The organism is Vibrio sp. St2, from assembly GCF_947311885.1.
Lineage (GTDB): Bacteria > Pseudomonadota > Gammaproteobacteria > Enterobacterales > Vibrionaceae > Vibrio > Vibrio coralliilyticus.
Genome location: NZ_CAMZNA010000015.1, coordinates 1 through 57,671, shown reverse-complemented (window position 1 = coordinate 57,671; position 57,671 = coordinate 1). Strand labels below are relative to the sequence as shown.

Here is a 57,671-nt window from a genome sequence, read left to right as displayed (position 1 = left end):
GAGGTATCGATGAGTGCCAGAGATGAATAGCTCATGCCGTGTTGTGCGCAAGAGAATAGCTGGCAGTGATGATCACTGTGATGTGCAGACGAGATATCGTATTGGTGGTCGATGTAGGCGAAACTCATCCATAGCATCAGCACAATGCCACACAAGGCAAGCGCGGCTGAGCGTCTGGTTAGATTAGGATGAGTTGGAATCACAGCGTTTCATTCAATACGAAAAAAGAGCTGTTATGTTATAACAACTCTTCGGGAAACGCTAAGATCAAATGAGATTAGATATTGTCTTTAATCAGGGTCAGAACCTGTTGAATTTCGTCATTATTTAGTGCGCCTTCTTTAACAAACAGGACGTTACCTTGCTTGTCTTGCACTACGATAGCAGACGATTCTTCCTGAAGTTCCCAAGCACCGGCAACCACACCCTCTTCATCAAGTACCATTGAAGACCATGGGAATTCTTTTTTGCTGTCTTCTGCTGAGGATTTTACAAACGAGCCTGTTCCCCAGATAGCATCATCTTGGTTAATGATGGACGTGGTCTGGTAGCTTTCCGCTGGGAATTTAGCCGCTGTAATGGCTGACATGAGTGGTGCATTCAGCTCTTTCGAACTGCTGCGTCCGGCGATGGCTTGGATCACACGTACCTTGCCTAACATGTCCTGAGAAGACCACTGTTGATAAGTCGTATCATTGTCCTTGACCATAATTTCACCATAGCTGGCCACTTCAACGGTCGGAACTGCCTGGCCGACAGTGATGTTATGCGCCAGTGCAAACATGGGAGAGCATGCTACTGCCAAAGCTAATAGAGTCTTGTTTTTCATTATTTTGTTCCTTCTTAGTAAGCGGAAAAAGTATATACCGAAAAATTCTCAGTCGCTGAAGAAAACCAATTGTGTTAATGATTTGTTGTCTATTTGTGATCTTGCTTCTTGTTGGTCTTGGATTAATGTGTATGATGTATTGTAAGCCTATCAGGAAGAGAGGCTGAACCAAGGAAAGGTTCATATCGCAAATGGATATTGAGGTAGTTATGCTGCGCGAATTTACGAAATATCGACCACGTCAGGTGGCACGCTTTGTTAAGACGTTATTCAAGGGACAGTTTGTCATTTCAGGAATTGGTGAGTTTAGATTTGATAACGGTAAAGTCCTGATGCCGGACGTAAAAGATAAAAAGAAAATGAATACCTTCAAGGAAATCAATCAGGCCATTACGGTGTTACCTGTGTAGGAAAATAAAAAGTCGCCCAATTGGGCGACTTTTTGCTTTATAGCGTTTAGTATTCTGGCGGGAAGCACACGCCAGTGCCGCCTAACCCACAATAGCCATTTGGATTCTTGGCTAAATACTGCTGATGGTAGCTTTCCGCATAATAGTAGCGACCAGCAGGCAGGATTTCGGTGGTAATAGACGAGGTTTCTTGTCCGAGCAACGCTTGATATTCGTCTCTTGATTGTATTGCAGCCTGATATTGTTCGTCGCTATGCACGTAAATAGCAGAACGGTACTGGGTGCCTAAGTCGTTGCCCTGACGCATTCCTTGAGTTGGGTTATGACGCTCCCAAAATTTTTGCAGCAGTTGGTTAAGGCTAATGACTGCAGGGTCAAAAACAATCCGCACCACTTCAGTATGACCTGTCTGACCTGAGCAGACTTCTTCGTAGGTTGGGTTAGGTGTAAAGCCACCAGCGTATCCCACCGAAGTACTGATCACGCCCTCAAGTTGCCAAAACAGACGCTCTGCGCCCCAAAAACATCCCATGCCGAACACGATTTCTTCGCAGCCTTCAGCAGGTGGTGCGGTTAAACTGGATTGATTGACAAAGTGTGTGTCGTCAATAGCCAGTGGCTGCTCACGCCCCGGCAAAGCCTGCTGAGCAGTGATCATGGTTTGTTTGTCGAGCATAGTGAATATCCTTAAATTAACAATCTTGAGAGTAGACCGCCTAATTGACTGTTTTCGTACAGACTTATTTTATGAGTGGCGTTATTATTCCGTTACGATTTTGAGGTAGTAAATAGAACATGATAAGAAAGTCATTACCAGCCCTTCTCCTTCTCAGCAGTTTTCCTGTTTATTCGCAGGAGATCGATTTGTCCGTCAAGGGCTTGTCAGGTGAACTGGAAAAGAATGTTGACGCTTATCTTTCGTCTATACCTGCCGAAGAGTATAACACCAGCCTTCGTTTTCAGGCCCGATTAGAAAAGAGCCTGACCGAAGCGCTCAACGCGCTGGGCTACTACCATCCTGATTTTTCTTTTCAGATCGTTGATGAAGACAGTGAGCTGATTGTTACAGTCACTCCGGGTGAACCCGTCACGATCAAAGAAGTCGATATCCAAATCACTGGTGAGGCCAGCGACGATCGATCATTTAAGGCCTTGATTCGCAAAAGTGGCCTTAAGGAAGGCCAAATCCTCAACCATAGTCAGTATGATGGCCTGAAGTCTGGGATTCGCAATCTAGCTTTGCAGAAAGGCTATTTTGAAGGCGATTTCACTGCCAGTCGTCTTGAGGTTGCCCCTGATCTCAATCAAGCCTTTATCCGTCTTCATTTTGATAGTGGCATACGTTATTCGTTTGGCGAGAACATGATCACGGGCAGTCAAATCGAACAAGATCGGGTTAACTCTTTATCGCCTTATCAGCAAGGCGACCCTTATCAGGTTTCAGAGGTCGGCGCTTACAACCAGAACCTGTCAAACACAGACTGGTTCTCATCGGTATTTGTTGAGCCTGATTTATCCATGCTAGGTAAGGGCAGAGAGCTGCCAATGAAAGTGTCTCTGGCACCACAGGCAAAAAATAAGTTGGAGACCGGCCTTGGCTACTCTACCGATGTGGGTGTTCGAGGCTCTCTGAAATGGAAGAAGCCTTGGGTCAACTCTCGTGGTCATAGTTTTGACAGCAGTTTTTCTCTCTCTAACCCAGAACAGACCATTACGGCCGGCTATCGGATTCCGCTTGAAGATGCATTAAATGAGTACTATCGCATTCGCTATGGTATGAAAAACGTCGATAATCGAGATACGAAAAGTCTCGAGTCCAATCTTGCCCTGGAGCGGCATTGGGCCTTGGACAATGGTTGGCATAGAACCGTGTTTGTCCGTTACTTATTGGAAAACTATGAGCAGGGTCTGCAAGATGACTCTGGGCAATTCCTTTTACCCGGGATCACATACAGTCGTAGCCGTATTCGTGGTGGCGCGATGCCACGCTGGGGGGATCGCCAAAGCCTGACTATCGAGTATGGTGATGATAGCTTGATATCAGAAACACGTGTATTGCGCCTCCAGGCGGGCACGTCATGGATCCGTAGTGCAGGGCGCAACCATCGCGGTATTTTGCGTCTAGATGGAGGCGCTAACTTAGCAGATGATTTTGATAAATTATCTCCGTCACTGCGCTTCTTCGCCGGTGGTGACAACAACTTGCGTGGTTATGGTTATGAGTCTATTTCCCCGAAAGACAGCAGTGGCGCATTGACGGGTGCCAAATACATCGCCACCTCATCTTTAGAGTATCAATACCGAGTGTATGGCAACTGGTGGGGGGCGGTGTTTTATGATTACGGTGACGCTTTCAATGATAATCCCGACTTTAAACGTGGTACTGGCTTTGGTGTCCGCTGGGCCTCGCCTGTGGGTCCAATCCGTCTTGATTTTGCCTGGGGCCTTGATGCCACACCGGGTGATGAATTTAAAATCCATTTCACGTTAGGGCCTGAACTATGACCAAGGTTGTTTTTAAATGGTCTAAGTGGCTGTCTATCTCATTGATCAGCTTATTGGTGGTGATTGCCATTGCCTTAGCGGCAGTACTGTTTACAACGCCGGGGCTTAAACTGGTGCTGTGGGGAGCAGAAAAGTTTGTTCCTCAGTTGAAAGTCGAGTCCTATTCAGGGGCTATTTTCCCACGCTTTACGCTTAATGGTGTTGTGTTTAAAGACGACTCACTTAACGTTGATGTGCAAGCTCGCTCAATCACGCTGGCAGTTAATGCCGCTTGTCTGACAGAGCCTAGCGTTTGTGTCGATGAACTTGCAGTAGACGGCCTCAAGTTTGAGATGCCGGAATTACCGCAGAGCAGCACAGCGTCAGATGAGCCTGTGGCTGGCGAAAGTGGACCTGTGACAGCGCCAGTACCCATTAAAGTCAAACGCGTCGCCTTAACCGACATTTCACTGAACGTTCTAGGTAATCAGGTCGACTGGCAGTCTTTCACGACTGGATTAGCGTTTCAGGGCAATCGTCTACGAATCAATAAAATGGCGCTCGACTCCATTCGCGTCGCACTGGCACCAAGTGATACCAGTGAAGCAGCCCCTGCTGCAAGTCCTTCTACGGATGCTAACGCACCGATAGCCTTACCAAACATTACCTTACCGCTGCAAATTGAAGTAGTGCGATTGGATGTGAATGATTTTGAGCTGCAACAGCCCACTCCTGTAGTCGTGAACCATCTGGGGTTGGAGGCGAGTGCGGCCCGCTCCCAAGTTAAGGTTGATACTCTTGAGTTGGATATGCCTGAAGTCGAAGGTCATCTGAGTACAACGGTGACCTTAGCAGACGACTATCCGTTGGTTCTGGAGCTGAATGCCAAAGTGAAGCAGGAAATAGCGGATGGACAGACAGTCAAACTGCATGCGACGGGAAGTGTTGCTGACTTGACGTTAAAGGCAGATTTCGGCGGTTTAGCGAAGGCACATCTTGAAGCGGCACTGCAGCCACTGAATGCTGAACTTCCTTTTGAACTGACTTTGAGTGATGGTGACCTTCAATGGCCGTTGAAAGGTCAGGGTGATTATTTTGCCACAATACGCAACTTGCATACTCAAGGCTCGCTAAGCGGCTACAGTGTTGAACTCGATTCGGCTCTGAAAGGTAAGCAATTGCCTGATGCTGACCTGACTTTGCGCGGCAACGGGGATTTAAACCAAATCGATCTTCAGTCCCTTTCTATACAAACCTTAGGAGGGGAGGTGAGTGGTACGATGATGGCTAATTGGCAAGCGCCGATTAACTGGGCTGCAAACCTTTCACTGAAGGACATTCAACCGGGCTTACAGTGGCAGCAGGCAGAAGGGAACATCAGCGGTAAATTAGCCACTACTGGTTCACTGACGGAGCAAGGTGGTTGGCAGGTTGAATTGCCAACATTAGATATTGACGGCATTTTGCGAGATTACCCGCTGAACATAGAAGGTGCGCTGTCTGCTTCCGATAAAGCGGGCACTGGTGAACTCAAAATTGATACGCCACGCTTAGTCTTATCTCATGGACCGAATCATCTGACGGCAAAAGGTGATGTTGAACAAAACCTAAACATGCAGCTAGCCGTTGATTTTCCGGATATCGCTAAGTCCGTCCCTGATGTAAAAGGCAGTGCTCAAGGTCAGATTAAGCTGACTGGTAAGCTGGATAAACCTCTGGTTGGTGTTGATCTTAATGTGAAAGCCATTAAGTGGCAGCAAGATGTGCAGGTAGAGGATGTTTCGTTGCAAGGGCAGATCTCTCCACTGCCTTTGCCTTCCGGTGAATTGCAGCTCAAAGTTGCCAACGCCAAATACCAAGATTATCTGATTGATAAAGTGTTATTAAATTTTGATGGCGAGCAACAGCAGCACGCATTGACTCTGGATCTTGAGTCAAACATCGCCTCAACGAAATTGGTGATTAAAGGTGCGTTGCAAGATAAGCCTGAGTTGATGTGGAAAGGTGCGCTAGAGCGCATGTCGCTGACCTCAGAGCAAGGTACGTGGAATCTGAATCAACCGACTCAGTTAGAGTTTCTCATCGACTCGCAGCAAGCTTTCGTTGCGGCCCATTGTTGGTTACAAGCTGATGCTTCGATCTGTCTCGATCAGGATGTGAACGCGGGTCAAAGTGGCGAAGCGCATCTTTCCATCAAACAATTCGATTTTGAGCAGGTTAAAGCGTTTGTGCCTCAAGCGATTAAATTAGAGGGTGGTGTTAATGCCACAGCGATGGCGAAATGGGCACCAGAGCAAGCGCCGCAAGTCGTGATGAAGTTAGAAATGCCAAAAGGGTCGGTCACGCAAAATAATGAGCAACCTGTGCACCTTGGCTGGGAGTCACTTAAGCTCAATGCTTCTCTGGTAGAAAATTCCTTACACGCTGATTGGCTGTTCGATGTGGCTGACAATGGAGACATTTCAGGTGAGCTGAATATTCCGGATGTGCTAGCGAAAGATAAGCAAATCGACGGGCGGCTTGGGTTAACCACATTTAACCTCGACTTTCTTGCGCCTATTCTTGGTGATTACAGCAAGCTTAAATCAAACATTGCCACTGAACTGACTTTCTCAGGACCAGTCATGCAGCCTAAGGTGCAAGGTCAGTTTGTAGTGGATGATATTTTGCTCAAAGGTGAAATTACTCCCGTTGAGATTGATTCGGGTAAATTGACCGTTAATTTCTCGGGTTACGATGCCACGCTGGCCGCTGCGATCGATACACCTGATGGCAAACTAGAAGTTGCGGGCGATGCCGACTGGCGAGACTTGAAAGATTGGCAAACCAATGTGCGCGTGTTTGCCGAAGAGTTATTGGTTGATGTACCACCTATGGCAAAAATAAAGGTGGTGCCTGACATGACCATATCCGCTTCGCCTAAGCAGGCTCGCATTGACGGTAACATCTCTCTGCCGTGGGGACGGATAGTGGTAGAAGAATTGCCACCAAGTGCGATTGGCGTGTCTAAAGATCAGGTGATTCTTAACGATCAGTTAGAGCCAGAGCAAGAAACTGCCAGTGTTCCATTCAGTGTCCAGACCAACATCAATATCAAAATTGGGGATGACTTTAAGCTGTCTGCGTTTGGTCTTGAGGGTGGACTGTCAGGTAACCTCAATGTTGCCCAGCGTGATAAAGGCCCATTCGTGACCGGAGAAGTGAACATTGTTGACGGTTCGTATCGCTCCTTTGGTCAGGACCTTTTGATTAAGCAAGGTAAGATCCTGATGAACGGCCCGGTTGACCAACCTTATGTCCAGATCACCGCGATCCGAAATCCGGACAATACGCAGGATGAAGTGACTGCTGGTGTCAGGGTGACAGGCCCTGCTGATGAGCCAAGTGTGACCATCTTCTCTGAACCGGCGATGCCGCAGGCCAATGCACTGTCTTACTTGCTGCGTGGACAGAATATTGATGGTGAATCTGGTGGCAACTCAATGACGACGACACTGATAGGATTGAGTCTGGCACAAAGTGGTCGTGTCGTGGGTCAAATTGGTGAAGCGTTTGGTGTTCAGGACTTGCAAGTTGACACCGCGGGTTCTGGCGATGACTCGCAAGTGACGGTCAGCGGTTATGTTCTACCTGGCTTGCAGGTTAAATATGGTGTTGGCATCTTTGACTCAGTGGGTGAGTTCACTGTGCGTTATCGTCTGATGCAGGATCTGTACGTGGAGGCGATGTCAGGTCTGGACAGTGCTGTCGATCTGCTGTATCAGTTTGAGTTCAATTAATCATTAAGTTAGGTGGCAGGATGCAACATTTACTCTTTGTGTATGGAACCCTACGTCAGGGCGAAAGTAACCATAATTTTTTGGCTGATAGCCAATGCTTGGGGCATTTTGAAACACCGCCGCACTACGCTTTGTATGATTTGGGCACCTATCCAGCAGTAATCGAAGGTCATGATACGATTCTCGGTGAAGTGTACCTGATTGATGATGAGACTCTGGCTAGGGTGGATAAACTCGAAGATGTGCCCGTCGAATATCGACGTGAGCAGATTGAGACACCTTTTGGTGAAGCTTGGATATACTTGTATCAAGACGGTAGCATGCTCGATACCATCATTTCATCAGGGGATTGGTGTCAGAGGGTTTAGCTGTTATAGCCATGGAAAAAGAGCCAGCATTGCTGGCTCTTTTTTATTATTTCTGTGCGCGTTCGTAAGACTCTAGAATCTCTTTGCGAGCTGACTCTACGTCTTCCCAACCGTCGACTTTTACCCACTTGCCAGACTCAAGCTCTTTATAACGCTCAAAGAAGTGCGTGATCTGTGCTTTTAGCAGCTCAGGCAGGTCGTTTACGTCTTTAATGTGATCGTATTCTTTTGACAGCTTAGTGTGTGGTACCGCCACTACTTTCGCATCTTCACCAGACTCATCCGTCATCTTTAGAACACCGACTGGACGGCAGCGGATCACTGAACCAGGCATCAGAGGGTGTGGTGTTGGAACCAGAACGTCTACTGGATCACCGTCTAGAGACAGAGTGTGGTTTACGTAACCATAGTTACATGGGTAGAACATAGGTGCAGACATAAAGCGGTCGACGAACACAGCACCTGAATCTTTGTCTACTTCATATTTGATTGGATCAGCGTTAGCTGGGATTTCAATCACGACATAGAGGTCATCAGGAAGAGACTTACCTGCTGGTACGTTGTTTAAACTCATTAAGAAAGTTCCTTTTTTAGTTTGTACCTCAATGAGGCACACGGGCTGAATATAAGACCGGAATACCTTACTGCTAAACTCGGTTTTATGTAAACCAACTAAGGCGAGATTTTGCTCAAGAAAATGTGAAAAAGGCGCTCGAAAGCGCCTTTATATTTAATCTTCTGGGTGTTGCTCTAAGAACTCTTCTACTTTCTTGACCATGTTTTTTGAGCCAACAAAGAAAGGCACACGTTGGTGCAGCTCGGTTGGTTTGAGGTCCATGATACGAGTTTTACCATCAGACGCTACACCGCCAGCTTGCTCAATGATGTAAGCCATTGGGTTGCATTCGTATAGCAAACGCAGCTTACCGTTTGGATGGCTTTGCGTACTTGGATAAAGATAGATGCCGCCTTTAAGCAGGTTGCGATGGAAGTCTGCGACCAGTGAACCAATATAGCGTGACGTGTAAGGACGCTGTTCGCTCGGCTCATTTTCCTGACAGTATTTGATGTACTTCTTCACACCCATCGGGAAGCGGATGTAGTTACCTTCGTTGATTGAGTAAATCGTCCCATCTTCAGGAATCATCATGTTTTCATGAGACAAGCAGAATGTGCCCAGAGATGGATCGTAGGTAAAGCCATTGACGCCTTTACCAGTTGTGTACACCAACATCGTTGAAGAGCCGTAAATTACGTAACCTGCAGCGACCTGCTTGTGGCCTGGCTGAAGGAAATCTTCTTCTGTCGGTGGGGTGCCAATAGGTGACACACGACGGTAAATCGAGAAGATGGTACCGACTGACACGTTAACATCGATGTTTGAAGACCCATCTAGCGGATCCATCAGGACCACGTATTTCGCGTTTTTGTTCAGCTCTTTATTGAACGCAACGGCTTCGTCTTCTTCTTCACTGGCAACACCACAAACTTGATCACGGGCTTCTAGCGCTGCTTTAAACTTTTCATTCGCGTAAATATCCAGCTTCTGCTGGTCTTCACCCTGTACGTTCTCAGTACCGACTGCACCGGTAATGTCACCAAGACCAGCTGCGTTGATTTCGCGGTTAACGATTTTTGCAGCAAGTCGGATAGAAGAAAGTAGGGATGATAGATCACCGCTAGCGTGGGGGAAGTCCGCTTGTTTCTCAACAATGAACTCGCCAAGGGTGCGCATTCCAGACATGATTTTTCCTTTAAGTCGCTTCAATATAGGGGGATTGGCGTTGGTGATCTCTGACGGATCTTAGATTTCGCCTAAGCCTAGTCTAAGAGTTAGATCTTTTTATTGGTAATGAACTAACTGACTGAGATCTCGTTTTATTTGTCGACTTGATAACGGTTTTCATCTGCTTGTTTGAAGCCATGCGAACAGAATAACGCGCATTACACGCAATCATTTGCGTTCGTGTGACGAAAAAACAGTGAGCAAAGTAGTTCGCTTTTCTGCGCATAATCGCCATAATGTCAGCTCAGTTTTCGCCTTGGAGAAGGTTGTTTATGCATATTCATATCTTGGGAATTTGTGGCACATTTATGGGAGGTGCTGCAATTTTAGCTCGTCAATTAGGTCATAAAGTGACGGGCAGTGACGCCAACGTTTATCCACCAATGAGTACATTGTTGGAGTCTCAAGGTATTGAAATCATTGAAGGCTTTGACCCTTCTCAGCTTAACCCTGCACCTGATCTGGTCGTTATCGGAAACGCGATGAGTCGAGGCAACCCATGTGTCGAGCAGGTACTCAACAGTAACCTGAGATACACCTCAGGCCCACAGTGGCTGCAGGAGTTTCTTCTCCATGACCGCTGGGTGCTGGCTGTGTCAGGAACCCATGGTAAAACCACGACTTCCAGCATGCTGGCGTGGATTTTGGAAGACTGTGGCTATCAACCTGGCTTCCTTGTTGGTGGGGTGTTGGGCAACTTTGGTATTTCAGCGCGTTTGGGCGAAAGTATGTTTTTTGTCGTTGAAGCCGACGAATACGACAGTGCTTTTTTCGATAAGCGTTCTAAGTTCGTGCATTACCATCCTCGCACGTTAGTTATGAACAATTTAGAGTTTGATCATGCGGATATCTTCGATGATCTGGAAGCGATCAAGCGCCAATTCCATCACTTAGTCAGAACCGTGCCGGGTAATGGCCGAATCCTTGCCCCGCAAGGTGATTCAGCAATTGCCGATGTATTACAGCGTGGCTGCTGGAGCGAAACGGAGTTCAGCGGTGAGCAAGGTGACTGGCGAGCGGAGAAACAAGTCGCCGATGGTTCAATATTCACAGTCTTCTCCCAAGGGGAAGCCGTTGGTACTGTGAAGTGGGATCTGGTGGGCGATCATAATGTCGATAACGCTTTGATGGCTATCGCAGCGGCTCGTCACGTGGGTGTTACTCCGGATTTAGCCTGTCAGTCGCTAGCGAAATTCATCAATACCAAACGTCGACTTGAGCTAAAAGGTGAAGTGAATCAGATTACGGTTTACGATGACTTCGCTCATCACCCTACGGCGATTGAACTTACTCTGGGTGGATTGCGTAATAAGGTTGGCAAAAAACGTATCCTAGCTGTACTTGAACCTCGTAGTGCGACGATGAAACGTGGCGTGCACAAAGAAACATTGGCGGCGTCCCTTGCTCAGGCCGACGTCGTCTTCCTTTATCAACCAGATAATATCGAATGGTCTGTCGAGGACATTGCCCAGCAATGTCAGCAGTCGGCTTATGCGTCAGACAGTGTTGATGCGTTAGTCCAGATGGTGACAGAACAGGCTCAACCGGGCGATCAAATTCTGGTGATGAGCAATGGTGGGTTTGAAGGCATCCACGACAAGCTGCTGGCTAAACTCGCCGAATAGATTAATGTAGTAGTATGAACAATGAGAAAAACAAAGCAATTACACTCGCTTTTACGGGGGCTTCTGGCGCACCGTACGGGCTTAGATTGCTTGAGTGTCTGCTAGCCGCTGGCTATCAGGTACATTTGCTGATATCGTCAGCAGCTCGAGTTGTGTTAGCAACTGAGCATGATATGAAATTGCCGGCGAACCCAGACTCTGCTCAAAAAACGTTGGTCGCCCACTTAAACTGTGATGCCGAAAAGCTGATAGTCTATGGTAAAGACGACTGGTTCTCTCCTGTGGCTTCTGGGTCTGCGGCGCCAAAACAGATGGTTGTGTGTCCTTGCTCTGCAGGCAGTGTCGCTGCCATCGCACATGGTATGTCCGACAATCTCATCGAGCGCGCGGCTGATGTGGTGATGAAAGAGCGCGGGCAGTTGTTGCTGGTCGTGCGTGAAACACCATTCTCTACGTTGCACCTAGAGAACATGCATAAGTTGTCGCAGATGGGCGTCACCATTATGCCTGCGGCACCGGGCTTCTATCATCAACCTAAATCTATTGATGATCTGGTTGACTTTATGGTGGCGAGAATTCTCGATCATCTTAATGTTGAACAGGGACTTGTCCCGCGTTGGGGATATGACCAGCGTGCTTAACTCTGGCTAATTGATAACATTACGATTACAATTCAGCCGATACTCATCGGGGAGCTATTCATCGCACAGATGAAGCTGAGATTGGGCAAAGCCCAGGACCCGTGTACCTGAACCAGATAATGCTGGCGTAGGAATTGAGTCTGAACATTTGCCCTATCAATGTTTCCTCAAGCCTGTGCCGCTCAACCAAGGAGAGAGCGAGCAGTGAAAACCACTTTAAGCACCATCGCTGTTGCCACACTGACATCTTTTTCTGCATTGGCTGCAGATAACACCCTTACCGTTTATACCTATGATTCTTTTGCCGCGGACTGGGGCCCGGGACCGAAAGTGGAAAAAGCTTTTGAAGCGCAATGTGGTTGTGATGTGAACTTTGTCGCTCTTGATGATGGCGTTTCTATTCTTAACCGCCTGCGCCTCGAAGGGGACAACAGCAAAGCGGATATTGTGTTAGGTTTGGACAATAACCTGATGGCAGAAGCGCAGAAAACAGGCCTACTGGACGAGCACAAGGTCGATACCAAATCGGTCAATCTGCCTAATGGCTGGGAAGACAGCACTTTTGTGCCGTATGACTTCGGTTACTTTGCGTTTGTCTACAACAAAGAAAAGCTCACCAATCCACCAAAGAGTCTCAAAGAGCTGGTGGAATCTCGCGATGATCTGAAAGTGATTTATCAGGATCCCCGTACATCAACGCCGGGCCAAGGCCTGATGTTGTGGATGAAATCTGTCTATGGCGATGACGTCACCCCAGCATGGCAACAACTGGCTAAGAAAACCGTCACTGTGACCAAAGGTTGGTCTGAGGCTTACTCTATGTTCCTTGAAGGTGAGTCAGACATGGTGTTGTCTTATACGACTTCACCGGCTTATCACCTGATCGCGGAAAGCGACAGCAAATACGCTGCCGCTGATTTTACAGAAGGCCATTACACTCAAGTTGAGGTTGCGGCTAAAGTAAAAGCATCGAAAAGTGAAAAGTTAGCCGATGAATTTATGACGTTTATCCTTAGCGACGACTTCCAGTCTTTGATGCCAACAGGTAACTGGATGTACCCAGTAACTGAAGTCGCACTGCCTGAAGGCTTTGAGACACTGACGGTACCTGAAAAAGCCTTGAGCTTTAGCGCAGAAGAAGTGGCGCAAAACCGAAAATCCTGGATACGTGAGTGGCAAAGCGCCTTAACCTTCTAAGGAGACGCTTTGCGTAGTATTCCAAAATTGGGACTCTGGGTCGCGATTGCTATCGCGGCCTTTGTTGTTTCTGCTCTCGGTGCTTTATTAGTTGCCGCCCCATCTCTGAATATCGCTCAGGTTTGGTCAGACCCTTATTATCGGCATGTCACCAAGTTCAGCTTTTACCAGTCGTTCCTGTCGACTCTGCTCAGTGTTGGCTTAGCCATCCCAGTCGCGCACGCACTATCTCGGCGTACCTTTCCTGGTAAATCTTTGCTGCTTAAGCTGTTTGCTACCACATTAGTACTGCCTGTGCTGGTTGGGGTGTTTGGCTTACTGGCGATTTATGGCAATAGCGGTCTGATATCGTCAGCTTTTGTATGGTTTGATTCTAAACTGCCATTTTCGATTTACGGTCTGAACGGTATTTTACTTGCGCATGTGTTTTTTAACCTGCCTTATGCGACGCGCTTGCTATTGCAATCATTGGAGTCTATTCCGGCTGAACAGCACAAACTGTGTGCTCATCTAGGTATGGGCCATTGGCATAAATTTAAGTGGGTCGAATGGCCTCGCTTGCGTCAGCAGTTGCCGCACGTGTGTGGCTTGGTGTTTATGCTGTGTTTTACTAGTTTCGCGACGGTAATGGCACTCGGTGGTGGGCCGAAATCGACCACGATAGAACTGGCGATATATCAAGCGATCAAATTCGATTTTGACTTGCAGGCAGGGGCATTACTGGCGATATGGCAGATGCTACTGTGTGGCATTACGGCGTTGGCAGTGCAGCGTTTGACTAAGCCTGTGGCTGTGAGTTCTGGTACACAAGGTCACAACCTTTATATGGCAAAGGATTCGATCTGGTCACGTATCTGGGATTGGAGTTGGATTGGCCTGAGTATACTATTAGTGCTGCCACCTTTACTGATGGTGGTACTCAGTGGCATCAACTCAGAAGCCCTATCAGTGTTTACGGATCAACGATTTTGGTTGGCGTTATGGTCGTCACTTAAAGTGGCAACATTGGCGAGCGGTATCGCGCTTTCGGCAGGGATTGCAATATTGCTGAGCAGCCGTCGATTGCGTTTGAATGCAAAAAACCGTCATGCGGATCAGATTGAGTTACTGGGAACGATCATTCTTGTCACGCCCGGTTTGGTGATATCTACTGGGTTATTCTTGCTACTGCGGTCTTTTACAGATGTGTTTAGTCTGGCGTTTTTTATTGTGGTCGCGGTGAATGCTTTGATGGGCTTGCCTTACGTGATCAAAACCTTGTCACAGCCGATGCAGCATATCGAGCAGCAATACCAATACGTATGCGCAAGTCTAGGTATGAAAGGCTGGCAGCGCTTTCGCGTTGTTGAGTGGCGAGCACTGAAAAAGCCAATGGCTCATGCTTTCGCGATCAGCTTTATGTTTGCGGTGGGAGATTTAAGTGCGATTGCCCTGTTTGGTAGCCAGGAGTTCCGCACGCTGCCGTTGTATCTTTTCCAATTGCTGGGCAGTTATCAGATGGATGCGGCAGCTGTAGTGTCAGTCACTCTGTTACTGCTCAGTGTTGGCTGTTTTGCACTGATTGAAACCCTGTTTAAGGCAAACTCTAAGGTGACTTATGCTGACCCTCAATGATGTTCGTTATTATTACCATCAGGATCTATTCCATTTTGATTTAGATATTGAGCAGGGAAGTCTGGTCGTATTGATGGGGCCGAGTGGGGCAGGTAAATCAACGTTACTGGCCTTGGTCGCAGGCTTTATCGAACCTGAAAGTGGCAGTATTAAAGCTGGTGGATTAGAGGTTATGGGCAAAGAGCCTCACCAGCGTCCTTTTGCGATGCTGTTTCAGGAGCATAACCTGTTTGCCCACCTCACGGTACGTGAAAACATTGGATTGGGCCTGCACCCTGGGTTGAAGCTCAACTCAGAGCAAGTCAGTCAGGTGGAACACGCAGCGATGCAGGTCGGTATTGCGGACTATTTGGATCGCTTACCTGAGCAATTGTCGGGCGGACAGCGTCAGCGTGTTGCACTAGCTCGTTGTTTTGTTCAGCCTCATCCTATCTGGCTGCTTGATGAACCTTTTTCTGCGCTTGATCCGGTGTTGCGGGAAGAGATGCTCGGATTGGTCAAGCAATTGGCGGCAGAGCGCAATATTACCGTGGTGATGGTGACGCATCATATCAGTGACGCTAAAGCTATCGCCTCGCATTTTGCCTTTGTTGACCAAGGAAAGGTGGCGATTGCTGATACGATTGATCATTTAACCCAGCAACATAACCACGCTGCACTCAGCGGGTTTGTTAAAGCGGGTGAATAACTTTTCCTAAGAGCAAAAAATGGGCTGATGCGTTTGCATCAGCCCATTTGTATCTAAAGCAGCTTGCTTAAATCTCTTCGTCGTTGAGCTCTTTGAGCACTTGGAAGATTTCACGGAATGCTTTAGCGGGCTTACCCGCTTTTTTCTCTTTTGCTGCCTGACGTGCTAGTTGGCGTAAGCGTTGGCGATCCGCTTGTGGGTATAACTCCATTACATCAGCAATGGCATCATCGCCTTCTTCAACGACACGATCGCGTAACTGTTCCAGCTTGTGCAGTGCAGCAGTCGCTTGAGAGTGCTTGTTACGTACTTTGTCTAGTGCCGCCTGAAGTGGTTCAGGATCTTCGAAACGCATCAGTTTACCAATGTATTGTAACTGGCGACGACGAGCTTCATTTTTAAAGCGTTGTGCGTCTTTAATTGCTTCTGCAAGGTCTTCACTTAACGGGAATTTTTCTAACACCGAAGGTTTAAGACTGGCGAGTTCTTCACCCAGTTTTTGTAACTCTTCCATGTCACGTTTCATTTCGGTTTTACTGACCCAAATGATTTCCTCTTCTTCTTCCCATGGCGCTTTTTGATTCTTACGGGCCATCTTTCTGCCTTAATTTGAACATCTATTTCTCTATTTTAACAAGAATCATGGGGAGAAAGCGAAATTCTTGTTATTCTAGGGACAACAGACCTTAAGCATGAAGAAGATATGGACGTAAGACAGCAAGTCGCTCAGCAACGTGTTGAGCTTGAGGCCGCCGTTGCGAAAGCACTGGAAATGGCCGCGGAAAAATCCGATGGCGCTGAAGTCGCGATCACCAAAACCACTGGCCTGAGTGTATCAACACGCATGTGCGAGGTGGAAAACGTTGAATTTAACAGCGATGGCGCTTTGGGGATTACTGTTTACCGTGGTCAGCGCAAAGGCAGTGCGTCTACCTCCGATCTCAGTGAAAAAGCCATTCAGCAGACGGTAATGGCAGCACTTGATATTGCCAATTACACTTCAGAAGATCCATGCGCAGGCCCAGCTCCTAAAGAGCTGATGGTAAAAGAAATTCCTGATCTTGATTTGTTTCACCCTGATACACCAGACCCAGATCATGCTGCTGAGATTGCGATTGCTGCTGAGCAAAAAGCGTTATCTTTCAGTGACAAAATTAAACAAAGCGATGGTGCAAGTTACGACAGCCACTATGGCTTGAAGGTCTATGGCAACAGCCACGGTTTGCTTGCTAGCTATGCCTCCAGCCGCCACAGTACCAGCTGTTGTGTGATTGGCCAGGGCGAAAGTGGTGTCATGGAGCGTGACTACAGTTATACAGTTGCACGCCATAAAGATGATCTTTGGACGCCTGAGTCAGTTGGCTTGAAAGCGGCAGAGAAAACCATCAGTCGCCTTGATGCGCAAAAGCTCAAGACAGGTAAGTACCCTGTAATGTTCGCAGCCGATGTGGCAACGGGTTTACTTGGACACTTGGTGATGGCAATCAGTGGCGGTAACCTGTATCGCAAGTCGTCATTCTTACTTGATCATTTAGGCCAACAGGTACTGCCAGACTGGTTTAATGTTTCTGAAAAACCTCATGTGTTACGCGGTTTAGCGTCGAGCCCATTTGATAGCGAAGGTGTTACAACACAAGATCGTGAAATCATTACCGACGGTGTGCTCGCGACATACCTATTAACCAGCTATGCCGCGCGTAAAATGGACATGGCGCCAACGGGTCACGCTGGTGGTATTCATAACTGGTTCGTTCAATCGACGGGGCAAGACTTTGAGCAGATGCTTAAAGAACTGGGAACGGGCTTCCTTGTCACCGAAGTGATGGGGCAGGGCGTGAATATCGTCACCGGTGATTACTCACGAGGAGCGGCAGGCTTCTGGGTAGAGAATGGTCAAATCCAATATCCTGTTTCTGAAGTGACAATCGCCAGCAACCTGAAAGATATGTTTAATCAGATTGTCGCGGTTGGTAATGATGTTGAAACCCGCTCACAAATCCAGACGGGTTCGATTCTGATTGAATCTATGAAAGTGGCGGGTGAGTAACACACTCGGTTTTACCACTGATACAAATTGAAAGGGTTGGCGTTTTAGCGCCAACCCTTTTTTGTTCTCTGCTCTATTATTACTTCTCAAACAATTCAGTGTGCAGCTTCTGAATCGCCAATTTTGCATCGGCTTCGTCAACCAAGAAACACAGGTTGTGTGGGCTTGCACCGTAGCAGATCATTCTCAAGTTAAACTCTTCTAATGTGCCAAATACTTGTTTTGCATAACCTTTGCTCTCACTCATATTGTTGCCAATCAGCGCGACCAGACACAGGTTATGCTCTACTTCAACCGTACACAGATCTTCCAGCTCAAGACGTGCAGCTTCAGGTAACTGAGGAGCACCACCAGATGTGTCGGTTTGGTCAAGCGTTAGACTGACACTGATCTCTGAAGTAGTAATCAAATCTACCGAAATCTTGTGCTTCGCCAGAATTTCAAACACCTTGGCCAGAAAGCCGTAAGCGTGGAACATCTGTGCGCTGCGCAACGTCACCATGGTCTGGTTGCATCGTAAAGCCAGAGCACGGAAGAGAGGTGAGCTCTCGACTTGATGGCGAATCCAAGTTCCGCCTTTTTCGGGTTGCTTTGATGAACCGACAAAGACCGGAATATCATGGCGAAGAGCAGGGATTAGCGTCGAAGGGTGAAGGATCTTGGCGCCAAAATTGGCCATTTCGGAGGCTTCACTGAAGCTGATCTCTGAAATGGGAGAGGCTTTTGGGGCAATACGTGGGTCAGTGGTATAAATGCCCGGTACATCGGTCCAAATCTCAAGTCCCTGAGCTTCAACTGCTTCTGCAATAAGTGCTGCACTGTAATCGCTGCCGCCTCGACCGAGTGTCGTGGTATTGCCATCTGCATCGGCACCGATAAAGCCTTGAGTTACCACAACCTGTTGTTGGCATAACGGGATAAGTGAAGCTTGCGCTTGTTGACGAATAGTGGTCAGTTCAGGTTCTGCTTTACCAAAATTATCATCTGTGCGTAGTACGTCACGAATATCAAAGCGTACCGCATTGATACCACGTTCCCTCATTAACTGGGCCAACAGATGTGTAGACATCAGTTCACCACAGGCGACAAGGTGATCGGTCAGTTTGGTACTTGACTGAATCGAGGCGGCTTCTGCCAAACTAGTGACAGTATCTAGAATGGAATAGACCTCGCTGGCCGCTTGAGTTGCATCTTCTAGTTGATTAAGTACCGCATCATGAATACTGGCGAGTTTGGTTAGAATCGCACTGCGCTCTGTCTGATCTTGAACTCCATTCGCGAGTTCGACTAATAAGTTTGTCACGCCTGAACAGGCACTACTGACGACCAACTTTGTGTTTGGGTTTTGCTCAATGATCGCAGCACAGCGACTCATGGCTTCAAAGTTAGCGACACTGGTTCCACCAAATTTAGCAACGTTAAAATTGCCCACGGCATTTCTCCCACAACTTCCTGAAAGTAAATAAGTAATCCTTGCTTGAAGAGAGAGTGAGCGTATAGAGAGGTTTTATTGTGTAAGGTTTACCTCAGAAGCTCTTCACCAGACTGAGCTGATGACAGTTGATGGGAGTCAACCCAAGTCAACCGACAGATCAAAACCACAACGTTGATCTACCTCGGCACTACTCCCCCTCAGTGATTTGTATCGGAGTTGTGGCTCCACAAAACACCTACCTGGGTAGTGCTCCTCTTCTGCAAAATGCATTCATATGGCGGCATAAAAATTCACCATACAGTCTGCATTGAACGTTTTTATGTGACCTTTGTCAACGGGAAAGTGTCACTTTAATCGGTTTATTAATTAACAAACTTGTGACAGTGGTTTGACCTGAGAACTTTCGGCCAATTGCTGCCTGTGTCGATTTGTTTTAATGTAAAGACAAATAAGTAGAAAGTAGACCCGTTTCAAGGAGCGAACAATGACGATTCAAAGCTTTATCCCCCCTCACCGTATTCTCATGGGTCCTGGCCCTTCGGATATTTCTCCTCAAGTTTTGCAGGCTTTGAGTCGCCCTACCGTAGGTCACCTTGACCCCTTGTTCATCAAAATGATGGATGAACTAAAACAGTTACTCAAATACGCTTTTCAAACCGAAAATGAATTCACTATTGCCGTTTCAGCGCCGGGCAGTGCAGGTATGGAAACCTGTTTTGTTAACCTGATTGAACCGGGTGAGAAGGTGATCGTCTGTCGCAATGGCGTGTTTGGCGAGCGCATGCGCGAAAATGTAGTTCGAGCGGGCGGCGTAGCGGTAGTTGTCGATGATGAATGGGGGACTCCTGTCTCGGTCGACAAAGTTGAGCAGGCGCTGAAAGATCACCCTGATGCTAAAATCCTGTCATTTGTTCACGCAGAAACATCGACAGGCGCATGCAGCGATGCTGAAGCACTAGGTAAACTTGCAAAAGATCACGGTGTGCTAACAATTGTTGATGCGGTGACCTCTTTAGGTGGTGTACCGCTTAAAGTCGATGAATGGCAGCTGGATGCGGTGTATTCAGGTAGCCAGAAATGTTTATCTTGTGTTCCGGGTTTATCACCAGTGACGTTCTCTCCTCTGGCCATTGAGAAGATTCAGGCTCGACAAACACCTGTTCAGAGCTGGTTTTTAGATCAAAGCCTAGTATTAGGTTATTGGAGTGGAGAAGGAAAGCGTAGCTATCATCATACTGCGCCTGTCAACAGCCTTTATGCGCTGCATGAGTCCCTATTAATCCTTAAAAATGAAGGGCTAGAGAATGCTTGGCAGCGTCATAGTGATATGCACGAAAAGCTGAAGTTGGGTCTCGAAAAGTTGGGCTTTGAGTTTGTTGTTGCAGCAGAGTCACGTTTGCCTCAGCTTAATGCGGTCTACATTCCTCAAGGTGTTGATGACGCAGGGGTTCGTAACCATTTACTGGAAAACTACAATCTCGAAATCGGTGCAGGTTTGGGGGCGTTAGCGGGTAAGGCATGGCGTATAGGCATTATGGGCTACGGTGCTCGTGCAGAAAATGTTGCGCTTTGTTTGAGAGCACTGGAAGAGTCACTGAGGCAGTAACTTCCATAAAAAATGAGTTGAAAGGCGACGCATAAAGCGTCGCCTTTTTTACTTGGTTACTTTTTCATTATCTGCTTTTAGCGCATCGATATCTGGAGCTATGTATTGCACCTGTGAGAAATCTCGCTCAGGGAACAAGTATTGCGCTTCACTGCGAATTTGCTCAGCACGCTCACTATCTCCAAGGCCTTGGTAAGCCAGGATCAGGTTGTTGTAAAACGCTGGTCTTGGCTTCTCTTTAATAATTTTCAGTGACCAGTCAATGTATGGCTGGATGAATTTCGCCTCCTGACGATAAAGGCCAATATTGAGATAAGTGCTATAAATATCCCAGTCGTACCTGTCTTTCCAAACTATTGGATTGCTGACTTGACTGAGTAAGTCAGGATTTTTAGGGTTCGATGTTTCAAACTGAGTGAGTACGTAGTTAGTGTGCAGCGCTGTCAGCATATAGAAACTGGTTATGATTGGCACGACTAAGCTCATCACTCGGAACAGTGTTTTAGTCACAATGCTGAATGACGCAAAACGATACGAGCGAGCGCGTTGATCAATCCAGAAAAGCAGAACCACAAAAGTTATCCAGTGAATCGCAGAGTGGTAGAACGGATATTCCAGCTGACTATGAAGCACTATTGGCACAAATAAGGCAAACATCGCGAGGCGCGTGCCTTTTTTAGCGTTGTAGATCCTCACTAAAACCATCACCGCAGCGAGCACTATAGCTACAACCGGAAGCAATCCTCCTTCAGATCCCCAATAAAGCAACTCATTGTGAGGGTGATCCATCGAAGCAAGCCCCGGATGATAGCCGGGGTTCAACTGATGCTGACGGGCGGTATAGACAATGTATTCTGGCTCAAAGCGCCCGTAACCATAACCGGTAAAGGGCTTCTCAATTAACATATCGAGTGTTTGAGGAAAGGTGTATTGTCTCGGGCTTTCAAGGTTAGCCCGCTTAGCTGCTAGAGACTCCCCGTCGGTGAACAGGTTTGAGCTGAAACCTATCGCTAAACCGACGATGATGGCGATAAGCCAGCCCCAAAAACGTTTTTTAGTTGCAAAGCGATACAGATACGACAGTAGCAAGACGACGGCGAGAAGTGCGCCGAGCCAGCCTGTTCTAGAAGCGATGATGATTAAGAGTGGTACGGTGACCACCGGCATCAGATAAAGCAACGAAACTTCGCTGAGATGGCGGTTGTATTTCTTTGGATGACGAGTGAGTAGATAGCCTGACAGAGCCAACCCTGTGGCGAGAAAGCTGGCCATGACGTTAGGCTGCTGAAAAATACCGTAAGGGCGATTCTGTACTGTATCGTAGCCAAATAAGTTGTCAGGTTGTAGGACTAGATATTGAAACCAGCCAAACAGTGCCTGCATAAAAGCCGCGATGGTGATAAACCACAATAAACGCTGTTTCTGCTTATTGCTGAAGCGAAATTGTTGAAGAACAAAAAACAGCCCGTATCCGGCCCACAACCCGAGTAGCTTACCTTGGGATAGAGAAAAGTCTGAGTGAGGGAAAAACACCGGTATTGTGAGCAATACACAGCAAAGAAACAGCCCAATCGACAGCTTATTGTATCTGACCACACCTTGGGTACCGACCTGATATAACCCTATCGCCAGAGAGAAACTGACCGCCATCCAAGTTGTCGTGTTAAAAGAGAGCGCGAGCCCTGCACCACCCGGATTAGGCGTAAAAATGTGCATTGCGAGCAAAAATACGACTGCTAGAGAAACAAGAAACGGTTTAATGAGCGGTAGTTTAGGTGCTTGCGGCTCTAGACTTGTCCCTGCCAAATGGATGGTTGCCATTGATTATTGCGTCCTTCAAAAGAAAACAGACCATGTTATGGTCTGCTTAATTTACTACTTTTCTTTATTTTAACATAGGCTTGAGGAATCGTGCGGTGTGTGAACCTTTTACTTTGGCTACTTCTTCCGGTGTTCCTTCAGCAATAATTTCCCCGCCACCTTGTCCACCTTCTGGGCCTAAGTCGACAATCCAGTCTGAGGTTTTAATCACATCAAGGTTATGTTCGATGACCACCACTGTATTACCGTGATCACGTAGTCGATGCAGTACAGTAAGTAACTGCTGAATATCATGGAAGTGCAGGCCAGTGGTTGGCTCATCCAAAATATAAAGCGTTTTACCAGTATCACGCTTGGATAGTTCTCGGGCAAGTTTGACACGTTGCGCTTCACCACCGGATAAGGTGGTCGCCGCTTGACCAAGACGAATATAAGAAAGCCCGACGTCCATAAGTGTTTGCAGCTTACGGGCTATGACTGGCACAGGGTCGAAGAACTCACGTGCATCTTCAACCGTCATTCCAAGCACTTCATCAATGGTCTTGCCTTTGTAGTGAACCTCGAGTGTTTCACGGTTGTAGCGTTTGCCTTTACACACATCACATGGGACGTAGACATCCGGCAGGAAGTGCATTTCCACTTTAATAACCCCATCACCCTGACAGGCTTCACAGCGGCCACCACGTACGTTGAAACTGAAGCGGCCGGGTTTATAGCCTCGAGAGCGGGCTTCTTGTGTTCCAGCAAACAGCTCTCGAATTGGTGTAAAGATACCAGTGTAAGTCGCTGGGTTAGACCGTGGTGTACGCCCAATTGGGCTCTGGTCAATATCGATGACTTTATCAAAGTGTTCCAACCCTTTAATTTTCTGGTAAGGAGATGGAGTCGCTGTCGTCGCACCGTTTAGCTGAGTGTGTGCAATCTTGAAAAAAGTATCATTGATCAGAGTGGATTTACCTGAGCCTGAAACCCCTGTCACACAGGTGAACAAACCGACAGGTATAGTTAAGCTGACATCTTTAAGGTTGTTGCCAGTTGCCCCAATCAGCTGTACCACTTTTTTCTTGTCGATAGGTGTGCGTTTCTCAGGTATCGCAATTTGTTTAACGCCACTGAGGTACTGGCCTGTTAGGGATTCAGGGGTAGCGACAATGTCTTCCATTGTTCCTTCTGCGACCACACTTCCGCCGTGAACACCAGCTCCCGGACCAATATCGATCACATGATCGGCGATGCGAATCGCATCTTCGTCATGTTCAACGACCAAAACAGTATTGCCCAAGTCACGCAGGTGAGTCAGTGTTTTTAGCAGCCTCTCGTTGTCTCGCTGGTGAAGTCCGATAGATGGCTCATCGAGTACGTACATTACACCGACAAGACCTGCGCCAATCTGGCTTGCCAGTCGAATACGTTGCGCTTCACCACCAGATAGCGTTTCAGCGCTACGGGAAAGGTTGAGGTAATTGAGACCGACGTTGACTAAGAATTGGAGACGATCGTTGATTTCTTTCATTACCTTTTCAGCGATTTGCGCTCTCTGGCCTTCTAGCTCCAACGATGCAAAGAAATTCAGAGCATCCGCGATGCTGAGTTCAACAATCTCAGGTAAGGTCGTGTCGCCTATGAATACATTGCGAGCTTCTAAACGCAAGCGGCTGCCTTCACAGCTAGAACAGGTACGAGTTGAAATGTACTTTGCTAGATCTTCACGTACGGCATTAGATTCGGTATCACGATAGCGACGCTCAAGGGTATTGAGTATGCCTTCAAATGGGTGACGTTTGACGCGGATATCGCCGCGATCGTTGATGTACTTAAACTCGACCTCTGTGCGTCCGGAGCCTGTAAGCACCACATCTTGCATTTTCTTTGATAAGGACTTAAAAGGCGTTTTTAGATCAAAGCCATAGTGTTCTGCCAAAGATGACAGCATTTGGAAGTAATAGTAGTTTTTCTGATCCCAACCTCGGATCGCCCCTTCGGCGAGACTTAAAGAGTCATCGAGAATGACTCTGTCGGGGTCAAAATATTGCTGGACGCCAAGGCCGTCACAGGTGTGGCAGGCGCCTGCTGGATTATTGAAGGAAAAGAGTCGAGGTTCTAGCTCTTGCATGCTGTAACCACAATGTGGACAGGCAAAGTTAGCGGAGAAGACGACTTCTGCGCCATCTCCATCCATCGGAGCCACGACCGCAATGCCGCCGGACAATTCGAGAGTCGTCTCAAAGGATTCCGCCAGCCTCTGTTGTAAATCATCGCGCACCTTAAAGCGATCGACTACGACTTCAATGGTGTGTTTTTTATGCAATTCTAAAGTTGGTGGATCGGATAGGTCGCAAGTTTCACCATCGATACGAGCGCGAATAAAGCCTTGTGCAGCAAGGTTCTCCAATGTTTTAACGTGCTCGCCTTTACGCTCTTTAACAATTGGCGCAAGGAGCATCATTTTGGATCCTTCCGGAAGCTCCAAAACTTTGTCGACCATTTGTGAGATGGTTTGAGCTGTCAATGGCACATGATGTTCAGGACAACGAGGCTCGCCAACACGTGCGTACAATAGACGTAGGTAGTCATACACTTCAGTAATGGTACCAACGGTTGAGCGAGGGTTGTGCGACGTTGATTTTTGTTCAATGGAAATGGCTGGTGATAAGCCTTCAATATGATCAACATCGGGCTTTTCCATCAGAGATAAAAACTGGCGAGCGTAGGCTGATAAGGATTCAACATAGCGACGTTGACCTTCCGCATACAGGGTGTCGAAGGCAAGTGATGATTTACCTGAACCTGATAAACCTGTAATCACGATGAGTTTATCTCGTGGAATGGTTAGGTTCACATTTTTTAAGTTATGGGTGCGTGCGCCGCGAACTTCGATCTGATCCATTGCTCTCGCTCAATGTAAAAACAAGTGGGCTAAGTATTACATAGAGTGATAAATGTTCAAAGAAAATACTGGATAAAAAAACAGTAACAAAAAGGCCGCTCTATTGAGCGGCCTTTGAAGCATGTTTAGCGTAAAGCGATTAAGCTTCTTTTGTCGTCTTTTGTTTATCCAGTTCTGACTTTTTGCTATCCGTTAGGTAAAGGTTCTCAAAGCAGTAGTTGGTTGCTTCGATGTATCCTTCAACGCTACCACAATCAAAGCGTTTCCCTTTGAATTTGTATGCCAGTACGCACCCGGCCTTGGCCTGTTTCAGAAGTGCATCGGTGATCTGGATTTCACCACCTTTACCCGGCTCAGTATTTTCGATCAGCTCGAAAATATCTGGAGTTAAGATGTAGCGGCCAATGATAGCTAGATTGCTTGGCGCGGTGCCAGGTTCTGGCTTTTCAACCATGTCATCGACGCGATAAATGTCGTCTTTGATCATCTCACCAGAAATCACACCGTATTTATGCGTCTCGTCAGCAGGTACTTCTTGTACTGCCACTATAGAGCAGCGGAACTGCTTAAACAAAGCGACCATTTGAGCCAGTACACCTTCTTGTTCGTTGACGCAAAGATCGTCTGCGAGTACCACAGCGAACGGCTCATCACCGACTAGCTCGCGCCCAGTCAAAATTGCATGGCCTAACCCTTTCATTTCACGTTGACGAATGTAAGTGAAGTTGGCGCTTTCGATAATGTCACGAATATCGACCAGCAGTTGTTCTTTATTTGTTCCGCTGATTTGATGCTCCAATTCGTAGTTTTTGTCGAAATGGTCCATGATCGAGTGCTTACCACGGCCAGTGACAATACACATGCCATCCATGCCCGCCTGAATGGCTTCTTCAACACCGTACTCGATAAGCGGTTTGTTGACGACTGGCATCATTTCTTTAGGCATAGATTTAGTTGCAGGAAGAAAGCGAGTTCCGTAGCCAGCAGCCGGGAAAAGGCACTTTTTGATCATGTTTAAACCCTATATCTTTAATTAATCTATTATAGCTGGCGCAACCTTATCACTTTTTGCGTGAATGGATAATGAATGTTAAAGACAAAATGTGAGTTTTTGCGCATCGGATTAGATTTAAGACAGCATATGTTGATTAGCCCAAGCAATGGCTTGGACACGATTTTTAACGGAAAGCTTTTTGAAAATCTGATAAAGGTGGGACTTAACAGTAAACTCACTAATAAACAGATCCTCTGCGATTTGCATATTGGACGCCCCAGTTTTTAAACAGCGTAGAATCTGAATTTCACGTGAGGTTAAATCCACAGTTGCAGGGGCAGTCTGGCTAAGCACAACATGACGATAGTAATGCAGTAGCTGAGCTGCGACTTTACGGGGCAACCAGTTTTGACTGTTGATTATCTCACCACACCCTTTAGCGATGGCTTCAACGGAGTCATCTTGATAAAACAATCCTTTCAAGTTGCCAAAGCACAGTAGCTCTTCTGTAGTAAGTCTTTTTTCTACATTAAAGATTATGGTTTCAAACATTTTATTCGATAGAGGCAAATCTCGAATCTGATTATTGAGCTTTCTGTAGTTTTGGTAATCTATCATTAGAATTTTATGTTTGTGTTGCTGCATGGCAAGCATCAACTCGTTTGGTTCAATGTGCGGAATATCAACACCGAGCTGCTTCTCTATTTGATGAATGAAACGGTTGTTTTGAGAGCTGTCTTCACAGAGAAAGTAGATGGTTCTGGTATAGATGTTTTTAGTCATAAGGTTCTTCATTCGGTTTAATTAGGTGTGTTGGCAGAGTGAATGAGAATTCCGACTGGTGCGAGTTTGGTTTACAGGATTGCGTTTAATTTCATGTTAGTCAGTAACTAATAAATCTATCACTCAATCAATAGATTGAATTTACTCGAAAATAATTTTGCTTTGAGTAGGGTGAATGAGTTTGTGAACTCATTGTGTGGATTGCAATTTGTTCACAGACTAAAGCGTGTTATCCTTATGCGCTATTTTTAGATCAATACAGAATTTGGACGGAGCGAATCATGGCGAGCCGTGGAGTCAACAAAGTTATTTTAGTCGGTAATCTGGGATCAGATCCGGAAGTACGTTATATGCCAAGCGGTGGCGCTGTAGCAAACATCACGATTGCGACGTCTGAAAGCTGGCGTGATAAAGCAACAGGTGAGCAACGCGAAAAAACAGAGTGGCACCGTGTATCTCTGTTTGGCAAGCTGGCTGAAGTTGCAGGTGAGTACTTACGCAAAGGTTCTCAGGTTTATATTGAAGGTCAACTGCAGACACGTAAATGGCAAGACCAGAATGGTCAGGACCGCTATAGCACTGAAGTTGTGGTTCAAGGGTTCAATGGTGTTATGCAGATGCTAGGTGGTCGTGCTCAAGGTGGTGCACCGGGTCAATCAATGGGCCAGCCTCAGCAGCAAGGTGGTTGGGGTCAACCTCAGCAACCAGCAATGCAACAAAGCCAACCTGCTCAGGCTCAGCAACCATACTCTCAGCCTCAACAGCAGAACCAAAATCAGCCTCAGTATAATGAGCCACCAATGGATTTTGATGACGATATCCCATTCTAACTCATTGAATCCTGAAAAAAGCCGCGAATTTCGCGGCTTTTTTATATAGTTAAAAAACAGACTAATCAGTTAGTAGTATCTCGGCCTAGGTACTCTGACTGAGCATGGATGTTGCACAATCTAATTCAAGAAAGGAATTCTTCTTATATGAGGTATACACCCACCTTAAAACTGAGCACTCGCCTAGTTGCGTTTGTCACCGTTATAGTGACCAGTGCGATGTTCATCCTATTTTTAGGTGGGACACTATCTTTCAAGCGCTTAGGGCAAGAGTATCTAGATCATTCTCTACAGGGAATTGTTGAGGTGTTGGATAAAGAGATGGAAGACCCTGATGCCGCATATTCCCTTCAACGTTGGATGCCTAAGATGCTTCAGGCTTCCAATATTGTTGAAATGAAACTGCTGTCTGACAATGGGGTGATCTATCGCTATAAGGACACTTCATCGAAAGTCGACAAAGCGCTTCTTTACGACGTGGAATATCAACTCGAGCGCAATGTCGGTTACCGACTTCAGTTTAAAGCGGTGCCTCCCTATATTGGCTATGGATACTCCCTTGAGGCTTTATGGTCGATCACTTTGGCGGTGGCGTTGATCATCTTTTGCTTGATGCGGGGCGTAAAATGGCTGAGAGAGCAGTTGGCAGGGTCTGAGCTCCTTGAAGAGCGAGGGCGAATGATCTTGGCTGGAAGAGTTGAGGAATACGCCAAAGGCGATGTCAAAGAATGGCCATATACAGCCAGCGAAGCATTGGACTGCCTGATAGAGGAGTTACAGGACGCTCGCCAAGAGCGAAGTCGCTTTGATACCTTCATTCGCACGCAAACCTTTCTCGATCAACTGACTGGTACCGCAAATCGTGTATTGTTTGACAGTAAGCTTGAAGCCGCATTGTCAGAGCACGGTTCGCATGGTGGAGTATTGCTGCTGAGAATAGATGACTGGGACCAATTGCAAGAAGAGTCGGGTAAGTCTGTTGCTGATGATTTCGTGGTCGATATTGGTGAAAACCTAAATAATATTATTCAGCGCTATCCTGACGTTATCCTTTCACGTTATTACGAATCAGACTTTGCCATATTTGCTCCTCACTTAAGCAGTAAAGATATTTCACAAATAGCAGTGAATAGTTTAAAGCAACTGACAAAATTGTCCCCACCTAGTCCACTAGATAAGGAAAACTGGGTGCATATTGGTATTAGTATGTATCGCGAAGGTGAAAGTCAGGGGCGTATTTTAGATGAGGTAGAAACAGCGCTCAAAAGCGCACAGTTACAACGAGTCAATACTTGGAATAAATTTAACAAGCTTGTCACGCATGAGGATGAGCGGGGCAGCGTACGTTGGCGTACTCTATTCGATTTAGTGCTAAAGCCTGAAAAGCTCTATATATACCATCAGCCTTGTTATTTATTAGATTCACACCGAGACCGAATATTTGAACATTCTGAGCTGTTTGTCCGTATTAACGATCCCGATAAAGGTTTAATAAAAGCATCAAGATTTAACTCAGCAATAGAGTCTGTTGGCTATGAGTCGATTCTCGACCGTGCTGTTTTTTCGACGGTCGTCAAATTTTTGAAAGTTTCAAAGAAAAGAATGTGTTACTCTGTAAATCTTCACGTTGTGCCGTTTTCTGAGCGAGATTATCTGAAATGGTTTCGTTATGAACTACTACAATTGACAGCAGAGCAGCGAAAGTTATTAATTTTTGAATTCGCAGAAGCAAGGTTAGTAAAACACTTGGATTATATGCGCCCGGTAATAAAGATGATTTCCGGATTAGGTTGTAGAGTTTCGGTAGGTCAAGCTGGACGATCAATTGTCAGTACACATTATTTAAAAGATCTACCGGTCGACTTTTTAAAATTGCATAGGAGCTTGGTAAAGCAAATAGATCAGCGAGATGAGAATCAGTTATTCGTGCGTAGCCTGTTAGGTGCTTGTGAAGGACTTAAAACTCAAGTTATTGCCGTTGGTGTCGACAATAAACAAGAGTATAAAACGATGCTGGCTTTGGGACTACAAGGCGTTCAAGGACGTTATTTTCAGTCCGAGCAACAGTTATTACCTGAAGTTGAAACTGAGAAAAAAGTCATGGCGACCACTAAAGTTCAGATCGGTCGCCGTAATCGATGGCGAAAAGTTAGTAGTAAATGAACATTCAGTCTTTGATCGGAAAGCTTAAGCACAACAAAAAGGTCGGCCATAAACTGACCGTCGTTGTTCAACCCGGTGAATTGCATTTTTCAGCGTTGGTTGACCATGCGCTGCCGTCTAAGGTGGTGGTGGAGGGGGGCGCTTGGCAAGAGACGCTACTCAAAACGCTGATACAGGCTAAATTACCTGAGATTCACCTCGATATCGTTCTCAATTCTAAGTTTTACCAAACCTATCAAATCGATAAGCCTAACATTCCAGAGGCAGAACTAGCGGGTGCCTTACCGTTTTTACTTAAAGACCTAATCAGCGAAAAAGTGACGGACATTGTTGCGGATGCGGCCGAGCTTCCCGTTGGTAATAAACTTCAAGTTTATGTTGTGCCTAAGAGTCTGATCTTCGGACTACAGCAACAGCTGTCTGCTCAGCATATCCAGCTTGATCGTGTTTTAGTCGAAGATGAAGTTTGGGGTGTGTCGGCTGGTGAAGTTTCGCATTTTTTATTACTGCAGCGCAGCAAACAAAGCAGTTTCCGAGTTAGCGCCTTTGTTGACCATCACTGTGCGTTTCAAAGAACCATTCGAGGGGTTGCATCTCCGCTAACAGGTGTTGCCACCAGCGTCCTGCAGCTTGATGGTATTGCATTAGAGCTACAACGTTCGATTGACTATCTATCGTCGCAGCTACGCGGTGCTTCTCTGCATCAGATGAAAGTTTGTTGTGATGAAGAAGATCAACCTGAGCTGGTGGAGGCGTTAAGTGAGCGTTTAAGCGTTAAAGTCGCTGCGCTAAGTGAGGATGACAGAGAGTCAGGCGATATTCTGATTGAATTTTCAGAGCAATTGAGCGAGCAAGCGGTCAATCTCTATCCAGATTCACTTAAGCCGAAGAAGGAAAACTTTACTCTTACTAATGTTGTGTTTGCATGGGGAGCGGTAGCGGCTATTTTGCTTACCTCATTCGCTTACCTCCATTTTCAGCAAAGCACGCTAAATCAAGAGCTAGAAGATTTCCAAATCCAGCAGAGAGAGTTTGAGCAGCAGTTGGCAAGCTTGAATGAACGTTTGGCCAAGCATAAGCCATCTGCTGCTAAAGTTGCCGCAGTGGCGAGATTAAAACTGGATATTCAGGCTAAACGGGCTTCGTTAAAAGCTGTCGATGAATTTGATGACTCTCAACAGATAGGTTACTCAGGTGTAATGCGCGCACTGGCGGAATTGGGTCGGGAAGACATCTCGCTAAACCATATTTTTATTGATGCAAATACCATGGATTTGCAGGGGTTGGCACGAGAAGCAAAAGCTATCCCAAACTGGGTGAATCAATTCCAGTCGGAGGTCAATTTAGTGGGGCGGACATTTGAAAAGCTGCGCATTGGTCGTAACGATGACGACATTGTGACGTTTGAACTTATCACTAAGCAGGAATCGAAATAATGCAACAGCTATGGCTTCAACTAAACGATAAGTTTCAAACTCTGAGCTTGCGAGAGAAATGGCTGCTTACGCTTTGTGGCTTGGTGGTCCTCAGCGTTATGCTTCTAGTTTGGTTGATTGAACCGACAGTGAAAGCAAATCATGCGTTATCTGGCCAACTCAGCTCGACTAAGCAGACGGTTCAACGTTTAGAAGGCGATATTTTACTTGCCACGGCAAAGCTGAATAAAGACCCTAACCAAAATATTAACCTCGAATATAAGAAGTTGCTGACTGAAAGTCAGCAACTTTCAGAGCAATTAGCACAGATTATTGAAAACCTGATTTCCCCTAGCCAAATGGCGCGGTTACTGGAAGATGTATTAGCAGGCACTAAAGGCCTCAAGCTAGTTTCATTAGAGTCTATGACAGCGGAACCCATTACAGGGGGAGCAGACAACCAGACACGAACAGGCTATTACTTGCATCCGGTAAGGCTAGAGTTAACTGGGGGCTATTTCTCTATTCTGACTTATCTCAACACACTAGAGTCTCTGCCTGTCAATTATTACTGGAGAAGTTTTAGTTATACCGTCGAAGCATACCCTACCGCACGACTGGTGCTGGAAGTGTACACGTTAGGCACGAGACAGGAGTTCATCGGTGGTTAGATTATTACTTGTGACTGTTGCGTTTTTTTCATCGGTGGCCAGTGCATCTCAGGACCCAACGGCCCCGCTTGGTTGGCAGAAGCCTCGGGAGGCCAAGCCAGCAACCAAGATTGTTCAGCAGCCAGTGCCTATGCTGCAAAGTATTGTTTGCCGAGATGCTAGGCATTGTCGCGCGGTGTTAAACAATCAGGTAGCTTTGGTCGGAGAAACGGTGAATGGATATAAAGTGACAAGCATTGAACCGGAGCTGGTCAGGCTCTCTCGAGCAGGTAAACAGTGGGAATTAGAGCTTTTTACTCTGGATATAAAACAATAAGGTTATTGGAATCGTATGCGTAAACTCGTTGTAGCAATGACTGTTGCATCATTAGTGGGTTGTTCAATGGGCCATCGGGAGCCTGTTGAAGTTAAAGATGCGCTGAATGAAGCGATAAATCAGTCAGGCAGTCGCAGTCTGGATGAGCTTCCGCCTTCTGTAGAGGCTGATTTAATGCCAGAGGTGGATAGTGGGCTAGCAGCTCTCGAAACAGTAAAGCGTTTTCGAATTCAAGCGAATGATGTCGAAGCCAAAGCCTTTTTTGCCAGTTTGGTAAGAGGCACTGAATTTAGTGTTGCACTGCATCCAGAGGTATCCGGCAACATTACCGTTAATCTAACGGACGTGACTTTAGATGAAGTCCTTTCAGTTGTACGCGATCTATACGGCTACCAAATTGAAAAAACTGGCAAAGTGATTCAGGTTTATCCTGCTGGGCTAAGGACAGTAACCATTCCGGTCGATTACTTGCAGTTCAAGCGTAGTGGTCGCTCATTAACCTCGATTACTACTGGGACCATCACCAACAGTAGCTCATCGAGTTCGTCATCTTCTAGCTCAGATTCAGATACCTCCGGTACTGGCAGTTCGAACACCAGTTCAGCTAAGGGCGGCACTGAAATTGAGACGACTAGTGAAAGTGACTTTTGGCCACAGCTGGAACAAGCCGTGAGTCAGTTAATTGGTTCAGGTCAAGGGCAGAGTGTTGTTATTACGCCACAGGCTGGGGTGATTACTGTACGGGCATTCCCCGATGAAATTCGTGAAGTGCGAAGTTTTATTGGTGTTTCTCAGCAACGACTGCATCGCCAAGTGATTTTGGAAGCTAAGATTCTCGAAGTTACCTTAAGTGATGGTTATCAGCAAGGTATTGATTGGTCAAAAGCCTTCACGTCGAACGGGACTAATTACACCATAGGTCAGGGAACGCCGACGACAACCGGTACGCCGGCAACATTGCCAGGTTTGGATACGATTGGCACTCTACTGGGCGGACAGACAAACTTAGTGATTTCCAGTGGCAGTTTTGATGCAGTGATCAGTTTTATGGCCACTCAGGGTGATTTGAATGTACTTTCTAGTCCTCGTGTCACGGCGTCAAACAATCAGAAAGCGGTAATCAAAGTAGGGACCGACAGCTACTTTGTGACAGACTTCTCGACCAATGTTGACACAAGCAGCACGACATCTACCACGAGTACCGATATTGAGTTGACGCCATTCTTCTCGGGCATATCCCTTGATGTCACGCCGCAAATTGATAATGACGGCAGTGTTCTATTACATGTCCACCCAGCGGTGATTGACGTAACGGAAGAAAATAAAGAGATCACTAATGGCTCGTCTACAGTCTCTTTGCCGCTAGCGACCAGCTCCATTCGTGAATCGGACTCTGTTATTCGTGCACAAGATGGCGATGTGGTGGTTATTGGAGGGTTAATGAAATCCAATACGTTGGATAGAACATCCAAAGTCCCGTTTTTAGGTGATGTTCCCGCTCTGGGGCATCTGTTCCGCAACACTACGCAATATACTGAAAAAACAGAATTAGTCATTCTACTGAAGCCGACAGTTGTGGGTGTGAATACTTGGCAGAAAGAGCTCGAACGTTCCCGAGATTTACTTCAGGAATGGTTCCCTGATGAGCAGTAGCACATGTATTTGGAGCATTTTGGTTTAACTCAATTTCCTTTTCATCTGACCCCAAATACGGAGCTTTTTTTGGGGTTGGAGCCTCACTATGAAGCCATTCAAACCGTTCAGTCGGCAATTGAAATGGGGGAAGGGCTGATAAAGGTGACGGGTGAAGTTGGCACAGGAAAGACCATGGTATGCCGCATTCTAGTCAAGCAACTTGAGCAAGATGTGCAGCTGGTTTATTTGCCAAATCCTGCCCTTAATGGTGATGAGTTAAGACGAGCCATCGCGACTGAGTTGGCCGTTGACTCAGTGGATTCGACCAACTTAGTTGAAGAGATTCAAGCTAAACTTATTGAACTAGCTCGGCGTGGATTACAGGTTGTGCTGTTTGTTGATGAAGCTCAGGCGCTGAGTGATGAAGCTCTGGAAGTACTGCGCTTGTTTGGCAACTTAGAAACTGAATACAACAAACTAATACAGATCGTTTTGTTTGGTCAGCCTGAACTGGATGAGAGATTAGAGCAACATCATCTTCGCCAATTCCGTCAACGGATAACCTTCAGTGCACGACTAAGAACGTTAACAATTGCTGAGGTGGTCGCTTACATTGACAACCGATTAGAGAAGTCGGGCGGGGAGGATGGAATCTTTACTGTCAGCCAGAAAAAAGCGATTTGGAAAGCTAGCCGGGGGATTCCAAGGTTGGTTAATCAAATCTGTCACAAATGTCTAGTGTTAGCTTGTAGCCAACGTAGCTTGAGCGTCAATAATGAACAGTTGTTTAGTGCCATTCACGATACTTATGACAGCTGTAAACCGAAATTTAAAAGCCCGTTAATTTGGGGCTGGAGTTTATCATGAGTGCGATTAACAATGCGCTGTCTGAGCTGGCTAGCAACCATTCGCATAAGCCAGAGCAGGTTGTCAAAGCGCAAGTCAAACCTGTTAAACAGCTCAAGGTGTTGCCCTGGGTGATCGGCAGCTTTGGGTTAAGTCTTGCTGTTGGTGGGTGGGCTATTTCTTCGCAGTCCCCAGAATTGCCGCAACAACCAGTCTCTGTCACTGTTGCTGAGTCCACAATCCAAATAGCCTCTCCGACGTCTAAACCTTCTGAGAGTAGTGGCGTTATTTATAACACTCAATCTCGTACCGTGAATAAGCCTACCAAACCTGCGCCTGTCATCGAGGAAGAAGCTCAGGCTCATCTACCTCAGCCTTTGCCAATAGCTGTTGCAAGCGTTTCACAGAAACCCACTCAAGTTGCGCAAGGTGAAGTTGTTATTCAGCAAATTGAACTGTCACCAGCTCAATTGGCAGAAAAAGCGGAAACAAGAGCCAAGAAAGCGCTTGATGACAACAACCTGAAAGAAGCGCTTGGTCATTATCAGGAAGCGCTACGCTACGCGCCCAATAGCGTTAAAATTCGTCAGAAACTGTCGGCTTTATATTACGGTAAAGGTGAAGCAAGAAAGGCGGTGGATATTCTGCGTAAAGGTATTCAACTCGACAAGGATAATACTGCGCTACGAATGTCCTTAGCGAAATTGCTGATGAAAGAGAAGCAAAATGAAGCGGCGCTAACGGCTTTAGTCCACCTCCCACAGAAAGTGCCAGTGGAATACTTGTCATTGAGAGCAGCGCTAGCACAGAAATCCAAGCAAGACGACATTGCGCTTAGCAGTTACCAGAATTTAGTTTCGATGGAGCCAGACAGTGGTCGCTGGTGGCTTGGATTGGGCATCCAGCAGGAGCGTGCTTTGAACTTACCTGAGGCCGAAAAAGCTTATCAGCAGGCACTCACAAAGTTGGGTTTATCCAGCCAGTCGCAACAATTTATTCGCGATCGTCTATCGCTAATTAGTCGATTAGAGGAGCAACCAGATGCAAATTAAACTGAGAAAGCGTCTTGGTGACTTACTTGTCGAAGAAGGCATTATTACCGACTCTCAGGTCGAAGAGGCGCTAGCTGCGCAAAAAAGCACAGGTCGAAAGCTGGGTGCCACTCTGATTGAGTTAGGCTTCTTAACTGAGCACCAAATGCTGACCTTCTTATCTCAGCAGCTTGATGTCCCTTTGATTGATCTTAGCCGAGCGAATGTTGACGTTGACGCTGTACAACTTTTGCCTGAAGTTCATGCTCGTCGTCTGAGGACCCTAGTCATTGGCCGTCAAGGTGACACATTGAGGGTAGCAATGAGCGATCCTGCAGACTTGTTTGCTCAGGAAGCACTGCTTGGACAATTGCCTCAATACGGTATTGAATTCGTCATCGCGCCTGAGAAACAGCTGGTTGATGGCTTTGATCGCTATTATCGACGTACCAAGGAAATCGCCTCATTTGCAGAGCAGTTGCAGGCAGAGCATCAGGTTACTGAAGCCTTTGATTTTAATATTGAAGATGAAGACAGCGATGAAGTTACCGTTGTTAAGCTAATTAACTCATTGTTTGAAGATGCTATTCAGGTTGGTGCTTCAGATATTCATATTGAGCCTGATGCTAATGTATTACGCTTACGTCAGCGTATCGATGGTGTCCTGCATGAAACCCTATTGAATGAAGTCAATGTCGCACCTGCCTTGGTATTGCGCTTAAAGTTAATGGCGAATCTGGATATCTCTGAAAAACGTTTGCCACAGGATGGTCGTTTTAACATTCGTGCTAAGGGACAATCAGTCGACATTCGTATGTCGACGATGCCAGTCCAGCATGGCGAATCCGTCGTTATGCGTCTATTGAATCAGTCAACGGGCGTACGAAAATTGGAACACTCCGGGATTCCTGAGCACCTATTGCTCCGTCTTAGGCGTCAACTTCGCCGCCCTCACGGCATGATACTGGTCACCGGTCCTACAGGTTCGGGTAAAACCACCACGCTTTATGGCGCATTGAGTGAACTTAATGAACCTGGTAAGAAAATCATCACAGCAGAAGATCCGGTGGAATATCGTTTACCCCGCGTTAACCAGGTCCAAGTGAATTCGAAAATTGACCTCGATTTCTCAACCATTCTCAGAACCTTTTTGCGTCAAGACCCGGATATTATTCTGGTTGGTGAGATGCGTGACCAAGAAACGGTAGAAATTGGTCTGCGTGCTGCACTTACGGGTCACTTAGTTTTGAGCACATTACACACTAACGATGCGGTGGATAGCGCTCTGAGGATGATGGATATGGGCGCACCAGGTTACCTAGTGGCTAGTGCAGTACGAGCTGTTGTTGCTCAGCGCTTGGTACGTAAAGTTTGTCCAGATTGTAAGACCAAAGATGAGGTGGACGATTCACGCAGGCAGTGGTTGGCTCAACGTTTTCCTAACCAAGGACAGGCGGATTTTGTCAAAGGTCGTGGATGTCAGAACTGCAACCTAACGGGATACCAAGGGCGGATAGGCGTATTTGAAATGCTCGAATTGGAACAGGACATGATGGATAAGCTGCGCGCCAACGATGCGGTGGGTTTTTCAATGGTCGCCCGACAGTCAGAAAGCTATAAGCCGTTACTTGCTTCTGCCATGGAGCTGGCTTTGCAAGGTGTGGTGAGTTTGGACGAAGTCATGAACCTTGGTGAAGGGGATGCCTCTGGCTCGGTTGAAGCCATCTACTTATAGGATGAATCATGCCAGTATTTAGCTATCAGGGGCGCAATTTAGACGGTACTTCAGCCACTGGGCAAGTTGATGCTCCTAATGAAGAAGTCGCTGCTGAGTCTCTGATCAACAAGGGTATTATTCCTACGTCTATCACTTTAGGTGGTGGTGGGCGCGCCTTTGAGTTTGATATCAGAACACTGCTTACACCTTCAATTCCGTTGGAAGTGCTGGTGATCTTTTGTCGTCAGTTGTATAGCCTGACTAAAGCGGGTGTCCCTTTACTTCGCTCCATGAAGGGATTAACTCAAAACAGTGCTAACAAGCAACTGAAACAAGCCTTGGAAGAAGTTACCTTGGAGCTAACAAATGGGCGAAGTTTATCGGCGTCAATGCAGATGCATTCTAAAGTCTTCAGTCCGCTGTTTGTGTCGATGATCCATGTAGGTGAAAACACTGGTCGACTGGATCAGGCTCTGATGCAACTCGCCAACTATTATGAGCAGGAAGTAGAAACTCGCAAGCGTATCAAGACAGCAATGCGTTACCCTACTTTTGTTATCAGTTTTATCGTTGTTGCGCTGTTCGTTCTGAATGTGAAAGTCATCCCTCAGTTTGCGAGTATGTTTGCTCGTTTTGGTGTGGATTTACCATTACCAACACGTATTCTCATTACAACATCGGAGTTTTTTGTCAACTACTGGGCATTTATGTTGGCGGGTATCGTGAGCTTGATCTTTGCGTTCAAAGCTTGGGTGAGAACGGAAAAAGGCCAAGAAAAGTGGGATAAGTTTCGTTTACGCATGCCGATTATTGGTGATCTTGTTAACCGAGCGCAGCTTTCCCGTTTTTCTCGCACTTTTGCGCTAATGCTTAAGGCTGGTGTGCCTTTGAATCAGTCATTGGCTCTCTCTGCGGAAGCTCTAGAAAATAAGTACCTTGAGAATCGTTTGCTGGAAATGAAGTCTTCAATTGAAGCTGGGGGAACCATTTCAACAACGGCGAGTAATAGCCAAGTGTTTACGCCCTTAGTATTGCAAATGCTATCTGTTGGCGAAGAAACCGGGCGAATTGATGAGTTATTACTTGAAGCGGCTGATTTTTATGATCGTGAAGTTGATTACGATTTGAAGACGCTGACAGCACGAATCGAGCCTATATTATTAGTAGTCGTTGCAGGTATGGTATTAATTCTCGCACTAGGTATTTTCCTGCCAATGTGGGGCATGCTAGACGCAATTCAAGGTTAATATGGCGAACAATGTAGAGCGTTCAAGATTGGTACTCTGGCTGTTGGCTATTATTATTTTGATGATGAGTTTTGTTTTAGTGATGGAGAAATTAGGAAAGGATGTCGATGATGCAGCCTTTTTACTTGCCAGCAAGAGGATTATAGAAAGAGCGAGTTTTTATAAACAGCAGTGGATGCTCCAAGGCCAAAATGAAAGGTTGGCTATTGGGGAAGAAAGTTTAAGATTTTCAAAGGCTGGCTGGGTATTACCTGAACTTTCCGGAAATAGTAGTCCATGTAATTCTTGGCTTTGGATATTATATCCAGAGCAGCGGATTATGGATTCAATTCCAGTCAAGGTAGTTAATCGCTCTGAATTAAATAATTATCGATGTGACTATATTTACAATCAGGAAAAATCGATTCATATACAACTGGTAGATAATAGATTTACAGTGAGTGTCGGTTTTTCAGCAAAGTGATTTTGTTGACATATTTGTGATGGCTATATCGTGGATATCTCGTATAATACGATGTACTAAATAGCGAGTTTATAATTATGCATAATAAGCAATTCGGTTTTTCGTTAGTTGAGCTTGTTGTAGTTATTGTTGTCGTCGGATTGCTGGCGGTTGCGGCTCTACCACGCTTTTTAGATGTGACTGACGAAGCGAAGAAAGCTAGCGTTGAAGGTGTGGCTGGTGGTTTCGCAACTGGAGTGCTATCAGCACGTGCTCAGTGGGAGGCGGAAGCTCGCCCTTCCGTGACGGTGAATGCAGAAACTTATAACACCGTTAATTATGATGGTGTTGATTTTTGGTTAACTCGCTCTAAAAACAGCAGTAATGCTGACACTGGTTTTAGAGATGGCTACCCGTTTGGGTTAAATACAGATAACACGAGTTTTCCGGCAAGTTTGACGGATCAGATTTGTATCAATTTGATGGAAAACCTGCTGCAAAACCCGCCAAGTGTAGATACTGTGTCGAATGCCAACAGTAACACAAATATAAAGTATTCAGCGCAGGCTGATGATTCTAATGACACTTGTACTTACATTCAGAAAGAAGGTGGTACGAATCATCAGTTTGTATATGAGATTAAAACCGGTCGCGTGACCGTGACATTGCAGTAGTACTGCGGATTAACATAGAGAGATAGAGACTATGAAAAAACAAGGCGGTTTCACCCTAATCGAATTAGTGGTGGTGATTGTTATTCTAGGTATTCTGGCAGTAACTGCAGCACCTCGTTTTCTTAACCTGCAAGGAGATGCACGGTCTGCTTCATTACAAGGGCTTAGAGGCGCGATGCAAGGCGCTGCTGGAATTGTGTATGGTAAAGCTGCTATAGATGGTAGCGAAACCTCATCTTCAGCGGTCAATGTGACAGCAGGCAGTACGACTATTAGCACTATATTTGGTTATCCAGTAGCATCTTCTGCAGGAATTGGTGCTGCGGTATCTGGACTGTCAGACGACTGGAGTGAAGTGACAAGTGCTGGTCAACCTACTGATTCAATTTCATATACATTTAATGGTACTACCACTGCAGGCTGTCATGTGAACTACGAACAAGCGACATCATCAGGTGATGAGCCTACAATAACTGTCGTTACTACAAGTTGTTAAATCAGAAAAGGCCAGCTTTGCTGGCCTTTTCTTTGCCATGCTCTCACACAGAACTAACCTCTTACTTCTTCTCAAAATCTACACAAATCACCTCACTGATAGCTTTTCTAATTTATAATCAAATTAGAAAAATTAACTACTTAGGTATCTTATGAATGCTAAGCCTTGTCTAGGCTTTACGCTAATTGAACTTATTATGGTCATTGTGTTGCTTGCAGTGGTATCAGTCTATGCTGCTAGTCGCTACGTAGGTAAAAGCAGCTTTGATGCACAATTAATGGAAGAAGCCGTTTTATCGTCGTTGCGGTTAACTCAGCTCAGAGCAATGAACCGCAATGGTTTATGTGGTCGTTGGATTGTGGAAGAAAATAAAGCGATTGATATGGCGGCATCTATAACGTCTGGTGCTTGTACAACGACTTTTCCTGCTAATACTAACGACAGTAGTTTTGTTGACGCTAATGAAGACGGCGTATCCTTAACGATTAGTTCGGGTAATTTTATTGATTTTGACAGTCTAGGTCGTCCTTCGCAATGTTCAACTAGTGCTTGTACTGTGACTATTCAGGGCCAATCTGGCACCAGCCGATTTATTTGTATCAATTCAGAAGGTGGTATTTTTGCAAACCCGACAAGTTGCTAAATATAACGGTTTTTCGTTATTGGAGATGGTGATTGTTATCGTGATCATTGGTATTGCTATCAGTGGTGTGTCTATTGCGCTATTTCCTAAAGGTAAACAAAGTGCCGATCAGGTATCGTCGGTTAAAGCTGCTGAGTTAGGCCGCGCAGTGTTAGATGAAGTGTTAGGTCGTAATTTTGATCAGAACTCGGGGCCGAATGGCGGTTTACCTGAATGTGTCATCGTTGCTGCCGTCGGCCGAGATTTATGTACAGATGCTACTGCCCTTGGCACAGATTCAGGAGAGACAAATAAAACTTTGTACAATGACGTCGACGATTTTGATGGTCTTAGTGGTGCTGTTCAAGATGTGCTTGGGGATGATATTAGTGCTGATTATCAAGGTTATAACGTCGCCATCATTGTCTTCTATGAACAAGACGTCAGTGGAACCATGCAAGGCACGGAATCCTCCACCATGACAAACTATAAACGAATTACCGTCACTATTACTGACCGTCAGGGGAACACCTATCCATTTGCAGCGACAAAAGGGAATTTTTGATGCGCGGTTTTACTCTGATTGAAATGGTTGTCTCTATTACCCTACTGGGGATTGTTGGCCTGTTTGTGGGAGAGGTGGTGCGTCAATCATTGGTACTGTACTCAGACTCATCGACTCGTGAAGCCTTAATTCAGCAGGGGCGCTTTGCCACTGAAAGGTTACGTCGAGAAATTCGCGAAGCGATTCCAAATAGCGTCGTGGTTGCGAATAACTGTATTGAAATTTTGCCAATTACAAATAGTGCCATATATATGGAACTTCCTACGCCTTCATCGGCGTCTTCTTCAATCAGAGTGCTCCCTGTGGTGAAGAGTATTACTGCTGGCGAACGTATTGTGGTGTATCCAACTGATAGCTCTGAACTGAGAGATAGCGTGGATGGTTCAGGCCAAACCGCCCAAGTCAGTGCGGATGTTGATTTTACTGCCAGTGGTGCGACGACAACAATGGTGAATGTCAGTCTTACGGCCAGCACAGGTTTTACTACATTGAGCCCAGCAGACCGTTTGTATTTCTACCGTGAACCAGTCGCATTTTGTTTGGTTGACAATGAGCTAAGGAGGTATTCGGGCTATGCTCTAGATAGAGCGTCTTTGGAGCATACCTCTCTTGGTCAGGGTGTTAGGGTCGCCGGTAATCTAACTGCGGTGAATTTTGTTGTCTCTTCTCCTCAGCTACAACGCAACGGCTTGGTAAAGATGGAGCTGACGTTTTCTGATAATGGAGAGCAAATTAGGTTTGATCATGATGCACTTATCTACAACACGCCGTAAGCAAAGAGGGAGTGGGTTACTTCTGGTGATCTTCATCATTGTTGTAGTGGTGGGGTTCATCGCAGCTATTGCCAATAGAAACCAAGAGCGCAGCAGTGACCAGCTTATTGCTGCTGTTATTGGAACAAGAGCTGAAATGGCGGCACGCTCTGCTGCCCAGATAGAAATAAGTCGCTTTTACCAAAATGGCAGCTGTCAGGTTGGTGTTCAACAAACGATTAACTTTAGCGGAGTCGGTTTATCTCAATGTTCGGCCTCTGTGGTATGCAATGCTTTAGGAGCCTTAGACGATGGTAATGAAGTCTTCCAGTTAGTCTCCACAGGAATATGCCAAGTGGGAGGGTGGCAGTTGCAGAGAGTGATTGAGGTAGGAGTAAGACAATGAGCATTATGAGGAAAATCGTTTATTTCGTCTTTGGGCTAATGATGCCAATTTATGCTTATGCAGTGCCTCAATGTACAGACATCTTTACTGACCCTCCTTCTGGAAACCATTCGGGAAATGGTTTAGTTCCACCACCGGATGTTATTAATAACAAACTGGGGAATCTTGACTGTTTTCGCTTTAGAGGAAGTAATCTGTGTTGGGAAGGTGTGACATTAAGAACTAGTAATTTTGCACCCGGGGATTACAGCTATTACGCTGGTCGTTTCCAAAATAGGGCTGAGCTCAGCACCAATGGTACAACTACTCGTTTATATTTTGATTCTCTTCAACTAACGAATGCTGAATTAAACCTTGATGGTGATCCCGAGGATTTGTTTATTTATGTTGCTGGCAGTTTGCAGATCACTGGTCAAAACAAGATTAACGGAATCATCTACGTTGCAGGTAGCGTACAAGTTGCCGGCAATGCTGAAATATCAGGGGCTCTTGCTGCTGGAGGAGCGTTAACAACAACAGGTAACAGCACTGTAACGGTTGATCCTGATGTGATAGAAAACGCTGATCTCATCGATATGTGTGAAAACACTACGCTTCCTTTAGAGTGTTTCACTGATGACTTTAATTCAGGAAGTTTGTCTGATTTGTGGGTGACATCAACCAGTAAAGGCTCTTTTCAACCTGGAATAGTCAATAATAGGTTGAGGTTCACTCAAGCGTTGGTCGATCAGGCAACCTCGTCGACGTATCAACGTTTATTCCCAGCCAAGGACAACTTAGTTGAAATTGAGTTTGACCATTTTGCATATGGCGGCTCTGGGGCTGATGGTATTGCAGTAGTATTGTCTGATGCACTCGTTACACCAAAGGCAGGTGCATTTGGAGGCCCATTGGGTTACGGTTTTAAACCTAATGAGCCGGGTTTTGCTGGTGGCTGGTTAGGTATTGGTATCGACGAATATGGGAACTTCTCTGCTCAAGGTGGAGAGGGGAGTGATCCTGGGCAGCGCCGTCAGTCAGTCGCTCTGAGGGGCTCGGGCTCCAATGAAGCAGGCTATCGGTACTTAGCCGGTGCCTGTAATAACGGTCAAACTAATCAGAACAGCAACTGTTTGTCACCGACCGTTGACAATAACAACTCAGGCTCAATCCATCGCTATAAAATCGTTGTAGATTCAAGAGTTAGCAACCAGTCTCAGGTCGAGATCTTCCGTAAAATTGGTAGTGCTGACTGGCAAACGATTGTTGGTCCAATTGATGTCCTGGATAGCCAATACTCACAAGCCGCAGTCCCTGAAGATTTTTTGTTATCTATTGCAGGCTCTACAGGTGATTTAACGAATAATCATGAGATAGACAACTTTCAGGTTTGTGCGCTGAATTCCCGCCCTATAGAAGATCAAATTGATCATTTTCGTCTAACTCATACCGGACAAGAACTCACTTGTAAAGCAGAAGAGGTGACCATTAAGGCCTGCAAAAATGCAACCTGTACTGAGCTATATACTGATTCAGTGACTGCAACTCTTTCTCCGGCGACAGTTGATGGCGGTGGAGGGTGGGTCGGTGGAAATGTAAAAACTTTTTCTGGCGGCTCAGGTACTTTCCAGATAAGAAAGGGCCAGCCAGGGACTTTAACCTTGGGTGTGACGGGCTCGACACCTCCTGCGAGACCATTCTCAACCAACTTATGTGACGACGGTAGTGGTTTCAGTGCAGATAGCTGTGATGTGGTTTTTTCTGATAGTGGCTTTGTGGTTGAAGTGCCTGACAAATATGGTGCAGAATCGGTCACAGCGACGATTCAAGCGGTTAAACAAGGTGATAGCGCCACTCAGTGTGTACCTAGCTTTGCTAATGTGACCAAGAGTGTGGATCTTTGGAGTCAGTATCTTGATCCAGTTGCTGGCATAGATCTGATTGGAAACCCGAAGGTTTCCGTAGAGAACACAGAGATTGGAACTAGTGAGGCTGGGTCAACCAACTTCAATCTGGCTTTTGATAGCAGTGGCCAAGCTTCTGTTGCCCTTAATTATGATGATGCAGGGCACATGCAGCTCAATGCTAAATTCAACGGTACTGGTGATGAACAAGGACTAGAGCTAACTGGAAGTTCTAATTTTGTTAGTTTTCCGAAGTACCTGACTGTTACCGCTCAAAATTCGGATAGCGAAACTGGAGTCTGTAGTAATGCGGATACGAGTTGCAGTGTATTTGCGAAAGCTGGAGAAAACTTTACTCTAAAAGTAACCGCTTACAATCAAGATGATGAAGTGACGCCCAACTATAAACATAGTGGGATTACACTCGGACATAGTCTAGTTGAACCTTCAACAGGTATTGTCGGTAGTGTCAGCGCTACCTCTTACAATCATATTCCGATTTTAAATGGTACCAATAGTGTTACTCAATCAGTTTCCGAAGTCGGTGTATTTAGATTTACCGCCGAGCCACCAGATACTGCTAAGCCTATTACTGATGGCTCTACGGGGAATATCGGACGCTTTACTCCTGCGTATTTTGCAGTGCAAAAGCTAACCCCAATGCTAGAAGCCACATGTGTATCAATAGATACCTCTTATAGTTATATTGGAGAGCCATTTGGTTTTAGCGCTAATCCAGGGGTCTACCTTAATCCCGTGTCCGAAAGCGGCACAGATACTCTTAACTATTTAGATGCCAATTGGTGGAGGTATAACAAATCGTGGGATGAACGCGAATATTCATCGAGTAATGGGCTAGGCATGACTCCTATTTCATCAGGCTCTTCCATTAATCGTATCTTTACCTCGACCAATGTCACAATAGAGCTTTCGGGTGAAAAGGTTAGCTATGACAAGCCATCCTCTGCAATAGAGCCTTTTATTGCAAGTTTCAGTCTGACGATAGATGACGTTGAATTGACGGACGATGATGGTGTTTGTTATCAAACATCAAACAGTAGCTCATGTCAGGCTCTGACATTTGAAGATATTGATACAACGATGCAGTTGCGTTGGGGACGTATGAAAATACACGACACTTATGGTTCAGAGCTTTCCAACCTTAGACAGGGGATCGAGATACAATACTTTGCTGGAGGTACTTTTCAAACAAATATACACGACTCGTGCACTACATTCGCTGCTGCTTCCAGCTTCAGTTATAGCGATGAAAGCTTTGACGTAATTACAGTTGGTTCTCCTGTCCAACCTCAAGTGGAAGCATCCCTTCCGTCCTTGACAGTTTCTGCCGGTGAATCATGGATAGAGTTCACTTCCCCTGGTGCAGGTAACACAGGGACAATTACGACATCAATTGATTTGAGTTCTCTGTTTCCATGGCTAATGGATGATGAAGATGGTGATGGTAATTTTGAAAATTCCACTTCAGGACTGACACAATTTGGTCTATACCGAGGGAGTGATCGAGTCATTTGGTGGAATGAACAGAATTAGAGACAACGAGATTTTTTCGACTTTCGTTAGGAATCTGTTAGAAATTGCGGGTTTCAGCCCATGTTTATAGTTCAATGCCTTGCTGATACGGCAAGGCATTGGTACATTTAGTGCAATTTTCTATCTTCTAATTCTTTCAGGACGAGCGAAGAATATGTTCAAAAAACTTCGTGGCATATTTTCTAATGATCTATCAATCGATTTAGGTACTGCCAACACTCTTATCTACGTCAAGGGACAGGGTATTGTCCTAGACGAGCCTTCAGTAGTCGCTATCCGTCAGGACCGTAACAGAGCAGGCAAAAGTGTCGCTGCTGTCGGCCATGCCGCAAAACAAATGCTAGGTCGTACTCCAGGTAACATCTCGGCAATTCGTCCAATGAAAGACGGTGTGATTGCAGACTTCTACGTTACCGAAAAAATGCTGCAACACTTTATCAAGCAAGTGCATGACAACAGTGTGCTTAAACCAAGCCCTCGTGTTTTGGTATGTGTACCTTGTGGCTCTACTCAGGTTGAGCGTCGTGCTATTCGTGAGTCTGCACTTGGTGCTGGCGCTCGTGAAGTTTATTTGATTGATGAGCCAATGGCGGCGGCAATCGGTGCTGGCCTGCGCGTTTCTGAGCCTACTGGTTCTATGGTTGTTGATATCGGTGGTGGTACTACAGAAGTTGCGGTTATCTCGCTAAACGGCGTGGTTTACTCATCTTCAGTACGTATTGGTGGTGACCGTTTTGATGAAGCGATCATCAACTATGTTCGTCGTAACTACGGCAGTTTGATTGGTGAAGCAACAGCTGAAAAGATCAAACACGAGATCGGTTCTGCATACCCGGGTGATGAAGTTGAAGAAATTGAAGTACGTGGTCGTAACCTTGCTGAAGGTGTACCGCGTAGCTTTAGCCTGAATTCAAATGAAATCCTTGAAGCGCTGCAAGAGCCACTGACTGGTATCGTTTCAGCTGTGATGGTTGCGCTGGAACAGTGTCCACCAGAACTTGCATCTGATATTTCAGAAAACGGTATGGTTCTTACAGGTGGCGGTGCGCTACTGAAAGATCTTGATCGTCTTCTAACAGAAGAAACTGGTATTCCAGTGGTCATCGCGGAAGATCCACTGACATGTGTAGCACGTGGCGGCGGTAAAGCTCTAGAAATGATCGACATGCACGGTGGCGATCTATTCAGCGAAGAATAATCGAATTGGCCTAGCAAACCGCTAGGCTATTTCGAGCGATTAAGGAACTCATACTCAATGAAGCCGATTTTTGGCCGAGGACCTTCACTTCAATTACGCCTGTTTTTCGCAGTCATTATATCAGCCAGCCTTATGCTGGCTGATAGTCGTTTAGGCGCATTTGCTCAGGTACGTTATTTACTCAACAGCATGGTGGCCCCGATTCAGTATTTAGCTGATGTTCCTCGCACTATGTTTGATGGGGTCTATGAGCGCTTCAATATTCGCAAAGACTTTATGGAGAGCAACCATCAGCTTAAGCGTGAAATTCTACGTCTCAAGAATGATATGTTGCTGTTGGATCAGTATCGTGAAGAAAACCAGCGCTTGCGTAAACTGTTGGGCTCCTCGTTTGTACGAGACGAGCGCAAAGTAGTCACTGAAGTGATGGCCGTAGATACGTCACCGTATCGTCAGCAAGTGGTGATTGATAAAGGCCAGATAGATGGCGTTTATGTCGGCCAGCCTGTGGCGAACGAAAAAGGGATTGTTGGTCAGGTAACCTTTGTTTCCGCCCATAACAGCCGCGTATTGTTACTTACAGATAGCCAGAGTGCTATTCCTGTCCAAGTGATTCGTAATGACATCCGCGTTATCGCGTCAGGCAACAGCAAGATAGACCGAATCAACTTAGATCATATTCCGATCAGCCTCGATATTCAGGAAGACGACCTACTGGTTACTTCCGGTTTGGGTGGAGTGTACCCAGAAGGGTATCCAGTGGCGCACGTGGTGAATGTTGTCCGCGACACTGCGCGTGAATTCGCGGCGATTGAAGCTGAACCGGTTGTCGATTTTGAACGCCTACGTTATTTGCTTCTCATCTGGCCAAATGATTCTCGTCAGGACAAGATTCAACAGGCATTACCAAGTAACATGCAAGAGGTAAGCGGTAATGGCGAATAGTGTATTTAAAGGCAAAATGGCCATTGCCTTTTCGTTTTTAATAGCCTTAACCCTTCAGACTATTCCATGGCCTGGCGTATTGGATGTGCTAAGACCTTCTTGGCTGTTTCTTGTGGTTTGTTACTGGGTGTTGGCATTGCCACATCGAGTCAATGTCGGTACCGCTTTGATACTTGGCTTGCTGTGGGACTTATTGCTTGGTTCCACCTTGGGTATTCGCGGTATGATGATGTCGATCGTCGTTTATCTGGTGGCGCTTAACTTCTTGGTCTTGAGGAATATGGCCCTTTGGCAGCAAGCGATGCTAATTGGCTTGCTCTCTATTGTTTTGGATGTTCTGATTTTCTCAGGAGAATACTTGATACAGGACATTACATTTAATCTGCTGTCTCTGTGGAGTGGCTTGATAAACTGTATTCTGTGGCCGTGGTTATTCCTGTTGATGCGCAGAGTCAGACGACATTGGCATGTAAGGTAATTGATGATGAAAAAGTTGGTGTTAGCGTCAGGATCACCGAGACGCAAAGAACTGCTATCACAATTAGGTCATTCGTTTACTGTTATTCGAACCGATGTCGAAGAAAGTCAGTCATCAGATGAAAACCCAAAGCAGTACGTCGCACGCCTATCTAAAGATAAAGCGCTCGCGGGGTTAGCGCTCGCAAGTGATGCTGTTGTCATTGGCTCAGATACCATCGTTGTTTGTGACAACACCGTTCTGGAAAAGCCCGATGATCTGGAACATGCTAAACAGATGCTGATGTCGCTGTCAGATCGTTGTCATCAGGTGATGACAGCAGTGACAGTGGCCAATAAAGAACAACAAGAAACTGTAGTGGTGACTACAGACGTATGGTTTAAACCTTTGTCAGAAAACGAGATAGAACAATATTGGCATACGGGTGAACCATGCGATAAAGCTGGTAGCTATGGAATCCAGGGTATCGGAGGCCGTTTCGTAACGCGTATTGAGGGTAGCTATCATGCTGTGGTAGGCCTCCCATTATTCGAAACGGACCAGCTCTTGCACAAATTCTTATAATTTAAAATTTTGAGGTGCGCCGATGAGTGCAGAGTTGCTAATCAACGTGACCCCGAGTGAAACTCGTGTGGCCATGATTGAAGGGGGAACCCTACAAGAGATCCATGTGGAACGTGAAGCAAAGCGCGGTATTGTCGGCAATATATACAAAGGCAAAGTCAGCCGAGTCCTGCCGGGGATGCAAGCGGCATTTGTTGATATTGGCTTAGACAAAGCAGCGTTTCTTCATGCTTCTGACATTGTTCCTCACACAGAGTGTGTGGCAGAGAATGAGAAACAACAGTTTCAAGTCAGAGATATCTCTGAGCTGGTTCGCCAAGGACAAGACATTGTCGTTCAGGTGGTGAAAGACCCGCTTGGCACCAAAGGCGCACGCCTGACCACAGACATTACCTTACCTTCCCGTTACTTGGTCTTTATGCCAGGGGCGAGTCATGTCGGCGTCTCACAACGTATTGAGAGCGAAGAAGAGCGTAATCGCCTGAAAAAAGTCGTTGGTCACTACTGTGATGAAGATGGCGGCTTTATTATCCGGACTGCAGCTGAAGGCGCGGATGATACTGAGCTATCTCAAGATGCCGCTTTTCTAAAACGACTCTGGTCAAAGGTCAATGAGCGCCGTTCTAAGTACAAAACACGCTCGACACTTTATGGTGAACTCGGGTTATCACAACGCATTCTACGTGATTTTGTCGGCACTGAACTGACCAAAATACTGGTTGATTCTCGCTTGGAATTTGAAAACCTCAAAGAATTCACCTCAGAATACGTACCAGAGCTGACGAGTAAACTGGAGTTATACGAAGGTGATAAGCCAATCTTCGATATGTACGACACAGAGAACGAAATTCAACGCTCTTTGGAACGTAAAGTGGAACTTAAGTCAGGTGGCTATTTGATCATTGATCAAACTGAAGCCATGACGACAGTCGACATTAATACCGGGGCGTTTGTCGGTCGTCGAAATCTTGAAGAAACCATATTCAATACCAATGTTGAAGCAACTCAGGCGATTGCACGCCAACTGCGCCTGCGTAATCTGGGTGGTATTATCATCATTGACTTCATTGACATGTTGTCAGAAGAGCACCGTAAGCGTGTACTTACTTCATTAGAAGCGGCACTCGACAAAGACAGAGTAAAGACCAATATTAACGGCTTCACCCAGCTGGGTTTGGTCGAAATGACACGTAAGCGAACGCGCGAAAGTATTGAACATATCCTATGTTCTACTTGTCCAACTTGTGAGGGGCGTGGAAGTGTCAAAACGGTTGAATCTGTTTGTTATGAGATTCTTCGCGAAATCACTAGAGTTAACCGAGCGTATGAGGCGGATAAATTCGTGGTTTACGCTTCCCCTTCTGTCGCGGATGCCTTGCAAGGCGACGAGTCGCATGCATTGGCAGAACTCGAAGTCTTTATTGGCAAGCAGGTCAAAGTTCAGGCAGAGCCTCTTTATATTCAAGAGCAATTTGACGTTGTCATGATGTAGGCTTTTTGTGAACACAACCGCTAGACGCTTAATTCAGGTATTACTGTGGCTATTGGTGACTCTGATGGTCGCCTTAGCTATTGCCATCACAACTCTACGTATTACGCTGCCACAGCTCAATCGTTTCCAAGATGAAATCCAAACATGGGTCAACAAGGGTTCGACTCTGGATTTTGAAATCGATCAGATCAGTGGTTTTTGGCGTAACACTCATCCCTCCATCTCATTGCAAAATGTACGGGCAAACACCCCGGAAAGCAGTGGGATTCACTTTTCTGCTCAAACCGTTGAAGTCGAATTTGACCTGATTCAATCTGTGATTGATATGCGGCCCGTCATCGCCGACCTGAGTATTCATAATCTTAAGCTGGATATGAGTACTATAGAGTGGGTGCAGTCCGGTGAAAAAACCGCGATGCAACCGCAAGGTGATCAGAAAAGCGTGGTTCAGCAGCTGGACCAGCTATTGCTGCGTCAGCTGGATAGTTTCTCACTAATTGACTCTGAGATCATACTGCAAGGTATTGACGGTTCGATACGAGAGTTGGAAATCGCCAAGCTGTTTTGGCAAAACAAAGGTCAACGTCATATCGCAGATGGTGAAGTCAGCATTGCGCACAGCAACCTGAACTCGGCGCAAGTTAAAGCGAACTTTGTCGACCACGGTTCTTTAGCTGAGGTGAGTGGTGAGTTTTACTTAGCGGTGGACAACGTACTGGTCACGCCTTGGCTGACTAAGTATCTCAAAACGGAAACCGGCATTGAAAAAGGCAAGGTTAGTTTAAACAGCTGGATCACGTTAGAGCACAACAAACCAACCAACGCGTATGTTGAATTGGAGCCTTCAGAACTGACTTGGAGAGAAGGCAAAGAGCATGAACTGCTGATTGAGTCAGGCGTACTGCAATTGGAGCCTAAAGCGGAAGGTTGGCAAGTGAATGCTCACTCACTTGTGCTGCAAACGGATGGGCAATTGTGGCCGGAGCTTGATATTGCCTTCAATTGGCAACCTGAACACTGGCTGCTCAATGCCTCTCAGCTTGATTTGAAAGCCATCTCTCCGTTGGTCAAGCTGGCGCCGGAATCGAAGCAAACCACTAAGCTGCTAGAAACGTTAGACCTTGGCGGTTTAGTGGAAGATATTCGAGTGTCGATGGAAAAAGATAACCTAGACTCTCTGAAATACTCAGCCCAGCTCAGCGATGGCTCGATGAAGCAATGGGAATTGCTGCCAGGTCTACATCACCTCTCTGCAAAAGTGTCTGGTAACGCCCATCAAGCTAAGGCCAACGTGGAGATCATTGATGACGTACTGCCTTACGGTGATGTTTTTCAGGCACCATTGAACATCAAGCAAGGTCAGGTAGACATCGTCTGGCAGAACAGCGCTGATGGTTGGAGCCTATGGGCAGATAAAGTCACGGCGGCAACGCCAGATCTTCAGGTGTTGGGCGCATTTCGCCTAGATTTCCCTAAAGATAAAAGCCCATTCTTATCATTTTACGCAGAAGCCGATTTATATAACGCAGGGGAAACCTGGCGTTATTTACCCGCATTGGCTCTTGGACGAGAATTAACAGATTACCTTTCCACTGCGATTCAGGCAGGTAAAGTCAATACTGCTAAGCTACTTTGGTATGGTGAACTGGGTGATTTCCCATACCGCAAGAACAATGGCATGTTTCAAGCGTGGGTAGGGCTAAAGAAAGCGAAGTTCAGTTTTGATACGGCTTGGCCACCGATCACTGACTTGCAGCTGGATTTGTTGTTCCAGAATGATTCCATGTACCTTAACTCTCGCAGCGCTACCCTAATGGATGTCAAAGCGACGCGAATTAGTGGGGTCATTCCGGAGCTAGCTCCCGGTGGTCATATTGAAATTGAAGCTAGCGCTGTTGCTCAGGGTAATGCGGTGCGTGACTATATGACAGCATCGCCACTCGTCGATTCAGTTGGCGCGGCGTTAACCGCGGTCCAGGTTGACGGCAAAGTGACATCGAGCTTTCAACTTGATATTCCATTCAGTTCCGACGAAGAAGCACGCGCTTGGGGCTACGCTGATCTAGATGAAAATCAGGTCACGATTGAAACGCCTCCCATGACGCTGGAAACGGTGTCAGGTCGTGTTGAGTTCGATAATGACGTCGTCAGCGCAGCTGGTTTGTCTGCGCATCTATTAAAACAGCCCGTGGCGATAGATTTTGCCGGTGAAAATGCAGGTCAGGGCTACGGTGTTAACATCGATGTGGTTGGCGATTGGGATCTGAAACCGCTGACTCCTTATCTTGGTGGGCAGTGGATGGGGCCTTTGGACGGTCATGCGCCGTGGCGTATGGGGGTCGACATTCAACTTAATGATGTTGGCTTCACCTATCAGCTTGATACCAGTGCCGACCTGAAGATGGTAAGTAGTCACTATCCTTATCCGTTGAATAAAGAACTATACCAATCGGGTAAGGCGAGCATGCAAGCTTCTGGCAATCAGGAAAGCATTACCGCTCGACTGCAACTGCCTGGTCTTAAGTATCAAACCGAAATTGATATTCGTCCGGAGACGCCTGTCTTGAAAGCAACCAATCTAATATTGGGTAAGGGTAGCTTCAAAATTAGCCCAGTAGCAGGACATCAGGCTCAGATACGTACAGATAAGTTTGATATCGACCAGTGGGCTGAGTTGTTATCTCGTTCTACCTCCAATACCAGTAAAGCGGTGCTTGCCGACATGAACACTCCACAAATTCCTACTCCTGATCGAGTTGAATTGGATGTTGGTGAGTTGACTCTCGCGGGTATTGAGTGGAATGACGTCGATTTCACGGCAAAGCGTAAGAACCTTGGCTGGCACATGAGTTTAGATAGTCAGGAGGCGGCTGGTGAAGCGAGCTATATTGAGCCATACGACCTTTCTGTCGCACTCGATAGGCTGCATGTTTATATCCCTGCCTTAGATACTGAATACAAAGACACGACTCTGTTTGAAGCAGGCAAAGATCAGAAAGAACTGATCAGTGATTTTGAACGTTCTTTCCATGAGCAAATTCCAAATATCACTCTCACTATCGATGACTTCTGGCTGCAAGGTTACAAAGTGGGGAAGACACACTTGGATCTGCAGCGCCAAGGGGAGCGTCTAGAATGGAAGAAGCTGTCTTTCCAAAGCGGTGCTAACAAAGTTGATATGAATGGCTCTTGGCTTCTAACGAAAGATCAGAGTCATACTAAATTTAACATAGTGATGTCAGGTGAGAATAACAGTGACGTGATGGAACGATTTGGTATCACGTCGGGTATTCAGAAGGCTCCGTTCGAAATTGACTCTAAAGTGGAATGGGATGGCTCACCATGGTCGATGAAGGTGAATACTCTGCAAGGCCATGTCTCGACCAAGCTGGGTAAAGGCCAAATCTCAGATGTCAGTGGAGCGGCGCGACTACTGGGCTTATTCAGTCTCGACTCTATTATTCGCAAAATGCAGCTCGATTTTAGCGATGTGTTTGATAACGGTATGGCCTTTGACTCTATCACCGGCAGTGGTGAGATCAAAAACGGCATCTTCCTGACCAATGACATCAAGATGGATGCCGTTGCAGGGGACATGTCGATCAAAGGTCTGGCAAACCTCAACTCACGCACAGTAGATGCAGAAGTAAATTTTGTTCCAGATATCACATCGGGTATTCCGGTTCTCACCGCCTTTGCCGTTACGCCGCAAACCGCGTTGTATGTTTTGGCTATTACCACGGTGATTTCACCTGTGGTTGAGGTCTTTACTCAGGTTAACTACGAAGTCAAAGGCCCGTTGGATGCACCAGTGGTTAAAGAGCTGTCGCGAAGCAAAGGTGAGTTTAAACTGCCGGAAAATTTACGCGAATCGATTGAATAAGGAGAATCACTCATGGAGCGAGTGGGACTAATTCAGATGACATCAGGGCCAGATGCGCAAGAGAATCTGGCCTATATCCAGCAACAGGTAGTGACTCTCGCTGAGGCAGGCGCGAAGCTGGTAGTGACACCCGAAAACAGCTTAGTCTTTGGCAATCGAGCCGATTACCACACGCTGGCTGAGCCGCTTAATCAGGGGCCAATTCAAAGCCAGCTTTCACAGATTGCAAAAGATGCGAAGGTATTTCTTGTTGTGGGCAGTATGCCAATTCGCTGTGATGATGGTGTGACGACGACTTCTCTGGTCTTCGATCCGCATGGGGCGTTGATTGCTCACTATGACAAGCTACATATGTTTGATGTTGACGTCGCAGATGCGCACCAGCGCTATCGTGAGTCAGAAACCTTCCGCCCAGGCCAACAAATTGTGTCAGTCGATACGCCCGTCGCTCATTTGGGGCTGACAATCTGCTATGATGTCCGTTTTCCACAGCTATACAGTGAACTGGCGCAGAGAGGTGCTAACGTATTGCTGGTTCCCGCGGCATTTACTGCAGTTACGGGAGAGGCTCATTGGGAGCCTTTACTCAGGGCTCGCGCAATTGAAACTCAAAGCTGGGTTATCGCTGTGAACCAGACAGGCGTCCATCCATGTGGCCGAGAAACTTGGGGGCATTCTATGGTAGTGTCTCCATGGGGAGAGGTTTTGGCCAGCTTGAACAAACAACCTCAAAACCTGCTGGTCGATATTGACCTAGACAGAGTCAAGGAAATCCGCGCTGCGATGCCGACTCTCAACCACACCCGGTTCCAAAACCATTTACATGTTTAAGAGCGAAGTATGACAATAAACCAAGTAGAAGACGCATTGCTAAACTCGGCAGGTCTGACCGAGCAGGACATTGCAGAGACCTTATCGAGCATTGCTAGCCGTCAGATTGACTACGCAGATATCTATTTTCAGTCGAGCTGGCATGAATCTTTGGTTCTGGAAGACAGCATCATCAAAGATGGTTCGTTTAACATTGACCGAGGGGTTGGTGTTCGCGCAATCGCTGGTGAAAAAACGGGTTTCGCATACTCAGATCAAATCCAACTTGAAGGCCTGAAGCAGAGCGCAATCGCTGCGCGTGGTATTGCTCAACAAGGCCAAAGTGCTCAGGTGCAGGCATTTAAACGCAGTGACAATCAGCAGGTTTACGCAGCAGTGAATCCGCTCGAAAGCTGGAAGAAAGAACAAAAGACTCAGCTGCTTAAAGAACTGGATGCTTACATTCGGACTAAAGAGCCGCTGATCAAAGAAGTGTCGGTAAGCCTAAGCGGTGTGCACGAGCAAATGCTTGTCGCGGCAACAGATGGCACTTATGCGGGTGATATTCGCCCGTTGGTACGTTTGTCTATCAGTGTACTGGCTCAGCGTGGTGAACGTCGTGAGCGAGGTAGTGCTGGTGGTGGCGGCCGATTTGGTTATGACTTCTTTTTGACGGAAGAGCAGGGTATCAAAGTAGCCTATCACTACGCTGATGAAGCGATTCGTATGGCGCTAGTTAACCTTGAAGCTGAAGCTGCACCAGCGGGTGCAATGCCGGTTGTATTAGGCTCAGGCTGGCCTGGTGTCCTGCTTCATGAGGCCGTAGGCCACGGGCTGGAAGGGGACTTTAACCGTAAGGAATCTTCGGTATTTAGCGGTAAGGTTGGTGAGAAAGTCACCTCTGAGCTTTGTACTATTGTTGATGACGGCACTTTGAAAGACCTACGTGGCTCTCTTAACATCGATGACGAAGGGGTAGCCGGTCAATACAACACCTTGATTGAAAACGGTGTTCTTAAAGGTTACATGCAGGATAAGCACAATGCGCGCTTGATGGGTGTAGCACCGACAGGGAATGGCCGTCGTGAGTCTTATGCGCACCTTCCAATGCCGCGTATGACCAACACCTACATGCTCCCAGGTCAACATACACCGGAAGAGATCATCTCTACGGTGAAGAAGGGCCTTTATGCGCCAAACTTTGGTGGTGGCCAGGTGGATATCACTTCAGGTAAATTCGTGTTCTCTGCTTCAGAAGCGTATCTGATTGAAGACGGTAAGATTACTCGCCCTGTGAAAGGCGCGACTCTGATCGGTTCAGGCATTGAAGCGATGCAGCAAGTCTCTATGGTCGGTAATGACCTTAGCATTGACCGAGGTGTGGGTGTTTGCGGTAAAGCGGGTCAGAGCGTGCCTGTGGGCGTAGGACAACCGACATTGAAGCTGGATTCTCTAACGGTAGGTGGTACTGAGTAATAGCCACAATAAATAATAGCTATTTAGAAAGGGTTGGCGCCAACGTGCCAGCCCTTTTTTAGTTTCGTAGTTCTTGTTTTCGGTTTGCTATTTTCATGTGTGAAGAGAGGTGACGTGCAGAGCTGAGACAAAACGAAACAACAGAGACGAAAAAGCCTCATCAAGTGATGAGGCTTTTCTTAACATGGCTCTCCCCACGGGACTCAACGCGGGCGGCCAGCTCTGAGGTATTTACTTGGAACAAGTAAGTCGCAGTTAAAAACGAAAAAAGCCAAGTCTTTCGACTTGGCTTCTTGAATATGGCTCCCCCTGCGGGACTCGAACCTGCGACATACGGATTAACAGTCCGCCGTTCTACCAACTGAACTAAGGGGGAATAATGGTGCCGACTACCGGAATCGAACTGGTGACCTACTGATTACAAGTCAGTTGCTCTACCTACTGAGCTAAGTCGGCGCCTTTTTTAATCAACAAGTTTTCACTCATCGATTGAATATGGCTCCCCCTGCGGGACTCGAACCTGCGACATACGGATTAACAGTCCGCCGTTCTACCAACTGAACTAA

48 protein-coding genes, 2 tRNA genes and 2 riboswitches (1 of these 52 running past the window's edge) are annotated in these 57,671 nt (G+C 46.4%); of the genes, 37 read left to right on the top strand and 13 right to left on the bottom strand.

Annotated elements, in window-relative coordinates; all coding sequences use genetic code 11:
* Positions 1-203 carry the 5' portion of a DUF2607 family protein gene (locus tag QMA41_RS23645; RefSeq protein WP_021456078.1) on the bottom strand. It extends 100 nt beyond the left edge of the window, so only the first 203 of its 303 coding nucleotides appear in the window; it begins with the start codon at positions 201-203; its stop codon lies beyond the left edge, outside the window.
* A 74-nt stretch (positions 204-277) separates the two neighbouring features.
* Positions 278-829 carry a YtfJ family protein gene (locus QMA41_RS23640; protein ID WP_172845707.1) on the bottom strand — a complete coding sequence of 184 codons (552 nt, stop codon included), beginning with the start codon at positions 827-829 and terminating at the stop codon, positions 278-280.
* 209 nt (positions 830-1,038) lie between these two features.
* Here QMA41_RS23640 and QMA41_RS23635 point away from each other — a divergent pair, with 209 nt between their 5' ends.
* The gene (locus tag QMA41_RS23635) at positions 1,039-1,239 is read left to right on the top strand and encodes a DUF1107 domain-containing protein (protein ID WP_281630747.1); all 201 of its coding nucleotides are present in this window, start codon (positions 1,039-1,041) and stop codon (positions 1,237-1,239) included.
* Positions 1,240-1,285: 46 nt separating this feature from the next.
* Here QMA41_RS23635 and msrA read toward each other — a convergent pair whose 3' ends face one another.
* On the bottom strand, positions 1,286-1,915 hold the full coding sequence (msrA, locus tag QMA41_RS23630; RefSeq protein WP_281630743.1) for a peptide-methionine (S)-S-oxide reductase MsrA: 630 nt from the start codon (positions 1,913-1,915) through the stop codon (positions 1,286-1,288).
* Positions 1,916-2,034: 119 nt separating this feature from the next.
* Between msrA and QMA41_RS23625 the strand changes: the two genes are divergently transcribed.
* Genes QMA41_RS23625 through QMA41_RS23615 form a run of 3 tightly spaced genes read left to right on the top strand, consistent with a single transcriptional unit; the run spans position 2,035 to position 7,870 of the window.
* Positions 2,035-3,744 carry an autotransporter assembly complex family protein gene (locus tag QMA41_RS23625; RefSeq protein WP_281630742.1) on the top strand — a complete coding sequence of 570 codons (1,710 nt, stop codon included), beginning with the start codon at positions 2,035-2,037 and terminating at the stop codon, positions 3,742-3,744.
* A complete protein-coding gene (locus tag QMA41_RS23620) occupies positions 3,741-7,502 on the top strand; it encodes a translocation/assembly module TamB domain-containing protein (protein ID WP_281630741.1) in 3,762 nt (1,253 codons plus the stop codon). Before QMA41_RS23625 ends, QMA41_RS23620 begins: the two co-directional genes overlap by 4 nt.
* Before the next feature lie 20 nt (positions 7,503-7,522).
* Positions 7,523-7,870 (top strand): gamma-glutamylcyclotransferase, encoded by a 348-nt coding sequence (locus tag QMA41_RS23615; RefSeq protein ID WP_006958319.1) that lies wholly within the window; start codon positions 7,523-7,525, stop codon positions 7,868-7,870.
* A 46-nt stretch (positions 7,871-7,916) separates the two neighbouring features.
* Here QMA41_RS23615 and ppa read toward each other — a convergent pair whose 3' ends face one another.
* Entirely contained in the window at positions 7,917-8,444 is a 528-nt protein-coding gene (ppa, locus tag QMA41_RS23610) for an inorganic diphosphatase (RefSeq protein WP_006958318.1), read from the bottom strand.
* Between the two features lie 156 nt (positions 8,445-8,600).
* A complete protein-coding gene (gene fbp, locus QMA41_RS23605) occupies positions 8,601-9,614 on the bottom strand; it encodes a class 1 fructose-bisphosphatase (RefSeq protein ID WP_281630740.1) in 1,014 nt (337 codons plus the stop codon).
* A 314-nt stretch (positions 9,615-9,928) separates the two neighbouring features.
* Here fbp and mpl point away from each other — a divergent pair, with 314 nt between their 5' ends.
* From mpl to thiQ, 5 genes are all read left to right on the top strand, one after another.
* Complete coding sequence (mpl, locus tag QMA41_RS23600) at positions 9,929-11,281, top strand: UDP-N-acetylmuramate:L-alanyl-gamma-D-glutamyl-meso-diaminopimelate ligase (protein ID WP_281630739.1); 1,353 nt, start codon at positions 9,929-9,931, stop codon at positions 11,279-11,281.
* 14 nt (positions 11,282-11,295) lie between these two features.
* Positions 11,296-11,922, top strand: a complete 627-nt coding sequence (locus tag QMA41_RS23595) for a flavin prenyltransferase UbiX (protein WP_281630738.1) — start codon at positions 11,296-11,298, stop codon at positions 11,920-11,922.
* A 37-nt stretch (positions 11,923-11,959) separates the two neighbouring features.
* Positions 11,960-12,073: riboswitch (TPP riboswitch) on the top strand.
* Positions 12,074-12,126: 53 nt separating this feature from the next.
* A complete protein-coding gene (gene thiB, locus QMA41_RS23590; protein ID WP_281630737.1) occupies positions 12,127-13,119 on the top strand; it encodes a thiamine ABC transporter substrate binding subunit in 993 nt (330 codons plus the stop codon).
* A 9-nt stretch (positions 13,120-13,128) separates the two neighbouring features.
* Positions 13,129-14,733: a thiamine/thiamine pyrophosphate ABC transporter permease ThiP gene (thiP, locus tag QMA41_RS23585; RefSeq protein ID WP_281630736.1), complete on the top strand. Its 1,605-nt coding sequence runs from the start codon at positions 13,129-13,131 to the stop codon at positions 14,731-14,733.
* Entirely contained in the window at positions 14,717-15,421 is a 705-nt protein-coding gene (gene thiQ / locus QMA41_RS23580; RefSeq protein ID WP_281630735.1) for a thiamine ABC transporter ATP-binding protein, read from the top strand. Before thiP ends, thiQ begins: the two co-directional genes overlap by 17 nt.
* 67 nt (positions 15,422-15,488) lie before the next feature.
* Here the strand turns inward: thiQ and yjgA are convergent, their stop codons facing one another.
* On the bottom strand, positions 15,489-16,016 hold the full coding sequence (gene yjgA / locus QMA41_RS23575; protein ID WP_006958311.1) for a ribosome biogenesis factor YjgA: 528 nt from the start codon (positions 16,014-16,016) through the stop codon (positions 15,489-15,491).
* A gap of 108 nt (positions 16,017-16,124) precedes the next feature.
* Between yjgA and pmbA the strand changes: the two genes are divergently transcribed.
* On the top strand, positions 16,125-17,468 hold the full coding sequence (gene pmbA, locus QMA41_RS23570) for a metalloprotease PmbA (protein WP_281630734.1): 1,344 nt from the start codon (positions 16,125-16,127) through the stop codon (positions 17,466-17,468).
* Positions 17,469-17,547: 79 nt separating this feature from the next.
* On the opposite strand, the gene lysC is transcribed toward pmbA, so the two are convergent.
* The gene (gene lysC / locus QMA41_RS23565; protein ID WP_281630733.1) at positions 17,548-18,900 is read right to left on the bottom strand and encodes a lysine-sensitive aspartokinase 3; all 1,353 of its coding nucleotides are present in this window, start codon (positions 18,898-18,900) and stop codon (positions 17,548-17,550) included.
* 90 nt (positions 18,901-18,990) lie between these two features.
* Positions 18,991-19,168: riboswitch (Lysine riboswitch) on the bottom strand.
* A 219-nt stretch (positions 19,169-19,387) separates the two neighbouring features.
* Between lysC and QMA41_RS23560 the strand changes: the two genes are divergently transcribed.
* The gene (locus QMA41_RS23560) at positions 19,388-20,509 is read left to right on the top strand and encodes an alanine--glyoxylate aminotransferase family protein (RefSeq protein WP_045985637.1); all 1,122 of its coding nucleotides are present in this window, start codon (positions 19,388-19,390) and stop codon (positions 20,507-20,509) included.
* 48 nt (positions 20,510-20,557) lie between these two features.
* On the opposite strand, the gene QMA41_RS23555 is transcribed toward QMA41_RS23560, so the two are convergent.
* The 4 genes from QMA41_RS23555 to QMA41_RS23540 all read right to left on the bottom strand — a co-directional run bounded on the left by QMA41_RS23555 (position 20,558) and on the right by QMA41_RS23540 (position 26,994).
* Positions 20,558-22,330, bottom strand: a complete 1,773-nt coding sequence (locus tag QMA41_RS23555) for a PglL family O-oligosaccharyltransferase (protein ID WP_045985636.1) — start codon at positions 22,328-22,330, stop codon at positions 20,558-20,560.
* Between the two features lie 64 nt (positions 22,331-22,394).
* Positions 22,395-25,217 carry an excinuclease ABC subunit UvrA gene (uvrA, locus tag QMA41_RS23550; protein WP_045985635.1) on the bottom strand — a complete coding sequence of 941 codons (2,823 nt, stop codon included), beginning with the start codon at positions 25,215-25,217 and terminating at the stop codon, positions 22,395-22,397.
* Between the two features lie 139 nt (positions 25,218-25,356).
* A complete protein-coding gene (galU, locus tag QMA41_RS23545) occupies positions 25,357-26,229 on the bottom strand; it encodes a UTP--glucose-1-phosphate uridylyltransferase GalU (RefSeq protein ID WP_006958301.1) in 873 nt (290 codons plus the stop codon).
* Between the two features lie 117 nt (positions 26,230-26,346).
* Complete coding sequence (locus QMA41_RS23540) at positions 26,347-26,994, bottom strand: LuxR C-terminal-related transcriptional regulator (RefSeq protein WP_006958300.1); 648 nt, start codon at positions 26,992-26,994, stop codon at positions 26,347-26,349.
* 281 nt (positions 26,995-27,275) lie between these two features.
* On the opposite strand from QMA41_RS23540, the gene QMA41_RS23535 reads away from it, so the two are divergent.
* From QMA41_RS23535 to tldD, 26 genes are all read left to right on the top strand, one after another.
* Complete coding sequence (locus QMA41_RS23535; RefSeq protein ID WP_006958299.1) at positions 27,276-27,824, top strand: single-stranded DNA-binding protein; 549 nt, start codon at positions 27,276-27,278, stop codon at positions 27,822-27,824.
* A 147-nt stretch (positions 27,825-27,971) separates the two neighbouring features.
* On the top strand, positions 27,972-29,987 hold the full coding sequence (csrD, locus tag QMA41_RS23530; RefSeq protein ID WP_281630732.1) for an RNase E specificity factor CsrD: 2,016 nt from the start codon (positions 27,972-27,974) through the stop codon (positions 29,985-29,987).
* Positions 29,984-31,423: an MSHA biogenesis protein MshI gene (locus QMA41_RS23525; protein WP_281630731.1), complete on the top strand. Its 1,440-nt coding sequence runs from the start codon at positions 29,984-29,986 to the stop codon at positions 31,421-31,423. Before csrD ends, QMA41_RS23525 begins: the two co-directional genes overlap by 4 nt.
* Positions 31,423-32,073 (top strand): type II secretion system protein GspM, encoded by a 651-nt coding sequence (gene gspM / locus QMA41_RS23520; protein WP_021456095.1) that lies wholly within the window; start codon positions 31,423-31,425, stop codon positions 32,071-32,073. The genes QMA41_RS23525 and gspM overlap by 1 nt, the downstream gene beginning before the upstream one ends.
* A complete protein-coding gene (locus QMA41_RS23515; RefSeq protein ID WP_281630730.1) occupies positions 32,066-32,389 on the top strand; it encodes an MSHA biogenesis protein MshK in 324 nt (107 codons plus the stop codon). Before gspM ends, QMA41_RS23515 begins: the two co-directional genes overlap by 8 nt.
* Positions 32,390-32,404: 15 nt before the next feature.
* Positions 32,405-34,042 carry a pilus (MSHA type) biogenesis protein MshL gene (gene mshL / locus QMA41_RS23510; protein ID WP_281630729.1) on the top strand — a complete coding sequence of 546 codons (1,638 nt, stop codon included), beginning with the start codon at positions 32,405-32,407 and terminating at the stop codon, positions 34,040-34,042.
* Positions 34,043-34,045: 3 nt separating this feature from the next.
* A complete protein-coding gene (locus QMA41_RS23505; RefSeq protein ID WP_021456098.1) occupies positions 34,046-34,891 on the top strand; it encodes an AAA family ATPase in 846 nt (281 codons plus the stop codon).
* Positions 34,888-35,922 (top strand): tetratricopeptide repeat protein, encoded by a 1,035-nt coding sequence (locus QMA41_RS23500; protein ID WP_082314468.1) that lies wholly within the window; start codon positions 34,888-34,890, stop codon positions 35,920-35,922. Before QMA41_RS23505 ends, QMA41_RS23500 begins: the two co-directional genes overlap by 4 nt.
* A complete protein-coding gene (locus QMA41_RS23495; protein WP_006958291.1) occupies positions 35,912-37,636 on the top strand; it encodes a GspE/PulE family protein in 1,725 nt (574 codons plus the stop codon). Before QMA41_RS23500 ends, QMA41_RS23495 begins: the two co-directional genes overlap by 11 nt.
* Positions 37,637-37,644: 8 nt before the next feature.
* Positions 37,645-38,865 (top strand): type II secretion system F family protein, encoded by a 1,221-nt coding sequence (locus QMA41_RS23490; RefSeq protein WP_281630728.1) that lies wholly within the window; start codon positions 37,645-37,647, stop codon positions 38,863-38,865.
* Position 38,866: 1 nt separating this feature from the next.
* Positions 38,867-39,328 carry an MSHA biogenesis protein MshF gene (locus tag QMA41_RS23485; RefSeq protein ID WP_281630727.1) on the top strand — a complete coding sequence of 154 codons (462 nt, stop codon included), beginning with the start codon at positions 38,867-38,869 and terminating at the stop codon, positions 39,326-39,328.
* 77 nt (positions 39,329-39,405) lie between these two features.
* A complete protein-coding gene (locus QMA41_RS23480) occupies positions 39,406-39,981 on the top strand; it encodes a prepilin-type N-terminal cleavage/methylation domain-containing protein (RefSeq protein WP_019277239.1) in 576 nt (191 codons plus the stop codon).
* A 31-nt stretch (positions 39,982-40,012) separates the two neighbouring features.
* Positions 40,013-40,477, top strand: a complete 465-nt coding sequence (locus QMA41_RS23475) for a type II secretion system protein (RefSeq protein ID WP_019277240.1) — start codon at positions 40,013-40,015, stop codon at positions 40,475-40,477.
* A 151-nt stretch (positions 40,478-40,628) separates the two neighbouring features.
* The gene (locus QMA41_RS23470; protein ID WP_065741116.1) at positions 40,629-41,120 is read left to right on the top strand and encodes a prepilin-type N-terminal cleavage/methylation domain-containing protein; all 492 of its coding nucleotides are present in this window, start codon (positions 40,629-40,631) and stop codon (positions 41,118-41,120) included.
* Positions 41,098-41,664: a prepilin-type N-terminal cleavage/methylation domain-containing protein gene (locus tag QMA41_RS23465; RefSeq protein ID WP_081305553.1), complete on the top strand. Its 567-nt coding sequence runs from the start codon at positions 41,098-41,100 to the stop codon at positions 41,662-41,664. The genes QMA41_RS23470 and QMA41_RS23465 overlap by 23 nt, the downstream gene beginning before the upstream one ends.
* Positions 41,661-42,437, top strand: coding sequence for a type II secretion system protein (locus QMA41_RS23460; protein WP_171353958.1), 777 nt, complete (start codon positions 41,661-41,663; stop codon positions 42,435-42,437). The genes QMA41_RS23465 and QMA41_RS23460 overlap by 4 nt, the downstream gene beginning before the upstream one ends.
* Positions 42,409-42,822, top strand: coding sequence for an MSHA biogenesis protein MshP (locus QMA41_RS23455; RefSeq protein WP_281630726.1), 414 nt, complete (start codon positions 42,409-42,411; stop codon positions 42,820-42,822). Before QMA41_RS23460 ends, QMA41_RS23455 begins: the two co-directional genes overlap by 29 nt.
* Complete coding sequence (locus tag QMA41_RS23450) at positions 42,819-46,259, top strand: DUF6701 domain-containing protein (protein ID WP_281630725.1); 3,441 nt, start codon at positions 42,819-42,821, stop codon at positions 46,257-46,259. Before QMA41_RS23455 ends, QMA41_RS23450 begins: the two co-directional genes overlap by 4 nt.
* 154 nt (positions 46,260-46,413) lie before the next feature.
* The gene (locus QMA41_RS23445; protein ID WP_004747218.1) at positions 46,414-47,457 is read left to right on the top strand and encodes a rod shape-determining protein; all 1,044 of its coding nucleotides are present in this window, start codon (positions 46,414-46,416) and stop codon (positions 47,455-47,457) included.
* A 57-nt stretch (positions 47,458-47,514) separates the two neighbouring features.
* Positions 47,515-48,402: a rod shape-determining protein MreC gene (gene mreC / locus QMA41_RS23440; RefSeq protein ID WP_006958281.1), complete on the top strand. Its 888-nt coding sequence runs from the start codon at positions 47,515-47,517 to the stop codon at positions 48,400-48,402.
* The gene (gene mreD / locus QMA41_RS23435; RefSeq protein ID WP_281630724.1) at positions 48,392-48,880 is read left to right on the top strand and encodes a rod shape-determining protein MreD; all 489 of its coding nucleotides are present in this window, start codon (positions 48,392-48,394) and stop codon (positions 48,878-48,880) included. Before mreC ends, mreD begins: the two co-directional genes overlap by 11 nt.
* Positions 48,881-48,883: 3 nt before the next feature.
* Entirely contained in the window at positions 48,884-49,444 is a 561-nt protein-coding gene (locus tag QMA41_RS23430) for a Maf family protein (protein WP_064488104.1), read from the top strand.
* A 22-nt stretch (positions 49,445-49,466) separates the two neighbouring features.
* Positions 49,467-50,936 (top strand): ribonuclease G, encoded by a 1,470-nt coding sequence (gene rng, locus QMA41_RS23425; RefSeq protein ID WP_006958278.1) that lies wholly within the window; start codon positions 49,467-49,469, stop codon positions 50,934-50,936.
* A gap of 7 nt (positions 50,937-50,943) precedes the next feature.
* A complete protein-coding gene (locus QMA41_RS23420; RefSeq protein WP_281630723.1) occupies positions 50,944-54,819 on the top strand; it encodes a YhdP family protein in 3,876 nt (1,291 codons plus the stop codon).
* 12 nt (positions 54,820-54,831) lie between these two features.
* Positions 54,832-55,650 (top strand): carbon-nitrogen hydrolase family protein, encoded by an 819-nt coding sequence (locus QMA41_RS23415; RefSeq protein WP_006958276.1) that lies wholly within the window; start codon positions 54,832-54,834, stop codon positions 55,648-55,650.
* Positions 55,651-55,659: 9 nt separating this feature from the next.
* A complete protein-coding gene (tldD, locus tag QMA41_RS23410; protein ID WP_019277249.1) occupies positions 55,660-57,105 on the top strand; it encodes a metalloprotease TldD in 1,446 nt (481 codons plus the stop codon).
* Positions 57,106-57,405: 300 nt separating this feature from the next.
* Here the strand turns inward: tldD and QMA41_RS23405 are convergent.
* Positions 57,406-57,481: transfer RNA gene (locus tag QMA41_RS23405), tRNA-Asn, on the bottom strand.
* 4 nt (positions 57,482-57,485) lie between these two features.
* Positions 57,486-57,561: transfer RNA gene (locus QMA41_RS23400), tRNA-Thr, on the bottom strand.
* Positions 57,562-57,671: the final 110 nt, after the last annotated feature.

Excerpts from the sequence above, each read along its gene's own strand:
- QMA41_RS23525 (WP_281630731.1), top strand. The coding sequence starts at position 29,984 with ATGAACATTCAGTCTTTGATCGGAAAGCTTAAGCACAACAAAAAGGTC.
- QMA41_RS23415 (WP_006958276.1), top strand. The coding sequence starts at position 54,832 with ATGGAGCGAGTGGGACTAATTCAGATGACATCAGGGCCAGATGCGCAA.
- galU (WP_006958301.1), bottom strand. The coding sequence starts at position 26,229 with ATGATCAAAAAGTGCCTTTTCCCGGCTGCTGGCTACGGAACTCGCTTT.
- QMA41_RS23455 (WP_281630726.1), top strand. The coding sequence starts at position 42,409 with ATGATGCACTTATCTACAACACGCCGTAAGCAAAGAGGGAGTGGGTTA.
- rng (WP_006958278.1), top strand. The coding sequence starts at position 49,467 with ATGAGTGCAGAGTTGCTAATCAACGTGACCCCGAGTGAAACTCGTGTG.
- QMA41_RS23475 (WP_019277240.1), top strand. The coding sequence starts at position 40,013 with ATGAAAAAACAAGGCGGTTTCACCCTAATCGAATTAGTGGTGGTGATT.
- tldD (WP_019277249.1), top strand. The coding sequence starts at position 55,660 with ATGACAATAAACCAAGTAGAAGACGCATTGCTAAACTCGGCAGGTCTG.
- QMA41_RS23445 (WP_004747218.1), top strand. The coding sequence starts at position 46,414 with ATGTTCAAAAAACTTCGTGGCATATTTTCTAATGATCTATCAATCGAT.
- mreC (WP_006958281.1), top strand. The coding sequence starts at position 47,515 with ATGAAGCCGATTTTTGGCCGAGGACCTTCACTTCAATTACGCCTGTTT.
- mreD (WP_281630724.1), top strand. The coding sequence starts at position 48,392 with ATGGCGAATAGTGTATTTAAAGGCAAAATGGCCATTGCCTTTTCGTTT.
- QMA41_RS23485 (WP_281630727.1), top strand. The coding sequence starts at position 38,867 with ATGGCGAACAATGTAGAGCGTTCAAGATTGGTACTCTGGCTGTTGGCT.
- msrA (WP_281630743.1), bottom strand. The coding sequence starts at position 1,915 with ATGCTCGACAAACAAACCATGATCACTGCTCAGCAGGCTTTGCCGGGG.
- QMA41_RS23635 (WP_281630747.1), top strand. The coding sequence starts at position 1,039 with ATGCTGCGCGAATTTACGAAATATCGACCACGTCAGGTGGCACGCTTT.
- QMA41_RS23430 (WP_064488104.1), top strand. The coding sequence starts at position 48,884 with ATGATGAAAAAGTTGGTGTTAGCGTCAGGATCACCGAGACGCAAAGAA.
- ppa (WP_006958318.1), bottom strand. The coding sequence starts at position 8,444 with ATGAGTTTAAACAACGTACCAGCAGGTAAGTCTCTTCCTGATGACCTC.
- uvrA (WP_045985635.1), bottom strand. The coding sequence starts at position 25,217 with ATGGATCAGATCGAAGTTCGCGGCGCACGCACCCATAACTTAAAAAAT.
- mpl (WP_281630739.1), top strand. The coding sequence starts at position 9,929 with ATGCATATTCATATCTTGGGAATTTGTGGCACATTTATGGGAGGTGCT.
- gspM (WP_021456095.1), top strand. The coding sequence starts at position 31,423 with ATGCAACAGCTATGGCTTCAACTAAACGATAAGTTTCAAACTCTGAGC.
- csrD (WP_281630732.1), top strand. The coding sequence starts at position 27,972 with ATGAGGTATACACCCACCTTAAAACTGAGCACTCGCCTAGTTGCGTTT.
- QMA41_RS23480 (WP_019277239.1), top strand. The coding sequence starts at position 39,406 with ATGCATAATAAGCAATTCGGTTTTTCGTTAGTTGAGCTTGTTGTAGTT.
- QMA41_RS23615 (WP_006958319.1), top strand. The coding sequence starts at position 7,523 with ATGCAACATTTACTCTTTGTGTATGGAACCCTACGTCAGGGCGAAAGT.
- QMA41_RS23495 (WP_006958291.1), top strand. The coding sequence starts at position 35,912 with ATGCAAATTAAACTGAGAAAGCGTCTTGGTGACTTACTTGTCGAAGAA.
- QMA41_RS23470 (WP_065741116.1), top strand. The coding sequence starts at position 40,629 with ATGAATGCTAAGCCTTGTCTAGGCTTTACGCTAATTGAACTTATTATG.
- pmbA (WP_281630734.1), top strand. The coding sequence starts at position 16,125 with ATGGACGTAAGACAGCAAGTCGCTCAGCAACGTGTTGAGCTTGAGGCC.
- QMA41_RS23620 (WP_281630741.1), top strand. The coding sequence starts at position 3,741 with ATGACCAAGGTTGTTTTTAAATGGTCTAAGTGGCTGTCTATCTCATTG.
- thiQ (WP_281630735.1), top strand. The coding sequence starts at position 14,717 with ATGCTGACCCTCAATGATGTTCGTTATTATTACCATCAGGATCTATTC.
- fbp (WP_281630740.1), bottom strand. The coding sequence starts at position 9,614 with ATGTCTGGAATGCGCACCCTTGGCGAGTTCATTGTTGAGAAACAAGCG.
- mshL (WP_281630729.1), top strand. The coding sequence starts at position 32,405 with ATGCGTAAACTCGTTGTAGCAATGACTGTTGCATCATTAGTGGGTTGT.
- QMA41_RS23490 (WP_281630728.1), top strand. The coding sequence starts at position 37,645 with ATGCCAGTATTTAGCTATCAGGGGCGCAATTTAGACGGTACTTCAGCC.
- yjgA (WP_006958311.1), bottom strand. The coding sequence starts at position 16,016 with ATGGCCCGTAAGAATCAAAAAGCGCCATGGGAAGAAGAAGAGGAAATC.
- QMA41_RS23555 (WP_045985636.1), bottom strand. The coding sequence starts at position 22,330 with ATGGCAACCATCCATTTGGCAGGGACAAGTCTAGAGCCGCAAGCACCT.
- QMA41_RS23640 (WP_172845707.1), bottom strand. The coding sequence starts at position 829 with ATGAAAAACAAGACTCTATTAGCTTTGGCAGTAGCATGCTCTCCCATG.
- QMA41_RS23500 (WP_082314468.1), top strand. The coding sequence starts at position 34,888 with ATGAGTGCGATTAACAATGCGCTGTCTGAGCTGGCTAGCAACCATTCG.
- QMA41_RS23535 (WP_006958299.1), top strand. The coding sequence starts at position 27,276 with ATGGCGAGCCGTGGAGTCAACAAAGTTATTTTAGTCGGTAATCTGGGA.
- QMA41_RS23560 (WP_045985637.1), top strand. The coding sequence starts at position 19,388 with ATGACGATTCAAAGCTTTATCCCCCCTCACCGTATTCTCATGGGTCCT.
- QMA41_RS23595 (WP_281630738.1), top strand. The coding sequence starts at position 11,296 with ATGAACAATGAGAAAAACAAAGCAATTACACTCGCTTTTACGGGGGCT.
- QMA41_RS23505 (WP_021456098.1), top strand. The coding sequence starts at position 34,046 with ATGTATTTGGAGCATTTTGGTTTAACTCAATTTCCTTTTCATCTGACC.
- QMA41_RS23625 (WP_281630742.1), top strand. The coding sequence starts at position 2,035 with ATGATAAGAAAGTCATTACCAGCCCTTCTCCTTCTCAGCAGTTTTCCT.
- QMA41_RS23450 (WP_281630725.1), top strand. The coding sequence starts at position 42,819 with ATGAGCATTATGAGGAAAATCGTTTATTTCGTCTTTGGGCTAATGATG.
- QMA41_RS23540 (WP_006958300.1), bottom strand. The coding sequence starts at position 26,994 with ATGACTAAAAACATCTATACCAGAACCATCTACTTTCTCTGTGAAGAC.